We start from the raw sequence: 56945 nt of genomic DNA on the forward strand, positions 1-56945 counted from the left end.
CTCGGTGTACTCACCGAGGATGCGCCGCACCTCATCGGGGTTCTCCTCGGCGTAGGCCAGGCCCTCTTCCATGGCGGCGGTGAAGTCGGCGACCAGCTCCGGGTCCTCGGCCAAGAGCTGTTCGGAGGTGAAGTAGGTCGCCATGGACAGCTTCGGGTGGGCGTCGACGAAGTTCGAGGCGATCTCGGTGGCGCCCGCCTCCAAGGAGGTGGTCAGGAAGGGTTCGGCCATCCAGGCGGCGTCGACCTCCTCGTTCTCCAACGCGGCGGGCATGTCGGGGAACGGGAGTTCGGTGAACCCGACCTCGGAGGGGTCGCCGCCGTCCTTGCGGACCGAGTTGCGCACGGTGGTGTCGCCGATGTTCTCCAGGTTGTTCACGGCGACGGTGGCGCCCTCCAGGTCGGCGGGGGACTCGATGGGGCTGCCCTCGGGCACCACGACGGCGCTGACGTCGGCGCCCTGCTCGCCGGTGGTGGCCGCACCGTTGGCGACCACCTGCATGGGCAGCCCGGCGTCGCGGGCCACCAGCAGGGAGGTGACGTTGCCGAAGGCGAAGTCGAGATCGCCGGCGGCCACACCGGGGACCGCCTGGGCGCCGCCGCTGATGTTGCGGATCTCGGCCTCCAGGCCGCGGTCGGCGAAGAAGCCCTGCTCTACGGCGAGGTGCAGGGGGGCGAGGTCGACGATGGGGATGGCTCCGACCGTGATGGTGCGCGTGCCGTCCCCGTCGTCCCCTCCGCCGCCGCAGGCGCTCGCGGCCAGGGCGAGCGCCGCCGCGGCCGCGGCGGCGGACAGGAGTCTGTGACGCATCGGCTCTCCATTCGCAGGGGGGTGCGGCGGGCGCCGGGGCGCCCACCCGAGAGGGGGTTTGTGCGTCTTGCGAACGGCCGTTCTGTTGGCGAACGTAATTGACGCTCCAGCCAGCGTCAACCCCATACGGCGGCCTCACCGACGGTGACCAGCCGGTCGATCCCTAACGAGATCGGACCACCGGACCTCTGTCCGCCGCCCCCGGCCGTCCTCCGCGCCCACCCTGTTCGGTATGAGAACATTTCCGGGACCGAAAGGGAGCGCATGTCCGACACCGACTCCGACACCGGCCCCACCGCACCCGGGCCGCGCGGCGACCACTTCGTCCAGTCCCTGGAGCGCGGCCTCGGGGTCGTCCGGGCCTTCTCCGCCGAGCGGCCGGAGATGACGCTCAGCGAGGTCGCCCGCGCCACCGGGCTGACCCGCGCGGCCGCCCGCCGATTCCTGCTCACCCTGGCCGACCTGGGGTACGTGCGCTTCGACGGCCGCCTGTTCGGGCTCACCCCGCGCGTGCTGGAGCTGGGGTACTCCTACCTGTCGGCGGCGGGGCTGCCCGAGGTGGCCCAGCCGCACCTGCAGGCGCTGGCCGCCGAGGTGCGCGAGTCGTCGTCGGTCTCGGTCCTGGACGGAGACGACGTGGTGTACGTGGCCCGCGCCGCGACCTCCAGGATCATGACGGTCGCGATCAGCGTCGGCACCCGCTTCCCGGCCTGCGTGACCTCCATGGGCCGAGTGCTGCTGGCCGGGCGGCCCGACGGCGAGCTGGAGGCCTACCTGGCCCGGCTGGAGGTGCCCGCGCTCACCGCGCACACCGTCGCCGACGCGGAGGCCCTGCGCGCCGAGCTGGACCGGGTGCGCGCCCAGGGGTGGGCCATCGTGGACCAGGAGCTGGAGGAGGGCCTGCGCTCGGTTGCGGCCCCGATCCGCGACCGGGACGGCCGGGTCGTGGCCGCCGCGAACGTGTCGGTCCAGGCCAGCCGCATGCCGGTACGCGGACTGCGCACCGAGATCCTGCCCTCCCTCCTGGCCACGGTCGCCCGCATCGAGGCCGACCTGGAGATCGCCTCACGCACCTCGGGCCCGGCACGGGCGTAAGGCCCCGGGACCCGCCACCGAGAGGCGGACCGGAGGGCGGAAACGGCAGACCGGGCACCCCGCTCCGGCCCCGGCCGGGCGCCGAGCGGGCGGAGTGCGGGCAGAGGCCGACGACGACGCATGAGGGCGCCCCCACCTGCAGCACTGTCGGCCGCCCGGCGTGTGCGTGGTATCTGGAGAGGGCAGCGACGGCAGAGCCGGTCCCCCGCTCACAGGCCCCAGCCGGGCGACAGGTCAGCGGAGTGCGGGGCGGAAGGGCAACGACGACGGAGGTCGGCGGCCCTTGCGGCAGCGCCGACGATTGCACGGAGTGTGCGTGGTCGCTGTTCTGGGCGGCGACGGCAGAAGCGGGGCGGTTCCCGGGCCCTGCTTGCCGGGCGGCGGGGCCGGGGAACCGCCCGGCTCACTCCGTCGCCGCCCAGAACAGCGACCACGCACACGCGCTGCGCTCGACAGCGCTGCCGGAAGGGTCACCGACCTCCTTCGTCGCCGCCCTCCACCACACCCCGCCGACCCGCCGTCCGGCCGGGGCCGAAAGCGGGCACCAGCCCCGCCGTCGGCGTCCCGCGCCCCGCCTCGGGCGGGGCGCCATATGCCGCCATGCCTTGACCGACGGTCCGGGCGACAGTAACGTCCTGGGTGTTCGCAAAGAGAACAATGATGCGCTATCCGAACGAGAGGGGGCGCGATGATCCTGCCGTTGGACCGGGCCGTGGCCGAGCTCGTCCGCGACGGGGACACGGTCGCCATGGAGGGGTTCACCCACCTCATCCCGGTGGAGGCCGGTCACGAGGTCATCCGGCAGGGGCGGCGCGACCTGACCCTGGTGCGGATGACCCCCGACATCGTCTACGACCGCATGATCGGCGCCGGGTGCGCCCGCAAGCTCGTGTTCTCCTGGGGCGGCAACCCCGGGGTGGGCTCGCTGCACCGGTTCCGCGACGCCGTCGGCAACGGCTGGCCCCGCCCCCTGGAGCTGGAGGAGCACAGCCACGCCGGGATGGCCAACCGCTACGCCGCCGGAGCCGCCGGACTTCCCTTCGCCGTGCTGCGCGGCTACGCCGGAACCGACCTCGTCGGGCGCACCCCCACCATCAAGCCCATCACCTGCCCCTTCACCGGGGAGGAGCTGGCCGCCGTGCCCGCGCTCAACCCCGACGTGGCGATCGTGCACGCCCAGCGCGCCGACCGCGCGGGCAACGTGCAGATGTGGGGCATCACCGGAGTGCAGAAGGAGGCGGTGCTGGCCGCCGACCGCGCCCTGGTCACCGTCGAGGAGGTCGTCGACACCCTGGAACCGGTCCCCGGCCAGGTCGTCCTGCCCTCCCGGGTCGTCACCGCGGTCTCCCCCGTGCCCGGCGGGGCGCGCCCCTCCTATGCCCACGGCTACTACGTCCGCGACAATGACGCCTACCGCGCCTGGGACGCCGTCAGCCGGGACCGCGACCGCTTCACCGCATGGCTCGACGACGAGGTGTTCGGCGCCGCGGGCCGCCCCGGGGCCCCGGACCGGGCACACGGCGAGGACAGGGAGGAACAGACCGCATGACCGCCACCGAGTCCCTGCCCTCCCCCTCCGCGGCCGACGCCGACGAGGTCATGACGGTCACCGCCGCCCGCGCGCTGGCCGACGGCACCTCCTGCTTCGTCGGCATCGGCCTGCCCAGCACCGCCGCCAACCTGGCCCGCCGCACGCACGCCCCCGACCTGTGGATGGTCTACGAGTCGGGCACCCTGGGCGCCTCCCCCGCCACACTGCCGCTGTCCATCGGCGACGGCGAACTGGCCGAGACCGCCGACAGCGTCGTCCCGGTCACCGAGGTGTTCAACTACTGGCTGCAGGCCGGGCGGATCGACACCGGCTTCCTCGGCGCCGCCCAGATCGACCGGTTCGGCAACATCAACACCACCGCCATCGGCGACTACGACGCCCCGGCGGTACGCCTGCCCGGCGCCGGCGGGGCCCCCGAGATCGCGGCCTCCTGCGGGCGGGTCATCGTGATCGTGCGGCAGACCCCGCGCACCTTCGTCGAGCGGGTCGACTTCACCACATCGGTCGGCCACGGGAGCGGCCCCGGCGACCGGGAGCGCCTCGGGCTGCGCGGCGCCGGGCCGGTGCGCGTCATCACCGACCTGGGGGTGCTGGAGCCCGACCCGCGCACCCGCGAGCTGGTGCTCACCTCCGTCCACCCGGGCGTCACCGCCGAACGGGCGCGCGAGGCCACCGGGTGGGACCTGGCCCTCGCCCCGGACCTGGCCACCACCCCCGCACCCGAGCCGCACGAGCTGGCGGTGCTGCGCTCGCTCACCGGACGGGGCTGACCCGCCCCCGCCCACGACCGTCCACGCCCGCCCCGACCGTCCCCTGGAGGCCCCACCGTGAACGACGTGTACGTCATCGACGCCGTCCGCACCCCGTTCGGGCGCTACGGCGGCGCCCTGTCCGGCATCCGCCCCGACGACCTGGCCGCGCACGCGGTCTCCGGCCTCACCGCGCGCTCCCCCGGGCTCGACCCGGCCGCCGTCGACGACCTCTACTTCGGCGACGCCAACGGCGCCGGAGAGGACAACCGCAACGTGGCACGGATGGCGGCCCTCCTGGCGGGACTCCCGGTCAGCGTCCCCGGGGCCACCCTGAACCGGTTGTGCGGGTCGGGGCTGGAGGCGGTCATCGCCGCCAACCGGGCGGTGGCCGTGGGCGACGCGTCCCTGGTGATCGCCGGGGGCGTGGAGTCGATGAGCCGCGCCCCGTGGGTGATGGCCAAGCCCGAGAAGGGCTTCCCCGCCGGGCACCAGACCCTGCACTCGACCACCCTGGGGTGGCGGATGGTCAACCCGCGCATGGAACCCGCCTGGACCGCGTCCCTGGGCGAGTGCACCGAGCAGATCGCCGACGAGTTCGGGATCGCGCGCGAGGACCAGGACGCCTTCGCCCTGCGCAGCCACGAGCGCGCGGCCGCCGCCTGGGCCAAGGGCGTCTTCGCCGACGAGGTGGTGGACGTGCCCGGGGCGGAGCTGGAGCGCGACGAGAGCATCCGCGAGACCTCCGCCGAGAAGCTGGCCGGGCTCAAGCCCGCCTTCCGCGACGAGGGCACCATCACCGCGGGCAACGCCTCCCCGCTCAACGACGGCGCCGCCGCGCTGCTGGTCGGCGACGCCGAGGCGGCGCGGGCGGCGGGGCGCGAGCCGCTGGCGCGCATCGTCAGCCGGGGCGTGGCCGCGGTCGAGCCGAACCGGTTCGGGGTCGGCCCGGTGGCGGCCGCCGAGACCGCGCTGCGCCGGGCCGGGATCGGCTGGGGCGACCTGGCGGCGGTCGAGCTCAACGAGGCCTTCGCCGCCCAGGCGCTGGCGTGCGTGCGCAGCTGGGACGGGCTGGACCCGGACATCGTCAACCCCAACGGCGGGGCGATCGCCATCGGTCACCCGCTGGGCGCCTCCGGCGCGCGCATCCTGGGCTCGCTCGCCCATGAGCTGCGCCGCCGTGGCGGCGGGTGGGGGCTGGCCGCCATCTGCATCGGCGTCGGGCAGGGCCTGGCCGCCGTGCTGCACGCGTGAGAGGAGACGGGACCATGGGCCAGGACACGGCCGCGGGCCGGGATACGGCCGAGGAGCAGGACACGGCGGCGGGGCGGGCCGCGCCCGCCGTCCCGGGCTACCGCCGGGACCCCGGCGTGCACCCGCCACTGGACTACCCCGGGTACCTCAGCACCGCACTGCGCCACCCGCGGCGCCCGCTGAAGGTCCTGCCGCACCTGCTGACCGAGGTCACCGGGCCGCTGCTGGGCGAGGACCGGATCGGGCCGCTGGACCACGACCTGACCCGCCGGCACGACGGCGAGCCCCAGGGCCAGCGGATCACCCTGCAGGGACGCGTCCTGGACGCCGACGGGCGCCCGGTGCCGCACACCCTCGTGGAGATCTGGCAGGCCAACGCCGGGGGCCGGTACCGGCACAAGGGCGACAACTGGCCGTGCCCGCTCGACCCGAACTTCACCGGGGCGGGGCGGACGGTCACCGACGCCGTGGGGTGGTACTCCTTCACCACCATCCGCCCCGGCGCCTACCCGTGGAAGAACCACGACAACGCCTGGCGGCCCGCGCACATCCACTTCTCCCTGTTCGGGCGGGCGTTCACCCAGCGGCTGGTGACGCAGATGTACTTCCCCGGGGACCCGCTGTTCTTCCAGGACCCCATGTGGAACTCCATCCCCGACCCGCAGGCGCGCGAGCGGCTGGTGGCGCGCTACGACCACGAGCGCACCGAACCGGAGTGGGCGCTGGCGTACACGTGGGACATCGTGCTGCGCGGGCGCGAGTCGACGGTGTTCGAGCACGAGCTGGCGCTGGAGGACGACGACTGATGGAGCCAACGACACCTTCACAGACCGTCGGGCCGTACCTGCACCTCGGGCTTCCGTGGCCGGATGGGCCCTATGCGCTCCGGCAGGGCGCGCCGGGGGGCGTGTGGCTGCGGGGCACGGTCACCGACGGCGCCGGAGCGCCGGTCCCGGACGCGCTGGTCGAGACGTGGCAGGCCGACCCGGAGGGCAGGTTCGACCACCCGGACGACCCGCGGGGCGCGGTGCGCCGCGACGGGTTCCGGGGGTTCGGCCGGTGCCCGACCGACGAGGCGGGCCGGTGGGCCGTGTACACCCTCAAGCCGGGGCCGGTGCCGGGTCAGGCGGGGTCCGCCGGGTCGTCGGGGTCCGCGGGCCGACCGGCCCTGCAGGCGCCGCACATCGACGTGTCGGTCTTCGCGCGCGGGATGCTGCGCCGCACGGTGACGCGGGTGTACTTCCCCGACGAGGAGGAGGCGAACGGGCGGGACCCGGTGCTGTCGTCCATCACCGATCCCGAAGAGCGGGCCACCCTGGTGGCGGGCGCGGCGAAGGACGGCTACCGCTTCGACATCCGCCTCCAGGGGGAAGGAGAGACGGTGTTCTTCGACATCTGACCGAGGACGGAGTACAGATGTCCTGTCTCACTCGAACCGATGGGTCGACCTGCAGAGATACCGCCTCGATCGAGACGCCGCCGGGATCGCGTCCCCCTCGGGGCGGACAGCGGTCGACGCCGTCCCACCCCACCCGGGCGGCCGTCCGGGCCCCGCGGCAGGGATGCCCGGGCCGAGTGGGAACCGCACGGGTCGAAGGGGACCGGACGACGGAGGCGGGAACGGCACGGTGGGCCGCCCGTGGGGCGCGGGACGCGGCCGTCGACGACCCGGTCGGGGGCCACCGGGGGAACCGGTCGGCGACCGTGATCAAGGAGGTGCAGTCGTGTTCGGAGACATGTTCGCCCGCGGCGCCGTCGCGGATGAGACCGGCGAGCAGGCCTGGCTCCGGGCGATGCTCGACGCCGAGGCCGCGCTGGTGCACGCGCTCGTCCGGGTGGGCCTGGCCGCGCCCGAGGACGCCGAGGCCGTGGAGGCCGCGCGCAGGGACGGCCGCGTGGACGCGGCCTCCGCGGCCCGGAGCGCCGCCGACTCGGCCAACCCCGTCGTCCCGCTGGTCCGGGAGCTGGCCCGGGCCGTGGAGGGGCCCGCGGCGCGGCACGTGCACCAGGGGGCGACCAGCCAGGACGTCATGGACACCGCCGCGGTGCTGGTGGCCCGGCGCGCCGGGGGCGCCGCCCTCGCCGAAGCCGACCGGGCCGCGTGCGCGCTGGCCGGGCTGGCCGAGGAGCACCGGCGCACGGTGATGCCCGGCCGCACCCTGCTCCAGCAGGCCCTGCCGACCACGTTCGGGCTGGTCGCCGCCGGGTGGCTGCACGCGGTGACGGGGGCGGCCGACGCCCTGCGCACCGAGCTGGACCGCACCCCGGCGCAGCTGGGCGGGGCGGCGGGCACCCTGGCCTCGCTCGGCGACCGCGGCCCGGCGGTCGCCGCCGCCTTCGCCGACCGGCTGGGCCTGGCCCGCCCCGCCCTGCCCTGGCACACCGACCGGGGGCCGCTGACGGCGGTGGCCTCGGCGGCCGCGCGGACGGCGGCGGCCTGCGGCAAGGTCTCCGGGGACCTGGTGCTGCTGGCGCAGACCGAGGTCGGCGAGGTCGCCGAGGAGGCCGGGCCGGGGGTCGGCGGGTCGTCGGCGATGCCGCACAAGCGCAACCCGGTGGCGGCGGTGTCGGCGCGGGCCTGCGCCGAGCAGGTGCCGGGGCTGGCGGCGACGCTGCTCACCGCGCAGATCCACCAGCCGCACCAGCGCGCGGCAGGGCCCTGGCAGGCCGAGTGGCAGGCCTTCGACCGGCTGCTGTGCGCGACCGGGTCGGCGGCGGCGTGGACGGCCGACGCCCTGGAGCGGCTGCGCGTGGACCCGGAGCGGATGCGCGCCAACCTGGAGCTGGCGGGGGGGGTGCCGATGGCCGAGCGCGTCGCCTCCGACCTGGCCCCCGAGCTGGGCAGGCTGGACGCGCACGACCTGGTGCGGGAGGCGTGCCGGGAGGCGGCCGGGTCGGGGGCGGACCTGGCCGGGGTCCTGGACCGGAGGCTGGCCGGGCGCCGCACGGCCGAGCGGATCCGGGAACTGCTGGACCCGGCCGCGTACCTGGGCGCGGCCGACACGTTCATCGACGCGGCGCTGGACGCCTACCGCACCCGCCCGGAAAGGCCGTGGTAGGGACACGCCCGTCCGGGGTGCGTCCACCGGATCCGGGGACCGGCGACGCAGGATGCGACCAGCGGAAGCGGCACTCACGGCCCCAGGGGCAGCAGAGGCCGCGGAGCAGGAACCGACGAACGGAGGTACCCCCTTGACCGCACAGTCGACCGGACACCCCATCGCGGGCGGCCTCCATGCGGTGGACTCCGGGCCCGACGGCGCGCCCGCCGTCGTACTGGCCGGGTCGCTCGGCAGCACGCTGGAGATGTGGGACCCGCAGGCCGAAGCGCTGACCGCGGCCGGCCTGCGGGTGGTCCGCTTCGACCACCGCGGGCACGGCCGCTCCCCCGTCCCCGACGGGCCCACGACCATCGCCGACCTGGGCGCCGACGTGCTCGACCTGCTCGACCGCCTCGGCCTGGACCGGGTCGGCTTCACCGGGCTGTCCCTCGGCGGCATGGTCGGCATGTGGCTGGCGGCCAACGCCCCCGAGCGGATCGGCCGGCTCGCGCTGATGTGCACGGCCGCCTGGCTCGGGCCGCCGGAGAACTGGACCGACCGCGCGGCGACCGTGCGCGCGCACGGGGCCGGGGCGGTGGCCGAGGCCGTGGTCGGACGCTGGTTCACCCCCGGCTACGCCGCCGCGAACCCCGACGAGGCCGCGCGGATGCGGCGGACCGTGGCCTCCACCCCGGCCGAGGGCTATGCCGCCTGCTGCGAGGCGATCGCCGCCATGGACCTGCGCGCGGACCTGGGCCGCATCACCGCGCCGACGCTGGTCGTCGCCGGGGCGCACGACCCGGCGACCCCGCCCGAGCACGCCGAGCGCATCGCCCGGGCCGTCCCCGGCGCCCGCCGCCACGTCCTGGACGGGGGCGCGCACCTGGCCAACCGCGAGTGCGCCGACGAGGTGAACCGGCTGCTCGTCGCGCACTTCGCCTGAACCGCCCCCCGCCACCGCCGCCGCCCCCTGGAGGAGACCGACCGTGACCGACCGGACCGAGCGGGCCGACCTGACCGACGGCCACCGCCGCACCGAGGGCATGCGGGTCCGCCGCGAGGTGCTGGGCGACGCCCACGTCGACCGCGCCGAGGCCCAGAAGACGGAGTTCACCGAGCCGTTCCAGGACTTCATCACCCGCTACGCCTGGGGAGAGGTCTGGACGAACGGGGTGCTGGACCGCCGGACACGCAGCTGCATGGTGCTGACGGCCCTGGTCGCCAAGGGGCACTGGGACGAAGTGGCCATGCACGTCCGCGCGGCGGTACGCAACGGCCTGACCGAGGAGGAGATCCGCGAGGTGTTCCTGCAGGCGGCCGTGTACTGCGGCGTGCCCGCCGCGAACAAGGCCTTCGGCATCGCCCGGCGCGTCCTGGCCGAGCTGGAAGAGGGGTGAGCGGGGCGGTGCCGGGAACGGTCGGGGGCCTGTGCCCCGGCCCAGCGGTCGCCGGTGGCCTGTGACCACTGACCGGGGCACACACTGCCCATCTGCAGGGGAGGGAGGCCGGCCGCTGCCGGCCTCCGGGCCCGGCTCCGTCAGGCGCCCCTGCCGCCCTGCTCCTTGTCGTCGTCGACGATCTCGGCGTCGACGATCTCCTCCTCCTGGCCGCCGCCGGTGCTGCCGCCGGTATCGCCGCCCGTGCCGGTCGGGGCCCCGGTCCCGGCGTCCGCGCCCTCGGCGCCCGCCTGCCGCCCCCCGTAGATGGCCGAGCCCATCTTCTGGCCGACCTCGCTCAGCTTGCGGCTGGCGGCCGAGACGGCCTCGGTGTCGTCGCCGTCCAGGGACCGGCGCACCTCGACGACGGCGTCCTCGACCTCGCTCCTGATGTCCTCGGGGACCGTGTCGGCGTTCTCGCGCATGAACTTCTCGGTGGAGTAGACGAGGGTGTCGGCCTGGTTGCGGACCTCGGCGTCCTCCCGGCGCCTGCGGTCCTCCTCGGCGTACTTCTCGGCCTCGCGGACCATCGTGTCGATGTCCTCCTTCGCCAGGGCCGAGCCCCCGGTGATGGTCACCGACTGGGCCTTGCCGGTGCCCAGGTCCTTGGCCGAGACGTTGACGATGCCGTTGGCGTCGATGTCGAAGGTGACCTCGATCTGCGGCACGCCGCGCGGCGACGGCGGGATCCCGTCGAGGTTGAAGGTGCCCAGCTTCTTGTTGTAGGCCGCGATCTCCCGTTCGCCCTGGAAGACCTGGATGCCGACCGAGGGCTGGTTGTCGGCGGCGGTGGAGAAGGTCTCCGACCGCTTGGTCGGGATGGTGGTGTTGCGGTCGATGATCCGGGTGAACACCCCGCCCTTGGTCTCGATGCCCAGCGACAGCGGGGTGACGTCCAGCAGCAGGACGTCCTTGACCTCGCCCCTGAGCACGCCGGCCTGCAGGGCCGCGCCGATGGCCACGACCTCGTCGGGGTTGACGCCCCTGTTCGGCTCCTTGCCGCCGGTCAGCTCCTTGACCAGCTCCACCACCGCGGGCATGCGGGTCGAGCCGCCCACCAGCACCACCTGGTCGATATCGCCCACCGAGATCCCGGCGTCCTCGATGACCTGGTGGAACGGGGCCTTGGTGCGCTCGAGCAGGTCGCCGGTCAGGCGCTGGAACTCGGCGCGGGTCAGCTTCTCGTCCAGGTGCAGCGGACCCTCCGCCGACGCCGTCACGTACGGCAGGTTGACCGCCGACTCGCTGGAGCCGGACAGCTCGATCTTGGCCTTCTCGGCGGCCTCGCGCAGCCGCTGCATCGCCATCCTGTCCTTGGACAGGTCGATGCCGCTGGAGGCCTTGAACCGCTCGACCAGCCAGCCGACCACGGCCTGGTCCCAGTCGTCGCCGCCCAGGTGGTTGTCGCCCGAGGTCGCCTTGACCTCGACCACGCCGTCGCCGACCTCCAGCAGGGACACGTCGAAGGTGCCGCCGCCCAGGTCGAACACGAGGATGGTGGCCTCGTTCTCCTTGTCCAGGTGGTAGGCGAGGGCCGCGGAGGTGGGCTCGTTGATGATGCGCAGGACGTTCAGGCCCGCGATGGTGCCCGCCTCCTTGGTGGCCTGGCGCTGGTGGTCGGAGAAGTAGGCCGGGACGGTGACGACCGCGTCGGCGACCTCCTCGCCGAGGTAGGCCTCGGCGTCCCGCTTGAGCTTCTGCAGCACGAAGGCGCTGATCTGCTGCGGTGTGAAGGTCTTGCCGTCGACCTCCTCGCTCCGGTCCGTGCCCATCTCCCGCTTCACCGACGTGATGGTCCGGTCCACGTTGGTCACGGCCTGCCGTTTGGCGACCTCGCCGACCAGGGACTCGCCGTTCTTGGCGAAGGCGACGACGGACGGCGTGGTCCGTGCGCCCTCGGCGTTCGCGATGACCGTGGGCTCGCCGCCCTCCAGGACCGAGACGACCGAGTTGGTCGTTCCCAGGTCGATACCGACCGCACGTGCCATGAGCAGTTTCCTCCGCCGACTCCTCGCGATTCAACAGATATGGCGCAGACAAGTTGAGCCCAGCGGACACAACCCGTGACCGCTCTCCACAGACTGCCCGACACCGTCCGGCGCGTCAATCGGGGTGAGTTGACCTCACTCAACTTTGATGAGCGCCGGGGCGGCGCACGGGACCACCGCCCGCCCCCGGCCCCGCGGCCGGACCCCGGGCCGACCCCGCGCCCCCTGCGGGGACCAGGGGCCGCCGCTCCGCTTTCTGATTCGACAGTCAGGTGGGTCGCCTCGGCGTGATCATCCGGCTACATCCGATACACGCTGCGATGATCCGTCGCATCACCTCCGTTGCGACGTTGCGATTATCGCTATACCCCTGCTAGCGTCACCCCCCGTGACCGACCACATGGAGGGCCTGCGCCACCGGGTCCGCGACGTGATCCGGCGGTCCGGGCGTCCGCAGCGCGAGTTCGCCGCCGATATGGGCCTGGAGGCCTCGAAGCTCTCCAAGTCGCTCAGCGGCACCCGGCGCTTCACCGCCGAAGAGCTCGTCCGCATCGCCGACGCCGCCGGGGTGACCGTCAACTGGCTGCTGCACGGCGAGGACGCCGCCGACGGCGGCGTCTCGGCCGCGCCCCGCCTGGCGGTGGCCACCGAGCCGCCCCCCGACGCGGGGCGGGACGTGCGGGCCGCGCGCGAGCAGGGGCGGCGGCGCCAGATCACCGACGCCGCCTGGCGGCTCATCGCCGAGCGCGGCTACCACTCGGTGCGCACCGCCGACATCGCCGCCGAGTGCGGGGTGTCCAGCGCGGCCATCCACTACCACTTCCCCACCCTGCGCGAACTGCTCGACGAGACCCTGCGCTCCTCGGTCAAGCAGGCCTTCGACCGCCAGGTCGCGGCCCTGCACGGCACCGAGGACGCGCGCGAGCGCCTGCGGCGCCTCATCGAGCTGCAGCTGCCCTCCCCCGGGCACCTGGCCCGGGAGTGGTCCATCTGGATGCAGGTGTGGACCGAGTCCGCGCTCGACCCCCGGATGCGGGAGCTGCACGCCGACTCCTACCAGCGGTGGCACGACACCATCGCCCGCACGCTGCGCGACGGCGCCGCCTCCGGGGCCTTCCGCGCCGACCTGGACCCCGAGGCGATGACGGTCCGCCTCACCGCCCTCATCGACGGCCTGGGCATCCAAGTGCTCACCGGGCGCCCCGGCCGCACCGTCGAGCGGATGCGCGCCACCCTGCACGACTTCGTCACCACCCAGATCGAGCCGCCGACCGGCGGATCCGCGTCCGGCGGATCGGCGGAAGGCGGCGCACCGGCCGCCGAGAACCGGCACACCAGCGAGGAGACCCCGTGAACGAGACCATGAACACCGAGGTCATCCTGACCGCGGCACTGACCGGCGCCGGGGACACCGTGGGCCGCAGCCCGCACGTCCCGGTCACCCCCGAGCAGATCGCCGCCTCCGCGGTGGAGGCCGCCGAGGCCGGGGCCAGCGCGGTGCACATCCACGTGCGCGACCCCGAGACCGGCGCCCCCTCCCGGGACAACGCGCTGTACCGCGAGGTCGTGGAGCGGATCAAGGCGTCCGGCACCGACATCGTCATCAACCTGACCGCCGGGATGGGCGGCGACCTGGAGATCGGCACGGACGACCCGTTCGCCTTCGGCGCCGGGACCGACCTGGTCGGCGGGCTGGACCGGCTCCCGCACGTCGAGGAGCTGCTGCCCGACATCTGCACCCTCGACTGCGGCACCCTCAACTTCGGCGACGGCAGCAGCGTCTACATCTCCACGCCGGACATGCTGCGCGCCGGGGCCAAGCGCATCCAGGAGCTGGGCGTGCGCCCGGAGCTGGAGATCTTCGACACCGGCCACCTGTGGTTCGCCAAGCAGATGTACGCCGAGGGCCTCATCGACGACCCGAGCATGTTCCAGCTGTGCACCGGCATCCCCTACGGCGCCCCGGCCGACCCGGGCGTGCTGCAGTCGATGGTGCGGATGCTGCCCGAGGGCGCCGAGTGGGCGAGCTTCGCGATCGGCCGCATGCAGATGCCGTGGGTGGCCCAGTCGGTGCTGCTGGGCGGGCACGCGCGCGTCGGCCTGGAGGACAACCTCTACCTGAGCCGCGGGGTCAAGGCCACCAACGGGCAGCTGGTGGAGAAGGCCCGCGGCATCATCGAGGCCCTGGGCGCCCGGGTCGTCACCCCGGATGAGGCCCGCGCCAAGCTCAAGCTGCGCAGCGCCCGCTGACCCCTCCCTGCCGTCCTGCCCCTGCCCCCTGGGCCGGGGGCCGGGGGCCGGGGGCCGGGCGCCGCCGCACCGCGGGCGGCGCCCTTCGCCTGCCCCGACGCCGCTCCCGGCAGGCTCCTGGGCACCCCCCGTATGCGGTTTCCCGACGATGAGAAGGATGTGTCCGATGGCGGAGACGAACGGCGCCCCGGGCGCCCCGGCGGCGACGGCCGCGCCCGTTGGGGTGCGCACGGTCGCGTGTGTGGGCGCGGGGGTGATCGGCGGCGGCTGGGTCGCGCACTTCCTGGCCCGCGGCTACGACGTGCGCGCCTGGGACCCGGCCCCCGACGCCGAGCGGAGGCTGCGCGGCCTGGTCGCCTCGGCCTGGCCCGCGCTGACGCGCCTGGGGCTGGCCGAGGGCGCGTCGATGGACCGGCTGACCGTCGCCGGCACGCTGGCCGAGGCGGTCGCCGGAGCCGACTTCGTGCAGGAGAGCGCCCCCGAGCGGCTCGACCTGAAGATCTCCCTGCTCGCCGAGATCGACGAGGCCGCGCCCGAGCACGTGGTGGTGGGCTCCTCCACCTCCGGCTACTCGATGAGCGAGATGCAGGTCAAGGCCGCCCGGCCGGAGCGCCTGGTGGTGGGGCACCCGTTCAACCCGCCCTACCTGGTGCCGCTGGTGGAGGTCGTGGGCGGGGAGTCCACGGAGCGCTGGGCCGTGGAGTGGGCCTCGGAGTTCTACCGCGCCGCGGGCAAGCGGGTCATCACCATGGACACCGAGCTGCCGGGCTTCATCGGCAACCGCATCCAGGAGGCGGCCTGGCGGGAGGCGCTGCACATGGTGGCCGAGGGCGAGGCCACGGTGGAGCAGATCGACCTGTCCATGACCGCCGGGATGGGGCTGCGCTGGGCGTTCTTCGGTCCGTGCCTGACCTTCCACCTGGCCGGCGGCGAGGGCGGCATGGCGCACATGCTCGACCACTTCGGCCCGTCGCTGGAGGCGCCGTGGACCCGGCTGGAGGCGCCCGAGCTCACCGCCGGGCTGCGCGACGCCATGGTGGCCGGGACCGACGAGGTGGTGGCCGGGCGGAGCACGGCCGAGCTGATCGAGCAGCGCGACCGCCGGATGATCGCGGTGATGCGGGCGCTGGCCGAGGTCGAGGCCGAGGAGGCCGCCGAGGCGCGGGCCCGCGGCGCCGAAGGGGGCGGCGCGTGAGCGGGCCGCACCTGGTCCAGCGGGTCCTGCCCGAGTGGATCGACTACAACGGCCACCTGAGCGAGGCCTACTACGTGCTGGTGTTCGGGTTCGCCACCGACGCGCTCATGGAGCGCGCGGGGATGGACGCCGGGTACCGGGAGCGCACCGGGTGCTCGCTGTACACGGTCGAGGCGCACGTCCGCTACCTGCGCGAGGTCCCGCCCGAGGCGGAGCTGGAGGTGTGGACGCGGGTGGTGTCGGCGGGCGCCAAGAAGGTCCGCGTGTGCCACGAGATGTGGCTGGACGGCGTGCTGCGCGCGACCGAGGAGGTCATGGCGCTCCACGTCGACCAGGTGAACGGCGGCACCGCGCCCTTCCCCGAAGAGGTGCTCGCCCGTTTGGCGGACGGGATCGCGGAGGCCCCCGACTACGCGGGGCGCTCCATCGGCTGACGCCGGAGGGCCGCGCCCCGGGCCGGGCCCGGGGCGCGGCCGGAATACCAGACCGGTCCCGGTCCGCGAAGGGCATGGCCGCATCAGGCCGAACACCGGGAACGCGCCCGTTTCGGCGCATCCGTTCCCGATTCGGCGGTTACCAAGCGCGCCTGCGAGGAATAGACTCCGGAGCGTAGCGCTATCCCCCCGGATGACGATGGGACGCCGATGGCCCGACCCGACCCCCCCGAATTCCTGAAGCGGACCGGCCAGAAGTACACCGAGCCGCCCGACATCGACCTGACCAAGCCGTCGATCGCGCGCGTCTATTCGTACTTCCTCGGCGGGAAGGACCATTTCGCGGCCGACCGCGACATGGCGAACTACGCGGAGGGGGTCGTCCCGGGCGTCACCGACCTGGCACTGGGCAACCGGGCGTTCGTGCAGCGCGCGGCGCGCTACCTGGCGACCGAGGCGGGGATCGAGCAGTACCTCGACATCGGCTCGGGCCTGCCCACCGACGGCAACGTGCACGAGGTGGTGCACGAGAGCACCCCGCACGGCCGCGTCGTCTACGTCGACAAGGACCCCATGGTGCTGGCGCACGCGCGTGCGCTGCTGGCCGACAACAACACCACCATCGTCCTCAAGGCCGACCTGACCGCCCCCAAGGCGGTGCTGCAGGAGGCCGTGGCCACCGGGCTGATCGATCTGGACCGGCCGGTGGCGCTGATGCTCGGCGGGATCCTGCACCACCTGCAGGACGACGAGGACCCGGGCGGGATCACCCGCGAGCTGTGCGAGGCGCTCGCCCCCGGAAGCCACCTCGTGATCAGCCATTTCTGCTGCCCGGACGCCGCGCGCTCGCCCAAGAGCGCCAAGCGGGCGGCGGCCCTGGAGAAGGCGTTCATGGAGAAGCTCGGCCACGGCCTCTGGCGCGGCCGGGAGGACATCCTCTCCTATTTCCAGGGGTGGCCGCTGGTGCGTCCGGGCCTGGTCCCGCTGAACGACTGGCGCCCCCTGCCGAAGGAGAGCGCCCAGGCGGGGAACTACGTGATGCCGCCGCGCAATAAGCACATCATCATCGGCGGTATCGCGAAGAAGCCGTGAACGGTCCGGGCGGCCGCCGAAGACGGCGTCCACTGGGTTGGGGAACCCTCCGATGCCGTTCGGACACCTGTGCTGACCAGGCGACCGGTGCTCATGGCGATGCAGATCCGAAATGAGTCACACCATTCCGCAGGACGCGATCCCGCAGAAAGCCTCACCCCTTCAGCGGACGCCGTCACCGGGTCATCGAAGAGTTGTCGGCACCGGCGACCGAGGGTGCTCATCCCTCGTCCGGCGGGCTGACCTGGCCGGACGGAGGTTCCGCGGAGGTGACCCGCGTCGACATACCCGGCGGCACCGCAGCCCGGGATTCGGTTCCGGACGCCGTATTCATGCGGTTCGTCGCGGGTGGGCTGTTCGGTTCTCGGATCGGTTCTCGGATTGACCGGGGCGACCGGGGCGACCGCGACGGGCGAACGGCGGACCGGGTGAGACGGAACCGGCCCGATGCCCCGCCCAACCCGGTATCTCCGCAGTTCACGCGGCCAATTTGAGGAGGTCCGGACAGCGCCCCCTGGAGCGGCCCGGTCCTGCGGGTCCCCTGGGCGCGTCGTCGGCCCGGACGCTCCGCGGCGTCCGGGCCGACGTGCCCACGGCGGGCCCCGAGGGGGACCCCGCCGGTGCGCGGCGGGCGGTCCGCGCCCGGGCCCCGGTCACTCGACCGGGTCGACCCCGAAGCCCTCGGCCATGTCGTCGAGCATCGCGTCCGCGCCCTGCAGGCTCACCGAGCTGGCCCACACCCGGTCGTCGACCTCGTGCTTCTCGCCCTCCAGCTGGTCCCACAGCGGGTTGGCGGTGAACTCCTCCGACTTGTCCGCCGCGTCGCCGGTGCCGTCGTCCCAGGTGGACACGTAGATGTGGTCGGCGTCCAGGTCGAGGATCTCCTCCGGGCCCAGGTCGGCGGCGATGGCGCCGTCCTCGCCCTCGGGGGCGTCCTCGGGCATCGGCACGCCCACATCGGACTGGACGATGCCGGGGAAGGACTCGGGCTGGTACAGCCGGACCGTGGGCTCGCCCGCGAACCGCACCATGTTCATGGTGGGCATCTCGCCGCCGTTGGCCTCGGCGATCCGCTCGCCCAGCTCGGCGGCGCGCTCCTCGTAGTCGGCGATCTGCTGCTCGGCCTCGTCCTTCTTGCCGACGGCCTCGCCGACCATGATGTGGTTCTGCTTCCAGGTGGCCCCGGTGGTCTCGGAGAACACGGTCGGCGCGATCTTCGAGAGCTGTTCGTAGATGTCCTCATGGCGGACCTTGGCCGAGAGGATCAGGTCGGGCTGCAGTTCGGCGATGGCGGCCATGTCGGGCGCCTCCAGGGTGCCCAGGGACTCGGCGTCCCCGGCGTACTCCCGCCCCTCTTCGCCGAGGTAGTCGCGCAGGTCGCCGCCCTCGTAGTAGTCGGTGCGCCCGACCACGTCCATGCCGAGCGCGATGGCCGAGTCCAGGTAGCTGTTGTCCAGGACGACGACGGTCTCCGGCGCCGACTCGATGGTGGTCTCGCCCATGGCGTGCTCGACGGTGACCGGGTACGCGCCGTCGCCGCCGCCGTCGGCGGAGTCGGACGCGCCGCCTCCGCCTCCGCAGGCGGTGGAGAGCAGCAGCGCAGCCCCGGCGGCGAGGGCGCCCGCGAGGGCGCCGGGGGAGGTATGGCGTCGGATGGGGGACATCGCGGACCTTTCTGATGGGACAATGCCTTAGGTTTGTCTAGCCTAAGAGTGAGCTTGCGCCCGCGATCAGGCAGTATGCGGTGCAACGCCCCTTTTGTCCAGCAGCGGCGCCCGGGGCCGCCGCGAGACCGGTGTGTTCCCGAGGAGGGGGGAGGTGGGCCGGGTGAGCCGTCGACCGATGAGCACGCGGCCGGGGCCGTGCCCGGACGCCGCGCTGCGGCGCCCGGTCCGCGCGACGCCCCCCGGGCGCACCACCGCCGTCCCCCGTCCCCGAGGAGTCCCGCGACCGTGATGCCCTCCGCCTCCCCCGCCCGGGCGGCCGGACCGCCGAGCACGCCGGGTTTCGGCGCCGCCGTGCGCGCCCGCCGCACGACCGGCCTGGCGGTGCTCGTGTGCCTGCTCGCCGCCTGCGCCGCGGCGAGCCTGCTCATCGGCGCCCGCACCATCCCGCCCGCCGACGTCTGGCGCGTGCTGGCCGCACCCGACGGGGGCGAGGCCAGCGCGGTCGTGTGGTCGCTGCGCATGCCCCGCACCGCCATCGGGATCGCCGTGGGCGCCGCGCTCGGCGCCGCCGGGGTGCTCATGCAGAGCCACACCCGCAACCCGATCGCCGACCCCGGCATCCTCGGCGTCGCGCACGGCGCGGCGCTCGGGGTGGTCCTGGGCGTCTTCCTGCTGGGGATGACCGAGCCGTCCGCATTCGTGTGGCTGGCGGTCGCCGGGGCGCTCGCCGCCTCCGCGGCGGTGTTCGCCATCGCCTCCGGCGGGTCCCGCGGCCCCACCCCGGTCACCCTCGTGCTCGCCGGGGCCGCGATGAGCGCCCTGCTCAGCGGGCTCGTGTCGGCGATCGTGCTGATGGACCACGCCAGCCTGGAGGTGTACCGGTTCTGGCGGCTGGGCACCCTTGCCGGCCGCCCCATGGACGTGCTGTGGCAGGTGCTGCCGTTCATCGCGGCCGGGCTGGCGCTGGCCGCCGCCAACGCCCCCGGCCTCAACGCGCTGGCGCTGGGCGACGACGTGGCCACCGCGCTCGGCCAGCGGGTGCGCCTGACCCGCGCCACCGGCGTGGCCGCCATCGCCCTGCTCACCGGCGCCGCCACGGCCGCCGCCGGGCCGATCGCCTTCGTCGGGCTGGCCGCCCCGCACCTGGCCCGCGCGGTCACCGGCCCCGACCACCGGTGGATGCTGCCGCTGGCCGCCCCCGCCGGGGCCTGCCTGGTGCTGGCCGCCGACATCGCCGGACGGGTGGTGCGCGGCAGCGGCGAGGTGGAGGTCGGCATCGTCCTCGCCGTTCTGGGCGCCCCGTTCTTCATCGCCCTCATCCGCAGGGGAAGGATGATCGCCCCGTGACCCCCGCCGCACCGCCCGCACTCCCCGCACCCGCCCCGCCCGGCCGCCGCCGCGCACTGCGCGCCGGACCGCTGTCCTGGACCTGGCGGCCGCGCACCCTGGCCGTCGCGCTGCTCATCCTGGCCGCGCTGGCCGGGCTGTTCGTCCGAGCGCTCACCGCCTTCGACGACTACCCGATGGGCGCCGCCGACGCCCTCGCCGTGCTCGCCGGAGGCGGCGACGGCGGGGAGCGCTTCGTCGTGATGGAGCTGCGGATGCCCCGGGCGCTGACCGGAGCCCTGGTCGGCGCCGCACTGGGGCTGTCCGGAGCGATCCTGCAGGGGGTGGCGCGCAACCCGCTCGCCAGCCCGGACACCCTGGGGATCGGCTGGGGCGCCTCGGTGGGCGCCGTCCTGGTGATCGTGCTCGGCGGCAGCTCGGGCGGGGTGAGCGGCGCGGCCGCCCAGTTCGGCGTGCCCGCCGGGGCGGTGGTGGGCGGCCTGGCCGCCTCCGTCGCGGTGTTCGGCCTGTCCTGGCGGTCCGGGGTGGCGAGCACCCGGCTGCTGCTGGTGGGCGTCGCCGTCTCGCTGATGTGCGCCAACCTCGTCTACTGGGTGATGACCTGGAGCGACCTGCAGGACGCGGCCCGCGCGCAGACGTGGGTGACCGGCAGTCTGCACGCCGCCGACTGGGACCGCGTCGGGGTGGCCGCCGCCGCGCTGGCGGTGCTGCTGCCGACGGCCCTGGCCGCCGCGCGCGCCGTGGCGGCGCTGGGGCTGGGCGACGACGCGGCGCGCGGCCTGGGCGTCCGGGTGGACGCCGCCCGGCTGGTCCTGATGCTGTGCGCGGCACTGCTGGTGTGCGCGGCCACGGCGGCGGCCGGGCCGATCACCTTCGTCGCGCTGGCGGCCCCGCAGATCGCCCTGCGGCTGTGCGGCGCCGCCGAGCCGCCCCCGCTGACCTCGGCCCTGACCGGGGCCGCCCTGACGCTCGGCGCCGACCAGCTCGCCGCCGGGCTGTTCGCCCCCACCCAGCTGCCGGTGGGCGTGTTCACCGCGGTCCTGGGGGCGCCGTTCCTGATGTACCTGATCATCCTCCGGCACCGGGAGGCCCGCCTGTGACCACCGACCGCTCCCCCTCCGCCGCGCCCGAAGGCGCCGCCGGGTCCCGGCTGCGCGCCGAGGGCGCCACCCTGGCCTACGGCGAGACGGTGATCGCCCGCGACCTGGACTTCGCGGTCGCGGACGGCGCGGTGACCTCCGTCATCGGCCCGAACGGGTGCGGCAAGTCGACGCTGCTGCGGGCGCTGGGGCGGCTGCTGCGGCCCCGCTCCGGGCAGGTGGTGCTGGACGGGCGCCCGATCCAGCGGACCGCGCCCCGCGACGTGGCGCGGACGGTGGCGGTGCTGCCGCAGTCGCCGCTGGCCCCGCCCGGCCTGACCGTCGGCGACCTGGTGATGCGCGGGCGCCACCCGCACCAGAACTGGTACCGGCAGTGGTCGTCGACGGACGCGGCGGCGGTGGCCGAGGCGCTGGAGATGACGGGCGTGGCCGACCTGGCCGACCGGCCGCTGGAGCGGCTCTCGGGCGGCCAGCGGCAGCGCGCGTGGATCTCCATGGCGCTGGCGCAGGGAACCGACCTGCTGCTGCTCGACGAGCCGACCACCTACCTGGACCTGGCCCACCAGATCGAGGTGCTGGACCTGGTGCGCGGCCTCAACCGGGACCACGGCCGGACGGTGGTGATGGTGCTGCACGACCTGAACCTGGCGGGCCGCTACAGCGACCTGCTGGTGGCCATGCACGACGGGGAGATCCGCGCCTCGGGCCCTCCGGATGAGGTCCTGACGCCCGACCTGGTGGCCCGGACGTTCGGCCTGGAGTGCAAGGTGGTCCCCGACCCGGTGTCCGGCTCACCGCTGGTGGTCCCGGTGGGGGTGCGTGGCGCGGGCGGGTAGGCGCCCGGGGTCAAGGACGAGAGCGTTCAACGCGTCGGCGCGATCCGGCGAAGGCCCTCACCAGAGATGGCGCCGCACCTCGGCCGCGAAATGGGGGACTCCGCATTGTTCGAGCCGGGCCAGTACGCCGGGAACGGTGGTCGGCTCCCGGCGGTACGAGGAGGCTTGTTCCCCGAGCACTCGCATGGTGAGCCCGGGATACAGGTCCAGTTGGTCGAGCAGAAAGTCGTCAGGCCTCACTGCGAGGATTTCGTACGGGTCCAGAGCGTCCTTGGGGAAGTCCTTGACGTTGAAGGTAACGACGACCTCAGCGTTCGCGCGTACGGCCGCAGCAAGGACGTGGCGATCCTTCGGGTCGTTGCCCATTCCGCCGATGAGCGACTCGTAGCCGGTCACCAGGGCGTCCGGGAACGCCTTGCGCATCTGCCTGATACGACGGTCCACCGGTTCGACGGGGATTCCGCGCTCGATCAGATTGCGCCTGAGCTCGTCCAGGACATCGTCGGACCACAGAGGTCGGTAGCTCCCGGTCTCCGCCAGTCGAAGCAGCGTGTCGGAGAGATACGCGGGGTACAGGACACACGTGTCGAGGAAGGCGGGGAATGCCACGAGTCTCCGTCCTCACCTGGTGTCACGGGGCGTGGAGGTGGCCTCGTACAGGCCCGATTCCTCGGCTTCTGCGGCCATCTCGTCGAGGACCCGTCGACGTTCACGCCGGGTGCGCTCCTGGTAGTCGAGGACGTCTCGAAGTAGGACCCTGCGGTGGCGCCCCCGCATGGTGAAGGGGATCTCGCCTTCGGACAGGCGCCGCACCAGGGTAGGCCTGGAGATGTCGAGCAGGTCGGCGGCCTCCTGCGTGGTCAGCATCGTGTTGTGCGGAGCGATCGATACCGCCAAGCCCTGGGACAGTGCTTCCACGACGCCGCAGAGGGCCTCGTACAGCTCATCGGGAACCTCGATCTCCGAACCGTCCGGGCCCACCAGGCGGGCCTGACTCGGACGGTCCGACCCGCCCAGTTCATGGGCGAACCTGGTCAGTGCCGACCGGTCATCGGGCGGGAGGACCGTATGTTCCTGAAGTGTGCGCACCATGCACCCATGGTAGCCGTACTCGAAAAAAACGAAACCCCCGGTCGGACCCGCCGCCCCCGACGACCGCCCGCGTCCCGCGTGAACGACGGAGAGCATCGCAAGGGACGACGAAAAGGCCCACAGGTCTTCCTATGGGCCTCTCGTGGATGCTCCCGCGACTGGACTCGAACCAGTAACCTGCCGGTTAACAGCCGGCTGCTCTGCCAATTGAGCTACGCGGGATGGTGCTCGCGCCGCCTGTCGGAGGGGCCGTGGGCCCGTCCCCCGCGGCGACAGGTAATACTCTAGCGCACCTCCAGGCGTGCTCGTGACAGGTTCTCCCGTCCCCGATCGCCCTCCCCCGGGCGCCTTCCGGGGCTCGGGCGGCCGCGCGGGGTAACGTCGGAGCCACCAGCACTCGACGCCGAGGGGTACCCCATGCGCTACCGGATCACCTTCATCGCCGGCCTCGCCGTCGGCTACGTCCTCGGGGCCAAGGCCGGGCGCGCCCGCTACGAGCAGATCGCCGGGACCGCCCGCAGGGTCGTGGAGAGCCCCGCGGTCCAGGAGACCGCAGGCATCGTCGGGGCCCAGGTCAGCAGCGCCGGGAAGACCGTCGCCGCCAAGGTGGGCGAGCGGCTCCCGGTCACCTCCGTGCGGGACTTCCTGTCCCGCCCCACCACAGAGGAGAAGGCCGAGATGGAGGCGGAGATGGAGATGGCGGCCGAGGCGGAGGCCTGGGCCGGTCTCAACGGCACCGGCCCGGAGGGCGCCCGGCCCGACGCCGAGAGGTGACCGGACCCGGCCGCGGCCGGACGCGCCGGTCGGCTCCGTCGCCGGTCGGACCGGCCGCCCCACTTACCGCCGGGCGGCCGGCGATCTAGGGTGGGCCCCATGAGATGGCTCCGCCCCACCGTCCCCCGGGACGTCCGCGACCGGCTCCGGCTGGAGCGGGGGGAACGCGTGCTGGCGCACGCCGACTCCCGCGAGGGCCCACTCGTGTCCACCGACCGCGCCCTGCACCTCCCCGACGGGCGCCGTGTCCGCTGGCAGGACATCGACCGGGCGCGCTGGGACGCCGACGGCGAGGCGTTCACCTTCACCGAGGAGGGCGTCGGCGAGCACGTGTACACCGTCCCCGACCCGGGGCGGCTCGCCGAGACCGTGCACGAGCGGGTCACCGCCACCATCGTGGTCAGCCACCGCGGCGAGCTGCCGGAGGGCGGCTCCGGGTTCCGGCTGGTCGCCCGGCGGCCTCCGGGCGGCGCCGAGGTCGACTGGCGGGTCCATCTGGACGCGGGGCTGGACCCGGCCGACCCCCGTGTGCGCGAGGCCGTCCGGCACGAACTCACGGCCGTGCGCGAACGGACCGGGGTATGAACACCCGCCCCACCGGTCCCACGCGGCCGGAGTCGGACGATTCACCGTTTTTCATCGCCCCGGAGAACATTCCGCCCCCGCATGGGCTCTAACGTTGGGAACGCCGGTCACGATCCGCGCACTCTCCAGTACCGGTCTCCCCCCGACCGCCTCCGCACCGCGGTCCCCGAGCCGTACCGGAGCGCCGACCGAACGGCACGCCACACAGCGTCGAAGACAGGAGAACCATGGGGTCCCCGAACCCTCCCGTCCCACCGCACGGCCCCTCCGACCCGTACCGCAACCCCGGTGCCGGGCCCGCCCCAGGGCAGGGCGCCCCGGGTGCCCCCGGCGGCCACGGCGCTCCCGGAGCCCCGGGGGCTCCGGGGGCTCCGGGCGTCCCGCCCGGACAGAACCCGCCCGGGGCCCACCCCACCCCTCCGGCCGGGGCACAGCCGCCCGGCGCCGTCCCCGGCGGCCAGGGGCAGGGCCCCGGCGCCCCGGGACCCGGCGGTCCGCAGAACCCGTGGGACAGGCAGCCCGCACCCGCACCTCCGTCCGCACCCCGGAAGAAGTCGACCGGCCTGATCATCGCCTTGGCCGTGGTCGTCGTGCTCGCCCTGGTGGGCGGCGGCGGCACCGTCTACTTCTACATGCAGAACGAGCAGACCACCGCCGACCTGAACAGCGCCAACGACGAGATCGAGGCGCTCGGCGGCGAGATCGAGGGGAACGAGGAGGAGGCCGAGCAGCGCGAGAAGGAGGCCCAGGAGGCCTACGAGTCCGCCGACCTCCCGGGCCTGTACGACGAGGTGACGACGCTCACCGACGACCTCGACAGCTCGATGCAGGACTTCGCCGAGGCCTCCGCCGACGACGGCGCCAGCGTGCAGCAGATCGAGACGCTGTTCCAGAACATGTACGACTGCCTGGGCGCCCGCGAGGAGTACAACATGGGCGCGGCCGAGCACGCCGCGCTCCTGGAGGAGAACGACCCGGACCTTCCGACCTACCTGTCGGAGGACGCCTACCCCTGCGGCCGGGACTTCTGGGGCGTGTGAGCCCGCGAAGCACCGCACCGGCCCCTGGGCCCGGCACCTGAGCCACAGGTGCCGGGCCCGTCCCGTTCCGGGCCCTACGGCGTCGGGGGCCGGGGGCCGCGCCCTACCCCTTCGGCAGGCCGCTCGCCAGGGCCTCCGCCAGATGCACGGCGGTGCGGCCGGTCTCCTGGACGACCTGGGTGCGGCAGCTGAACCCGTCGGCCACCACCATCGTGTCCGGGCCCGCGCCCCGCACCTCCGGCAGCAGGGACTGCTCCCCCACCGCCTTCGACACCGCGTAGTGCCCCTCCTCGAACCCGAAGTTGCCCGCCAGGCCGCAGCAGCCCGAGTCCAGCACGCGGGTGCGGATGCCCGCCCTGTCCATCAGCGCCCGCTCGGCGTCGTACCCGATGACCGCGTGCTGGTGGCAGTGCACCTGCGCCAGCGCGTCCCCCGCCACCCGCGGCGGCTCCCAGTCCGGGGCGGCCTCGCCCAGGAACCCCGCCAGCGTGTGCACCGAGGCGGCGGTGCGCTCGGCGTCCTCCCCCGGCAGCAGTTCCTTCAGGTCGGTGCGCAGCGCCGCGGTGCAGCTCGGCTCCAGCCCCACGACCGGCACCCCCGCCCGGGTGAAGGGCTCCAGGGCCCGCACCGACCGCCGCATCACCCGGCGGGCCACCCCGAGCTGCCCGGTCGACACCCACGTCAGCCCGCAGCACACCGGCCCCTTGGGCAGCACCACCCGGAACCCGGCGCTCTCCAGCACCCGCACGGCGGCCGCCGGGACCCGCGGCTCCAGGTACGTGCCGAAGGTGTCCGGCCACAGGACCACCGCGCCCCGGTGCCCCGGCGCCGGGGGCCGCCGCCGGAACCAGCGGGTGAAGGTGGTGCGGGGGAACGAGGGCAGGTCCCGCTCCCGGGCGATCCCCCCGGCCCGCTTCACCAGCGCCGACAGCCCCGGCGCGCGGGCCGCCCGGTCGACCTCGGCCGGGGCCAGCGCCGCCAGCCGCGCCCACACCGGCAGCCACCCCATCGAGTAGTGCGACGCCGGGCGCAGCCGCCCCTTGTAGTGGTGGTGCAGGAACTCGGCCTTGTAGGAGGCCATGTCCACGTCGACCGGGCAGTCGCTCAGGCAGCCCTTGCACGACAGGCACAGGTCGAGGCTGTCGCGGACCTCCTCCGAGCGCCACCCGTCGGTGACCACCTCGCCGTTGAGCATCTCGAACAGCATCCGCGCCCGCCCCCGGGTGGAGTGCTTCTCCTCCTGGGTGACCTGGTAGCTCGGGCACATCACCCCGGGCCCCTCGTGGCGGCGGCACTTGCCCACCCCCGAGCAGCGGCGCAGGGCCTTGGCGAAGTCGCCGCCGTCCTCGGCGTAGGAGAGCACGGTCAGCGGCGCCCGCCCCGAGGCGGGCACCCGCAGGTCGGCGTCGAGCGGGCGGGGGGCGACCACCGCGCCGGGGTTCATCAGCCCGCCCGGGTCCCACACCTGCTTGAACGCGCCGAAGGCCTCCATCAGCTCCGGGCCGTACATCCGGGGCAGCAGCTCCGAGCGGGCCCGCCCGTCGCCGTGCTCGCCGGAGACGGACCCGCCGTGCGCGACCACCAGGTCGGCGGCGTCCTCCATGAACGCCCGGTAGTTCCGCACGCCCGGCTCCGTGCCCAGCTCGAAGTCGATGCGCACGTGCAGGCAGCCCTCGCCGAAGTGGCCGTAGACCACGCCGTCGCGCCCGTGCCGCTCCATGAGCCGGTCGAACTCCCGCAGGTAGGAGCCGAGCCGCTCGGGCGGCACGGCGGCGTCCTCCCAGCCCGACCAGGCCTCGGCGCCGGAGGCGGTGCGGGAGGTGAGCCCGGCCCCCTCCTCGCGGATCCGCCACAGGGCGCGGGCCTGCGCCGGGTCGGTGACCACCGCCGAACCGGAGGGGCGGGCGCCGCCCTTGAGGGCGGCGACCAGGGCGTGCCCCGCGGCGGCGGCCGCGCCCGCGTCCTCCCCGGCCAGCTCGACCAGCAGCCAGGCGCGCCCGTCGGGCAGGGCCACCCCGGAGCGGGCGCCGGGCCGGTCCAGCCCGGCGACCAGCCGCTCGTTGAGGCCCTCCACGGTGAGCGGGCCGTGCGCGAGGATCTCGGGGACGGCGTCGGCGGCCGCGGGGGCGTCGGGGTAGCCCAGCACCGCCAGGGCCTTGGCGGGCGGCGCGGGCACCAGGTTCACGGTGGCGCCCAGGACGGTGACGCAGCCGCCCTCGGTGCCGGTGAGCGCGCGGGCCACGTTGCCGCCGTTCTCCGGCAGCAGCCGGTCCAGGGCGTATCCCGACACCCGGCGGGCCAGCCGGGGCATGCCGGTGCGCAGCTGCCCGGCGTAGGTGCCGACGATGTCGCGCAGCCCGGCGTAGACGCGCCCCTCCCGGTCGGGCAGGGCGGCCCGCCGGGCGAACTCCTCCTCGGAGGTGGCGCCCACCCGCATCCGGGTGCCGTCGGCCAGTAGCACGTCCAGCGACTCGACGTTGTCGGCGGTGGTGCCCCAGGCCACCGAGTGCGACCCGCAGGCGTTGTTGCCGATCATGCCGCCCAGGGTGCAGCGGCTGTGCGTGGAGGGGTCGGGGCCGAAGGTGAGCCCGTGCGGGGCGGCCGCCTCGCGCAGGCGGTCCAGCACCACGCCGGGCTGCACCCGGGCGGTGCGGGCGTCCGGGTCGACTTCCTCGATGGCGGTCAGGTGGCGGGAGGCGTCGATGACCACCCCGGGGCCGATGGCGTTCCCGGCGATGCTGGTGCCGCCGCCGCGCGGGGTGAGGGGCACCCCGTACTCGGCGCAGACGGCGACGGCGGCGATGATGTCGTCGGTGGTGCGGGGCAGCACCACCCCGAGCGGGACGCTGCGGTAGTTGGAGGCGTCGGCGGTGTAGAGGGCGCGGGTGCCGGGGTCGAAGGCTACCCGCCCGGAGACCCCGGACCGCAGGGCGCGCCGGAGGGCTTCGGTGTCGACCCCGTCGAGGGCTCCGGGGGCTCGGGGGGCGGCGCTCCGGGAGGGGGTGTCGTCGGGATCGGCGGTGCCGCTGAGGGTGTCGCGCATGGGCCCCAGCCTGTCGCGGCGCGGCACCGTGTGACAACCGTCCAGACGCGCGGCGTGCCGGATCCGTGGCCGCACCGCCACCTGACAGAGGATGTCAGGAAGGGCGGGGACCGTGGGAGGCATGGACACGATGGAGATGAACGGCGGCGGCGCGACCGGTACGGGGCGGGAGACGGGGCAGGGGGTCCCCTGGGCGGTCTTCGAGGACGAGGCCCCGGAGCTGGCCGCGCGGGTGCGCGGGAGGTTCGAGCGGACCCTGCACCACGTGCTGGCCACCCTGCGCTCCGACGGGGCGCCCCGGGTCAGCGGCACCGAGGTGCGGTTCTACGGCCGCCACCTGACGCTGGGCTCGATGCCGGGCGCGGTCAAGGCGCGCGACCTCCAGCGCGACGGCCGCTTCGCGCTGCACGCCAGCCCCGGCGAGGTGAACCGGGAGGACGCCGAGGAGGCCATGGGCGGCGGGGACGCCAAGGTGGCGGGCAGGGCGGTCGAGGTCACCGACCCCGGGGAGCTGGAGGCCTTCCGGGAGGTGGGCGTCCCGCCCGGGCCGTTCCACCTGTTCCGCCTGATGCCGACCGGGGTGGTGCTCACCTCGGTGGAGGACGGGGAACTGGTGATCCGCCACTGGCGCCCGGGCGGGGGCGTCACCGAGCACCGCAGGACGTGAGCACCCCGGGACGCGGGCGGGGCGGCGGCACGGGGCCGCCGCTCAGCCCCCTTTCAGGGACTCGTCCATGGCCTCGACCAGCTCGGCGTCGGGGTCCATGTCCAGGTTCCACAGCATCAGGCCGCCCAGCTCCTCACGGCGCACGTACGCCCCCTTCATCCGGACGATCTCGGGGGTGTCGTAGGTCCACCACTCGTCGCCGTCGTACAGCCAGTACGCGCCGTGGATCGGGTCGAGGAAGCGCTGCCCCGGACGGTCCCTCAGGTCGCCGTAGGAGTCGGTGGCCTCCCCGTAGTCGCCCTCGGCGGGCCCCTGGGCCGGGGCGTAGCGGCCGAAGCCCTCCGGGGACACCCCCGACCAGCCGCGCCCGAAGCCGGGGAAGCCGAGCACCAGCTTCTCCGGCGGCAGCCCGTGGCCGAGCAGCTGGCGCACCGCCCGGTCGCTGCTGGGGTCGCCCTCGTCGCCGCTGGGGGCGTACAGCTGCGAGTGGTGGTCGGTGGTGCTGCTCCACGACCCGGTGAAGTCATAGCCCTGCACGGTGGCGAAGTCGATCGGCTCGAACACCTCGGGCTCGTAGCTGGCGTCGATGATCTCGGCGTCGTTGGCCAGCGACACCGACAGCGCGTACTCCTCGCCGGTCTCCTCCTCCAGCGCGTCGAGCTGGCGCCGGAACTCCTGGACCACCAGGGTGAAGTTGCGCGGGTCGTCGGGGTGCTCGACGTTGTCGGGGTGTCCGGACCCGCCGGGCCACTCCCAGTCCAGGTCGATGCCGTCGAAGACGCCCGCGGCCGCGCCCGGGCCGCCCTGGGGCTCGTCGTTCAGCCGCGGCAGGTCCCCGCGGATCCACAGGTCGATACAGGAGGAGACGAACTCCCGGCGGGACTCCTCGGTGCGCACCGCCTCGGAGAAGTAGGTGGAGGTGTTCCACCCGCCGATGGAGATGCTCGCCGACAGCGACGGCTCCTCCTCGCGCAGCTTGCGCAGCTGGTTCAGGCTCCCGGCCAGCGCCTGCTCGTAGTCGTCGGCGGCGCCGTCCACGCTCTCGCCGGCCTCGTAGCGGCGCTGGTAGATCTCCCAGGGCTGGTCGGCCTCGGGGTCGATGAAGCACCGCCCCTCGTCGCTGACCTCGCCGAAGGCCCACATCACGCGGGTGAGGCGCTCGGCCGCGCCGCTGTCGCGCATGTCCTTGATCGAGTAGCCGCGGTTGGCGGTGTTCCAGTCGGCGAAGTAGGCCAGCCGGTGCAGCCCGTTCCCGCCCACGCTCCAAGAGCTGGGCGCGTAGTCCACGACGCGGGTGAACGCGCCGAAGAACAGGGCGCCGAGGGACACTGCCGCGACGACCCCGATGAGTACCCGCCCCTTGCGGGGCGCCGTCTGCCGCTGCGCTGACATCACTAAGAAGGTAGCCTCAGGGCCCCTTGCGGAGTACACGCTCGGGCACACGCGGCCACATCAGGCCGGACCGCCGGGTGCGGGAACCCGGCGGCGCCTCCGGTCGTTCCGCCCTGCGTCCCGTGCCCCGCCGGGGCCGGGGGGGGCGGACCGGACACGACCGTGTCCTCGGTGTCCCCGGTGCCCTCAGTCCAGATAGTCGCGGAGCATCTGCGCGCGCGAGGGGTGGCGCAGCTTCGCGAGGGTCTTGGACTCGATCTGGCGGATGCGCTCGCGGGTCACCCCGAACTCCCGCCCCACCTCCTCCAGGGTGCGCGGGTGCCCGTCGGCCAGGCCGAAGCGCAGCTGGATGATGCGCTGCTCGCGATCGGACAGCCCGCCCAGCAGGTCCACCAGGTGGTCCTGGAGCATGATGAAGGCGGCCGCCTCCACCGGGACCACCGCGTCGGAGTCCTCGATGAAGTCGCCGAAGTCGGAGTCCTCCTCCCCGATGGGGGCCTGGAGGGACACCGGTTCCTGGGCGATGCGCTGGATCTCCTGGACCCGGTCGTCGCCGCACCCGAGCTCACCGGAGAGCTCGGCCGGGGTGGGTTCGCGCCCCAGCTCCTGGTGGAGCCGGCGCTGCACCCGCATCAACTTGTTGATCGTCTCCACCATGTGCACCGGGATGCGGATGGTCCGCGCCTGGTCGGCGATGGCCCGGGTGATGGCCTGGCGGATCCACCAGGTGGCGTAGGTGGAGAACTTGAATCCCTTGGTGTAGTCGAACTTCTCCACGGCGCGGATGAGCCCCAGGTTCCCCTCCTGGATCAGGTCCAGGAAGAGCAGGCCCCGGCCGATGTAGCGCTTGGCGATGGAGACCACCAGGCGCAGGTTCGACTCGATCAGGCGGCGCTTGGCGCGCTCGCCTTCACAAACGAGGTGGTCGAGGTCCTCGGCGAGCTCCGGGCCCATCTGCACGGGCACCGGCCCCGCCTGGGCCTGGCGCAGCTTCTCCGCCGCGAACAGCCCGACCTCGATCGATTTGGCCAGTTCGACTTCTTCTTCTGCCGTCAGGAGCGGAACGCGCCCGATCTCGCGCAGGTAGATCCGGACCAGGTCGCTGGTGGACGCGCGGCGGCCGGGGTCGGCCGGGACGGCCTCCTCGGCGGCCGGGTCCACGACGTCGACCCCGTGCCGGACGAGTCCGCGGACGACCTGGTCCAGGGCGTCGGGTGACAGGTCCAGCCGTTCAAGGGCCGTGGCGACGTCGGCCACGGTGACCGGTTCCCCGGCACCGGAACCCGCGACCAGTTGCGCCACCTGCCGGACCGGAGGCGTTTCGCTGGGCAGCACCGATAGAGCCACCCTTACAGTGTGCCCGTTCATGCAGCCGAATAGAGAGAACCAGTATTGTCACCCCGCTGCTACCCCGACCCGGCGATGCGCTCGCGCACCGCGCGTTTGCGCTGGCCGGCGGCGAGAAGCTCGGCGAACGCGCGGTTGTACTCCTCGGCGTCGGCGGCGGGGTCGAGCCGGGCCAGGCGCGATTTGAGGTTTGCCTCGGCCCGATTGGCGGAATGTACAAGGATCGTGTCGATGATGTTGCGGGCGTAGCGCTCGTCCAGCTCGCCGTCGACCTCGACCCGTTCGACCCCCAGCGCGGTGACGAAGGCCCGCCGCTCCTCGTCGGGCGCGGCCTCGCGCAGCCGGGCGGCCCACTGGGCGCCGTCGCCGGCGGCCGCCACCCCGCCCTGGGCGCGGATGAGCTCCAGCACCGCCTTGTGCTGCGGCGCGGTGAAGGCGTCCTCGTCCAGCTCGTCGAAGCCGGCGGCCAGGCCGGGCGCCTGGACCGCGATCTTGAGCGCCTGGCGCTCCCGGTGCAGCGAGGGGTCGCGCAGGTCGTAGGGGGCCGCACCGGCGGCCCCGGGCGGCGCGGCCGGGGCCGGGCCGCCGCGCGGCCGCCCCCCGCCGGTGCGGGCGCCGCGCACGTGCTGCTCCACCCGGCGGCGGACGAACTCCTCGTCCATGATGCCCAGCCAGTGGTCCAGGTGGACCCCGTAGAGCTTGCGCACGCCCTCGTTGCGGATGCTGGCCACGATCTCGGCGGCGGCGTCCAGCCCGGCCATCCGCCCCTCGGCGGTGTCCAGGTCGTAGCGCTCGATGACCTCGCGGACCATGAACTCGTACAGCGGCTTGGCGTCGCCGATGAGGTGCTCGACCGCCTCGGCGCCCTTCTGCAGCCGCAGGTCGCACGGGTCGAGCCCGTCCGGTTCGACGGCGACGAAGGTCTCGGCGGCGAAGTTGTGCTCCTCGGCGAAGGCGCGCACGGCGGCCTTGCGCCCGGCCGCGTCGCCGTCGAAGGTGAACACCACCCGCGCGTTGGCGCCGCCCCGGTCCAGCAGGATGCGGCGCAGCAGCTTGACGTGGTCCTCGCCGAAGGAGGTACCGCAGGTGGCGACGGCGGTGGGCACGCCGCTCAGGTGGCAGGCCATGACGTCGGTGTAGCCCTCGACGATGACGGCCCTGCCGCTGCGGGCCATCTCGCGCTTGGCCATGTCCAGGCCGTAGAGCAGGTGGCCCTTCTTGAAGATCGGGGTCTCGGGGGTGTTGAGGTACTTGGGCCCGTCGTCGCGCTCGGAGAGCTTGCGGGCGCCGAATCCGACGGTCTCGCCGGTGACCTCGCGCACCGGCCACACCAGGCGGTCGCGGAACTTGTCGTAGGCCCCGCGGCGGCCCTGGCCGCCGAGCCCCGCGGTGACGATCTCCTTGTCGCTGAAGCCCTTGCCGCGCAGGTGGGCGGTGAGCGCCTCCCACCCGCCGGGGGCGTACCCCACCCCGAACCGCTCGGCGTCGGCGCGGGCGAACCCCCGGTCGGTGAGGAACCGCCGCGCGTGCCGCGCCTCGGGGGCGAGGAGCTTCTCGGCGTAGAACTCCTGCGCGGCCCGGTGCGCCTCGATGAGCCGCTGGCGCTGCCCCTGGTCGCCGCGCTGGGTGTACCCGCCCTCCTCGTAGCGGAGCCGGATCCCGGCCTTGGCGGCCAGGGCCTCGACGGCCTCGACGAAGGAGATGTGGTCCATCTCCTGGACGAACGTGATGACGTCCCCTCCGGCCTGGCAGCCGAAGCAGTGGTAGAGGCCCCGCGAGGGGGTGACGTTGAAGGACGGCGACTTCTCGTCGTGGAAGGGGCACAGGCCCTTGAGCGAGCCGCCGCCGGCATTGCGCAGCTGGAGGTACTCGCCGATCACCTCGGCGATGGGCGAGCGCTCGCGCACGAGGGCGATGTCTTCGTCTCTGATCCGTCCTGCCACGCACGCCAGGGTAGTCCTCGGCGCCCACTTCGGACGCAAAGGCCTCAGGGGACCGTGGATCGGCGGGGCCCACCCGTGCGACATTCGAGTGGCGCACCTCACACGGGCGGGGTGCGCAGATGAGGAGGTGGCCGATGAAGCGGGCACCGGCGGCCGCGGCCGCGCTGCTCCTGGCCGCGCTCCCGGCTGCGGCCGGGTGCGAGGGGAGCGGGCGCGACCCCGGCACGGTGAAGGTCGTCTACCAGGACTTCGGAGCGTTCCGCGCCGCGGACGCGATCATGCGCACGGTCAAGGAGGAGTTCGAGGCGGCGAACGAGGGGGTCACCGTCGAGCTGCACCCCGTCGAGGCCCCGGCCGAGGACTACCAGACCCAGGTCAACCTGATGAACCGGTCGGCCTCCGAGGCCCCCGACATCCTCTACGAGGACAGTTTCACCATCAACCAGGACGTGGAGGCCGGATACCTGCACCCCCTCGACGAGTTCTGGGAGTCCTGGGAGGACGCCGACCAGTACAGCGAACAGGCCGACGCCGCCGTGACGGCGCGGGACGGCTCCCGGTACGGGGTGATGCTCGGCACCGACACCCGCGGCCTCTGGTACAACCGCACCCTGCTGGAGCAGGCCGGGGTGGAGGTCCCCTGGGAGCCGGAGGACTGGGACGCGGTCCTGGACGCCGCACGCGCGGTGCAGGAGGAGTTCGGCGACGAGGTGACCGCGTTCAACCTGTTCGGCGGCACACCCGCCGGGGAGGTCTCCTCGATGCAGGGCTTCCAGATGCTGCTCACCGGCACCCCGGACCGCCTCTACGACGAGGAGGCGGGCATGTGGGTGGCCGGGTCGCAGGGGTTCACCGACGCCCTGGAGTTCTACGACACCGTCTACTCCGAGGGCCTCTCCCTGGACACCCGGGACATGCTCAACGCCAGCGCCCCCACGCTCAACCTGGAGGAGCGGATGCCCCAGGGGGAGATGGCGATCAGCCTGGACGGGTCGTGGGCCACCCAGACCTGGATCGAGGGCGGCGCCAGCCCCTGGCCCGAGTGGGAGGAGGAGATGGCCTTCACCGCCATGCCCACCCAGGACGGCTCCGCCCCCGGCGCCACCAGCCTCTCCGGCGGCTGGACCCTGGCCATGGGCGCGCAGACCGCCGACCCCGGCCTGGCGTGGGAGGTCATGGCGATGGCCCTGAACAAGGAGAACGCCACCGAGTTCGCGGTGCGCGGCGCGCAGATCCCGGTTCGGGCCGACGTGGCCGAGTCCGAGGAGTACCAGGAGCGCTCCCCCATCGTTCCCGAGGCCGATGAGCTGGTCGAGGTGACGCACTTCCGGCCCGCCTACGGCGAGTACCCGCGGGTGTCGCAGGCGGTCCAGCAGGCGACCGAGTCGGTGCTGCTGGGCGATGCCACCCCGGAGGAGGCGGCCGCCGCCTACGACCGCGAACTGGAGGAGATCGTCGGCGCGGACCAGGTCACCGGTGGGTGAGGGGGCCCAGGGACGGCCCGGCGGCGCACGTGCCGCGCGGGGCGCACGGAGCAGAGGGGCGGGGCGCCACCCGCTCCTCCCCTCCCCCGCCGCCCGGGTGGCGCCGATCGCCCCGGCCGCCGCGCTGCTGCTCGCGTTCTTCGCCGCCCCCGTCGTGTGGACCCTGTGGGCCTCCTTCACCGACGCCGCCCTGACCGGCCCCGGGGCGGCCCGCACCGAGTTCGTCGGGCTCGCCAACTTCGAGCGCCTGGCCACCGACCCGGCGGTGCTGAACGCCACCGTGCTCACGGCCGTGTTCCTGATCGGCTCGGGCATCGTGGGGCAGACGGTGCTCGGAATGCTCCTGGCGCTGCTGATGCAGGGCCGGAGCCCGTGGGTGCGGTCGGCCGTGGGCGGCATCGTGGTCGGCGCCTGGGTGCTGCCCGAGGTGGTCGCCGGGTTCGTGTGGGCGGCGTTCCTGGAGCGCGAGGGGACCCTGAACCGGGTGCTCGACGCCCTGGGCGCGCCGCAGCAGTCGTGGCTGACCACCGTGCCCATCCTGGCGGTGGTCCTGGCCAACGCCTGGAAGGGCACGGCCTTCTCGATGATGGCCTACTCGGCGGCGCTGTCCGAGGTGCCCGGGGAGCTGAAGGACGCGGCCCGGGTCGACGGGGCCGGGACGGCGGCGGTGGTGCGGCACGTCGTGCTGCCGCTGCTGCGCCGCACGGTCGCCGCGACCCTGCTCCTGGTCACCCTGCAGACGGTGCAGGTGTTCACGCTGATCTACGTGATGACCGCCGGCGGCCCGGCCGGGCGCAGCACCACCCTGCCGCTGCTGATGTACACCGAGGCGCTGCGGATGGGCGACATCGCCTACGGAACGACCGTCGCCCTGGCGCTGCTCGCGGTGGCCGGGCTGTTCTCGGCGGTGTACCTGCGCACGCTCCGTCCCGAGGAGGTCCGATGAAGCCGTGGACGGTCGCCTCTCCCCGGCGGGCGGCCGCCGCGGCGGTGGTGCACGCCCTGCTGGCGCTGCTCGCCGCGGCGTTCGCGCTTCCGGCCCTGTGGCTGGTGGCGGCCTTCGACTCCGAAGCCGCCTCCCGGGCGCGCCTGCCCCGGGCGCCCACGCTGGACAACTTCGCCACGGTGGCCACCCCGGACACCCTGTTCGTCCCGCTGGCGAACTCGCTGTGGATGTGCGGCGGCGCGGCCCTGGTGACCGTGGCCGCCTCGGTGCTGGCCGCCTACCCGCTCTCCCGTTTCCAGCTGCGCTTCGGCCGCCCGTTCCTGTACACGGTGCTGTTCGCCACCGGACTGCCGGTCACCGCGATCATGGTGCCCGTGTACAGCCTGTTCTCCCGCGTCGGGATGGTGGACTCGCGGTGGGGCGTGATGCTGTTCCTGGCCGCAGCCGGGATGCCGTTCGGGATCTGGCTCACCAAGAGCTTCCTGGACGGCATCCCGGTGGAGCTGGAGGAGGCCGCCTGGGCGGACGGGGCCTCGGCCCGGCAGTCGCTGCTGCGCGTCGTGGTGCCGCTGGCGCTGCCGGGCCTGTCCGTGGTGGGCGTGTTCACCCTGGTGCTGGCCTGGGGGAACTTCTTCGTTCCGTTCGTGCTGCTGCAGACCCCCGAGCGGCTGCCGGCCGCGGTGCGGATCTACACCTTCTTCGGGCAGTACGGCTCGATGGACTACGGCCCGCTGGCAGCGTACTCAGTGCTGTACACCCTGCCGGTGGTGCTGCTGTACGCCGCCGTCGCCCGTCTCCTGGGCGGCGGGTTCTCCCTGGGCGGCGCCATGAAGGGGTGACCCCCCTCCGGCGCCGCCGGGGCCGTCGGCGCCGGGGGATGCGCCCGAGCGGCCCCCGAGCAGGCCCCGGAGCCCCTGGAGGCCGGAGGCCAGCGTCCCCTTCTTGCCCAGCACGTCGAAGGCGACCGCCACCAGCAGCACCAGGCCCTTGATGGCCTGCTGCCAGTCCACGCCGAGCCCGATGATGGACATGCCGTTGTTCAGCACGCCCATCACCAGCGCCCCGACCACGGCGCCGACGACGGTGCCCACGCCGCCCGAGGCCGACGCGCCGCCGATGAAGGCGGCGGCGATGGCGTCCAGCTCGAACATGGTGCCCGCCCCGGGCGCGGCGAGGTTGAGCCGGGCGGTGAAGACCAGCCCGGCCAGCGCCGACAGCGCCCCCATGTTGACGAACACCCAGAACACGGTGCGCTTGGTGCGCACCCCGGACAGCTCGGCCGCCTTGGGGTTGCCGCCGGTGGCGTAGACCCGGCGCCCGGGCACGGTGGCCGCCATGAACAGCGCGTACCCGGCGATCAGCACCAGCAGCAGGGCGCCGACCCAGGGGACCCCGCTGTGCAGGGCGAAGGCGGTGCACAGGGCGAGCACCGCCGCCACGGCCAGCGCCTGCACCGCCAGGGCGGCGGGCGCGGGGACGACCCGGATGCCGTGCCGCAGCGCCCGGGATCGGGAGGTGCGAAGGCCGATGACGACCAGCGCCGCCACCGCGGCGCCCAGCGCCAGCGGGACGATGTCGACCCCGCCGGCCTCGAAGCCCGGCACGAACCCGGTGGCCAGCCTGCGCGCCTCCGGCGGCAGGTCGCCGACCGACTCGCCGCCGAGCACGAGCAGCGTCAGGCCGCGGAAGACGAGCATCCCGGCCAGGGTGACGATGAACGCGGGCAGCCCCACATAGGCCACCCAGAACCCCTGCCAGGCGCCGATGAGCCCGCCGACCAGCAGCGACAGCGGGAGGACGATGAGCAGCGGCAGCCCCCACTCGGCGAGCATGATGGCCGATACGGCGCCGGTGAAGGCCACGACCGAGCCCACCGACAGGTCGATGTGCCCGGTGATGATCACCAGCATCATGCCCACGGCGAGGATGAGCACGTAGGAGTTCTGCAGGACGAGGTTGCTGACGTTGGCGGGGCGCAGCAGCAGCCCGCCGGTGAGGACCTGGAACAGCACCACGATCGCGGCCAGGGCGATGACCATGCCATAGCGGCGGGCGTTGCCGCGCAGCGCCGCACGCACCGAGGCGGCCCCTCCGGCCGCCGCGGCCCTCACCGGCCCCCCTCGGCGGCGCCCGCGGGCGGGGCGCCGGTCATGAGCGTCATGAGTGCCTCCTGGTCGGCTTCGTCGGCGGGCAGGCAGCCGGTGATCCGCCCCTCGCACATGGCGTAGACGCGGTCGCACATGCCCAGCAGCTCGGGCAGCTCCGAGGAGATGAGCAGCACGCACGCCCCCTCGGCGGCCATCGCCCGCACCGCCTCGTAGATCTCGTACTTGGCGCCGACGTCGACGCCGCGGGTGGGCTCGTCCAGGACGAGCAGGTCGGGGCGGGTGTACACCCACCGGCCCAGCACCACCTTCTGCTGGTTGCCGCCGCTGAGCTCGACCACCGCCTGGCCGTTGTCGCGGCAGCGCACCCCCATGCGGGTGCGCAGGTCCTCGGCGACGGCGTGCTCGGCGGCCGCGTCCACCACCCCGCCCCGGCTGAGGCGGTCCAGCCCGGCCAGGGTCAGGTTGGAGCGCACCGGGTCGTCCAGGACCAGCCCGAGCTCCTTGCGGTCCTCGGGCACGTAGGCGATCCCGGCGGCCACGGCCTCGGCCGGGTGGCGCGGGGCCAGCGGGGCGCCGTCCTTGAGCAGGGTGCCGCGCACGTACCGCCCGTAGGAACGGCCGAACAGGCTCATGGCCAGCTCGGTGCGGCCCGCGCCCATCAGCCCGGCGAGCCCGGCGATCTCCCCGGCGCGCACCTCCAGGTGGGCGCCGTCGACGACGCGGCGGCCCCGCTGCACCGGGTGGTCCACGGTCCAGTCGCGCACCTCGAAGCGCACCGGCCCGGCGCCCCCGGGCGGGCCGGGGTAGCGGTGCTCCAGGTCCCGGCCGACCATGCCGCGGATGATGCGCTCTTCGGTGACCTCCCCGCGGGCGCCGTCCAGGGTCTCGATGCTGCGGCCGTCGCGCAGCACGGTGATCCGGTCGGCGACCCGGGTGACCTCGCCGAGCTTGTGGGAGATGAGGATGGAGGCGATGCCCTGCTCCTTGAACTCCAGCAGCAGGCGCAGCAGGGCGTCGCTCTCGGCCTCGTTGAGGGCGGAGGTGGGCTCGTCCAGGATGAGCACCCGCACCTGCTTGGCGATCGCCTTGGCGATCTCCACGAGCTGGCGGCGGCCCACGCTGAGCTCGCCCAGCGGGGCGGAGGGGTCGGCGTCCAGGCCGACCCGCTCCAGCAGGTCGCGTGCGCGGGCGACCGAGACCTCCTGGTCGACGACGGCCAGGCCGAACCGCCTCCGGGCCCGCTCGTTGCCGAGGAACACGTTCTCGGCGATGCTGAGCTGCGGGACCAGCGCCAGCTCCTGGTGGATGATGGCGATCCCGGCGCGCTCGCTGTCGGAGGTGGAGGCGAAGCGGCGCTCGCTCCCCTCCACCTCGATGCGCCCTTCGTAGGTGCCGTGCGGGTGCACCCCGCTGAGCACTTTCATCAGGGTGGACTTCCCGGCGCCGTTCTCCCCGGTGACGGCGTGGATCTCGGAGGGGCGGACCTCCAGGTCGACCCCGTCCAGGGCGACCACGCCCGGGAAGGTCTTGCGGATGCCGCGCATGCTCAGCGCCGGCGGCCCCCAGTGGTCGGCGGCGGTCATGTCAGGTCCGACTCCTCGTAGTAGCCGCTGTCGATGAGGACCTCCTCGTAGTTGGAGGCGTCCACCGAGACCGGCTCCAACAGGCGGGCGGGCACGACCTTGGCGTTGTTGTCGTAGGACTCGGTGTCGTCGACGTCGGGCTCCTCGCCCTGGGCGAGGGCGGCGGCCATCCCGGCGGCGGCGTCGGCCAGCTCGCGGGTGTCCTTGAAGACGGTCTGGGTCTGCTCGCCGTCGATGATGGACTTGACCGAGGCGGTCTCGGCGTCCTGGCCGGTGACGACCGGCAGGGGCTTGTCGCCGGTGCCGTATCCGGCGCCCTTGAGGGAGGAGATGACGCCGGTGCTGATGCCGTCGAAGGGCGAGAGCACCGCGTCCAGCTCCTCGTCGGAGTAGTGGGCGCCGAGCAGGTTGTCCATCCGGTCCTGGGCCACGGCCCCGTCCCAGCGCATGGTCGCGATCTGGCTCATCTCGGTCTGGCCGCTGGGCACCTCCAGCACGCCGTCGTCGATGTAGGGCTGCAGGACCGACATGGCGCCGTCGAAGAAGTAGTAGGCGTTGTTGTCGTCGGGTGAGCCGCCGAACAGCTCGATGGTGAAGGGGCCCTCCTCGTTCTCCAGGTCCAGCTGGTCGGCGATGTACCGCCCCTGGATCTCGCCGACCTTGAAGTTGTCGAAGGTGGCGTAGGCGTCCACGCCCTCGGCGTCCATGATCAGCCGGTCGTAGGCGAGCACGGGGATGTCGGCGTCCTCGGCCTGCTGGACGACGTCGGTGAGGGCCTCGCCGTCGACGGGGGCGACGACGAGCACGTCGACGTCCTTAGTGATCATGTTCTCGATCTGGGCGACCTGGTCCTCGACGACGTCCTCGGCGTACTGCAGGTCGGCGCCGTATCCGGCCTCCTCCAGGGCGGCGACCATGTTGTCGCCGTCCTGCACCCACCGCTCCCAGGACTTGGTGGGCATGGAGATGCCGACGGTGCCGTTCTCGCCCTCGGGGCGGGCGGCGTCGCCGACGCCGCCGCAGGCGGTCGCGGCCAGGGACAGGGCGGCGCCCAGCGCCGCGGCCGCCAGGGCCGTGCGCCGGGCGGGGTGCTTGCGCGTCGTGTCCATCTGTTTCGCCTCCTCTAGGCGGGCGCCGGGCCCGCGAGTTCCACACAGGTCCAGGAGACCGGCGGCAGGACCGCCGTGAGGCGTCCGCCGTCCAGGCGCACGTCCTTGTTCTCCTTCAGGGCGACCCGGTCGGGGTCGTCGGCGGTGTTGGCGGCGTACACGTCGTCGTCGGCCAGGGTGAGCGCGGAGGCGGCGGCCACGCCGTCCAGGCCGCGCAGGTCGGCGGAGACCTCCATGGGGGTGTCGGTGGAGCGGTTGACGAGGAAGAGGGCGGCGCGGCCGGAGTCCCCGTCGTAGGTGGCGGCGGCGTCCAGCAGCGGCACCTCCCCGTAGCGGCCGGTGTCGTGGCGGGGCGCGCTGGGCTCGACGCGCAGCACCTGCCCGCGGGCCGCGGCGGCGGTGCGGGCGAAGGGGTGGAAGATGGTCTGGCGCCAGGCGCGGCCGCCGGGCTCGGTCATGATCGGCGCGATCACGTTGACGAGCTGGGCCTGGGAGGCGGCGGTGACCCGGTCGGCGTGGCGGAGCAGGCTGTTGAGCATGCCGCCGACGACGACGGCGTCGGCCACGCTGTAGCGGTCCTCGATGACGCGCGGGGCCACCGGCCAGTCGGCCGGCGGGTTCTCGGCCTGCTCGCGCTCGAACCGGCTGAGGTACCACACGTTCCACTCGTCGAAGGAGAGCATGATCTTCTTGGAGCTCTTGCGGCGCGCGCCGACGTGGTCGGCGGTGGCCACGACCTCCTCGATGAAGCGGTCCATGTCGGCCGGGGCGGCCAGGAAGCTGCGCAGGTCGCCGTCGTACTCCTCGTAGTAGGCGTGCAGGGAGACGAAGTCGACCTCGTCGTAGCACTCGCCGAGGACCTCGGCCTCCCAGGCGCCGAAGGTGGGCATGGAGCGGCCGGAGGAGCCGCAGGCGACCAGCTCCAGGCCGGGTTCGGCGGTGCGCAGGGCGCGGGCGGTCTCGGCGGCCAGGCGCCCGTATTCGCGGGCGGTCTTGTGGCCGAGCTGCCAGGGGCCGTCCATCTCGTTGCCCAGGCACCACATGCGGATGGCGTGCGGGTCGGGCGACCCGTTGGCGGCACGCAGGTCGCTGAGCGCGGTGCCGCCGGGGTGGTTGGCGTACTCGTGCAGGTCCAGGGCCTCCTGGATGCCGCGGGTGCCGAGGTTGACGGCCATCATCGGCTCGATGTCCAGGCCGCGGGCCCAGCGCATGAACTCGTCGAGGCCGAACTGGTTGGTCTCGGTGCTGTGCCAGGCCAGTTCGCGGCGGACGGGGCGGTCCTCCTTGGGGCCGACGCCGTCCTCCCACCGGTAGCCGGAGACGAAGTTGCCGCCGGGGTAGCGCACGGTGGTCACGCCCAGCTCGCGGATGAGCGCGGCGACGTCGGTACGCAGCCCGTCGGCGTCGGCGGAGGGGTGGTCGGGCTCGTAGATGCCGGTGTAGACGCAGCGGCCCATGTGCTCGACGAAGGAGCCGAACAGCCTGCGGTGGACGGGGGCCACGGCGAAGGCGGGGTCGAGGGTGAGTTCGGCCTTGTGCACGCGGGGTCCTCTCTGGGGTGGTCGGGCCCCGGGGCCGGTGGGCCCCGGGGCGGTGGTCGCTCGGTGCGCTCAGTGCGCGAGGACGGGCCAGCCGTCGCCGGTCCACCGGACGGGCTCGATGCCCAGGCGGAAGTCGCCCGGGGTGCCGTAGGGGCCGTAGGTGTGGTAGGCGATGTGTCCCTCGGACAGGGACTGTCCGCCCGCGGCGACGTCCCCGCCGCGGTCGGCGAGGATGACGGTGCCGCCGCCCTCGGTCATGGGCACGCCGTCGGCGTCGGTGTAGGGGCCGGTGGGCTCGTCCGCACGGCCGACGGCGATCTTGTAGGTGCTGTCGGTGCCCTGGCAGCAGGCGTCGAAGGAGACGTACAGGTAGTAGTCGCCGCCGTGCTCGGCGATGGAGGGGGCCTCGATGCGGTTGGCGCCCTCCTGCCGGTCGGCGATCTTGAAGGGCTCGGCTCCGTCGGCGACCTTCCCGTCCGGCCAGGCGAGGGGGACCATGTAGATGCCGCCCCAGTGGGAGCCGAAGGCCATCCACGGGCTCCCGTCGGCGCCCTCGACGATGCCCGGGTCGATGGCGTTGTAGGGGTCGCCCTCGTGGCTCTCGAAGACCTTGCCCCGGTCGACCCACCGGTAGTCGGGGTCGTCGGGGTCGAGGGTGGTGTTGGTGGCCAGGGCGATGAGCGAGCGCTGGGAGCCGAAGGTGGAGGCCGAGTAGTAGAGGTAGTAGGTGCCGTCGTGCTCGTAGACCTCGGGCGCCCACAGGTTCTCCACGCCCGGGATCTCCTGGGCGAGCCAGGCGGGCTTGGTGTCCCAGACGGTGTCGGTCTCCTGCCAGTGGCTTCCGTTGGGCGAGGCGAACATGCGGATGTTGCCGTCGCCGATGTCGGCGTCTCCGGTGCCGAAGACGTACCAGTCCTCCCCCGGCCCTCCGGCGACCAGGCCGGGGTCGTGGACCCCGGTGTCGCCGGTAAGCGGGGGCGGCGGGGCGGCGGAGTCGGCCGACACGGCCGATACGGTGGCGGCCTGCGGCGCGGGCGTGCACGCGGCCAGGGCGGCCAGCGCCGCGGCGGCGGCCGCCGCGGCCATCGGGGTACGGGTGCGGGGCATGGGGGGTACCTCCGGTTCGGGATGCTCGGGACGGGGGCGGGTCGGGGCTACTTCAGTCCGGCGTCGGTCACGCCGCGCACGATCTGGCGCTGGAAGACCATGAAGACCGCGATCAGGGGCGCCGCGCCGAGCACGGCGGCGGCCATCTGCTGGGCGTACTGGATGCCGTAGGCGCCCTGCACGGTGCCCAGGCCGACCGGGACCGTCATCAGGGCGGGGTCGGTGGTCGCCACGAACGGCCACAGGAAGTTGTTCCATGCCTGGACGAAGGTGAAGATGCCGACCGCGGCGAGGATCGGCCCGGACATCGGCAGCACCACCGAGGTGAGCACCCGCAGGTGCCCGGCTCCGTCCAGGTGCGCGGCCTCCAGGTAGTCGCGCGGGATGGCGTCGAAGAACCGCTTCAGGATGAAGATCATGACCGGGGCCACGACCTGCGGCAGCGCCACGCCCCAGTAGGTGTCGACCATGCCCAGCAGCCGCATCTGGTCGAACAGCGGCACGATGAGCACCTGCGGCGGCACCATGATCCCGGCGATGAACAGCAGCAGCAGGGCGTTGCGGCCGCGGAACTCGGTGCGGGAGAAGGCGTAGGCCGCCATCGCGCACAGCACCAGGGTCAGCGCGGTGACCAGCACGGAGATGACGGTGCTGTTGATCAGCCACTGCTGGATGTCGCCGCGCGCGATGACCAGGCGGTAGGCCTCGATCGTCGGCTCGACGGGCAGCCAGCGGATGGGCACGGCCGTGGTCTCGGCCTCCGGCTTGAGCGAGGTGAGCACCGCCCACACCAGGGGCAGCAGCCACAGCAGGGCCAGCACGACGGCGGAGACGGTGGCGGCGGCCCCCGTCGGGGAGACGCGCCACCGGCGGCGGGGGGCGTCCGGCGCGGGCGCCGCGGTGCGCGGCGCGGCGGCCGGAGCGGCCTGGGTCGGGGCGCTCATGCGGTGTTCTCCTTCCTGGTGAACAGCCAGAACTGCAGGGCGGAGACCGCGATGATCACGGCGAAGAACAAGTAGGAGATGGCCGAGGAGTAGCCGATGCGCAGGTTGGTGAAGCCGGTGTCGAAGATGTAGCCGATGATCGGGCGCGCGGCGTAGCCCGGCCCGCCCGACCCGTTGGTCATCAGGTAGGCCTGGTCGAACAGCTTCAGCGAGGCCACCATCTGCAGCAGCACCACGATCGCGGTGGTGCGGTTGAGCAGCGGCAGCGTGATAGCGCGGAACCGCTGCCAGGGCCCGGCCCCGTCCAGCGAGGCCGCCTCGTACACCTGGGAGGGGATGCCCTGCAGGGCGGCCAGGTAGAGCAGGTAGTTGAAGCCGACCGTCCACCACACGGTGGTGACGGCGATGGACAGCAGCACCGTGCCCTCGTCGCCGAGCCAGTTCACCTCCGGCAGGCCCATGCCGGTCAGGGCGCCGTTGAGCATGCCGAACCCGGGCTGGTAGATCCACACCCAGATCAGCGAGACCACCGCGACGGGCAGCAGGAACGGCGAGAAGAAGGAGAAGCGCAGGAACCAGCCCACCCGCACCGCCCGCTGGGTCAGCACCGCCATCAGCAGCGCGACCGCGACCAGCGGCGGGGTGGTGAGCAGGGTGAACAGCAGGGTGGTCCACAGCGACCGCCACACCATGGGGTCGGCGGCCATCTCGGCCCAGTTGTCCAGGCCGGTGAAGGAGGGGGCGGTGCCGACCAGGGAGCGGTCGGTGAAGCTGGTCCACAGCCCGGCCGCCAGCGGCCAGAGCAGGAACAGCGCGAAGAGCAGGGCGAAGGGCAGGACCAGGGCGGGGCCTGCGGGGTCGGTGCGGCGTGCGCGCCGGGTCGAGGAGCCGGTGGCGGAGGGTCCGTTGGTGTCGGATCTGCTCGCCCGGCCCGCCGTCGGGGGTGCGGTCATGGCGGACTCCAAGAGCGTGCCGGAGGGGTGGGCCCCGGTCAGACCGGGGGCGGGGTGTCGATGAGCTTCTGGACCGCGCGCTTGAAGGCGGCCAGGGTCTCCTCGGGGGTGGACGAGCCGTTGTGCACGCCCGCCATCACCGAGTTGGCCTCGGCCATCAGCGCCGCGGCCGACCCGCTGAACCAGGCGTCCGGGTCGAGCTGCACGTCGTCGGCGGCCGCGCGGTACTCGGCCTGCGGCTCCAGCGCGGTGTAGTCCTCGCTCTCGGCGACCGGCAGGTAGGCGGGGGTGTGGCCGCCCCCGGCCCAGACGATGCTGTTCTTGAGCATCCAGGCCGCGTACGCCACGGAGGCCCGGACGGCCTCCTCGTCGGGCTCGCGCCGGTGCGGCAGCACGAACACGTGCGAGTCGCCCTGGCCCAGCTCATCGCCGAAGACGCCGGGGAAGGGGCGCATTCCGAAGTCCATGCCGGCGTCCTGCATGGTGGGCAGCTCCCAGTTCCCGGCGAGCATCAGCCCGGCGATGCCGTTCTGGAAGCGGGCCGGGGTTCCGGGGGCGTCGGAGGACTCGGGGGCCAGGCCCTCCTGGCTGACGCGGCGCAGGAAGTCCAGGCTCTGCAGCGCCTTGTCGTCGTCGATGCCGAGCTCGCCCTCCAGCTCCATCTCCCCGCCGAGCTGGCGGTAGAGCGACCAGAACTGGCGCCAGGCGCCGGTGGTGTCCATGACGATGCCGTACTGCCCGGTGACGTCCTTGACGGCGGACAGCAGGTCGAACAGGTCGTCCACGCCGGTGGTGCGCACCAGGGTGCCGTCGGGCTCCAGGACCCCGGCCTGCTCGCAGACCTCCCGGTTGTAGTAGGTGACCACCAGGTGGGTGTCGAGCGGGATCGCGTACAGCTCCCCGTCGACGGTGGCCTTGTCCCACAGGGCGGGCCGGACGGTCTCCTCGGTGATGCCGAACTCGGCGAGCACCTCGCGCGGGACCGGGTCGATCAGGGTCCCGGCGCCCATGCCCTTGACCCGGGACAGGTGCAGGGTGCCGATGTCGAACGAGCGGCCGCCGGCGGCGCCCATGGCGAACTTGGTGTAGTAGGGGTTGCCCCACAGGTAGGTGGTGGGGCGCAGGTCGTACTCGGGGTGCTCGGCGGCGAACCGCTCGTGCATCTCGACCATGCGCGCCCCGTCGCCGCCGGTGAACAGGTTCCACTGGCGGATCGGGACGGGCGCGCCGGTCGCGGCGGCGGTGGTGCTCCCGCAGCCGGACAGGGCGAGCCCGGCGGCGGCGAGCCCTCCGGCCAGCAGCGAGCGGCGGCCGATCCCGGGGGGCGGTGGGTGGGGCGGGTCGACGTTCATGGGGTACTCCTGTGACGTCGCGGAGTCGGGGGAGGCGGGCGCCGCCGCTCCCCCGCGCGGAGGGCGGCGCCGATGGGGCGGGGTCAGACCGGGCGGTACTCGACCCCGGCGGCGGTGCAGAACGACTCCCAGTCGGCGGCGGTGCGGCCGGGGGTCATGGTGATGTGGTGGGTGCCGCCGGCGGCGAGCCACCCGTCCATGCAGCCGCCCACCCCGCTGTCGGGGCGGAACATGCCGTAGGGCATCTCCAGGGACGGCATGGGCGGCTCGTCCAGCACCTCGCCCTCGGCCACCACCAGGCGGAAGCGGCCGCCGCCGAGGGTGACCAGGCTGGCCAGGGTGGCCGGGCCGGGCTGGATGCGGAACAGCAGGGTGGGCGGGTCGTCCAGGCCGCCGATGGCCAGCGGGCGCTTGATCAGCCGCACCGGCTCGTCGTCCCGGGCGACCTTCCAGTTGCCCTCCCCCATGTGGCTCATCAGGATGGCGTCGCGGGGGAAGTCCATCGCGTACATCTCGGTGAAGTGCCCGGTGCCGCACAGCCGGTGCCCGGCGTAGACGAGCGCGGCGGCGGGCACGTCGCCCTCGCCCGCGAAGCCGTAGCCGCGCGCCATCAGGCTGGAGGCGGCGGCCATGGGCAGCCGGGCGAAGCGGCCGTCCTCGCCGAGGGCGTCGAAGTGGGTGGAGTAGGCCGAGCAGCCGTGGCCCTGGAGCACCCGCTCGATGCCGAGCTGGAGGCGGGCGTGGTCGTCCAGCTCCTCCTTGGACAGGCGCTCGTCGATCGCGAACCGGCCGCGCTCGGCCTGCAGCAGCTCGGCGACCTCCTCGGAGGTCAGCGCCGCCATGGTGCGGTGCAGCTCGCCCTGGGCGATGTGCACGACCTCGGGGCCGAGGTGGCGCAGCAGCTCGCTCTCGTCGACGCGGGCGTCGCCCATGCCGTTCATGGGGTAGCCGAACACGCCGACCTTGAGCTCGGTGAGGGCGGTGGCCGCGCGGGCGGCGCGGGCCCAGCGGCCGACGCGCTCGCGGAAGGCGGGGGCGCGGCGGTCCTCGGTGACCACGTCGAAGGGCAGCCCGGCGCGGACCATGGCGTTGGCGGTGTCCTGGGCGCCGTGGATGCCCTGGTTGTAGGTCATCTCGGCCATGCCCCAGCGGTCGGTGATCTGGGACTCGGGCTGGATGTTGGCCAGGCACACCGGCAGGCGCATCTGGTGGAAGAGGCGGGTGACGCGCAGCGAGGGGCCGTAGGTCAGCATGACCACCAGGACGCCGTCCAGGCCCGCGTCCTCGAAGCCGCGCACCGCCGCCTCCGCGTCGGCGCGGCCGCGCGCCGGGGGCGCGACGGTGACCTCGGCGACGCCCTCCAGGGAGTCGGCGACCTCGCGGGCGTAGGCGTGCTGGCGCTCGGTGATGCCGGGCAGCATGTCGTCATAGAGCGGCTGCATGATGCCCAGCAGGCCGATGCGGGGAAGGTCGCTCACGGGTGCTGTCTCCTTTGGCCGTAGGCGTTCTGGTAGCGGTCGTAGAGGGCGTCGACGTGCTCCTGCGGGAGCGGTTCGACAGGGCCGCCCTGGCGGGCGATGTGCACGGTGCGGGCGACGTCCTCGCACATCACGGCGGCCTTGACGGCGGCCTTGGCGTCCTTGCCGACGGTGAAGACGCCGTGGCTGCGCATGAGCACCGCCGGGGAGCGGTGGCCGCGCAGGGTCGCGACGATGCCGCGGCCGATGTCGTCGCCGCCGATCAGCGCGAAGGGGCCGACCGGGATCTCGGCGCCGAACTCGTCGGCCATGGCGGTGATGGCGCAGGGGATGGCCTCGCCGCGGGCGGCCCAGGCGGTGGCGTAGGTGCTGTGGGTGTGCACCACGGCGCCGACCTCGGGCATCGCGCGGTAGACGTAGGCGTGCGCGGCGGTGTCGCTGGAGGGGGCGTGCTCGCCGTCGACGGGGGTGCCGTCCAGGTCGCAGACCACCATCGAGGCGGGGGTGAGCTCGTCGTAGGACAGGCCGCTGGGCTTGATGGCGAACAGGTCGGTGCCCGGGACGCGGGCCGAGACGTTGCCGCTGGTCCAGGTGACCAGGTTCCAGCGGGGCAGCTCGGCGTGGAGGTCGCACACCTCGCGCCGGGTGCGTTCCGCGGCCGCGGCGGCCTCCGGTGGCAGGGCGGTGGTCATCGGATCCTCTCCTCGTGCTCGGCCCCGGCGGGCGCCCCGTCCCCGTTGAGGGCGGCGTTGCGGATGGCGCGCAGGCGGTGGAGGGCGTCGCTGCCCCCGCGGCCGAAGTGGTCGTGCAGGTCGGTGTAGACGGCGTAGAGGCGGTCGTAGGCGGCGGTGCGGCCGGGGTCGGGCAGCACCGCGTCGCGGGTGCGCCCGCCCATGGCGGCCGAGGCCTCGGGGATGCCGGGGTAGGCCCCGGCGGCCACGGCGGCGTGGATGGCGGCCCCGGCGGCCGGGGCCTGGTCGGAGTCGGCCAGGTGCAGGGGGCGGCCCAGGACGTCGGCGTAGACGCCCATGACGAAGGGGTTGCGCTTGAGGCCCCCGGCGACGGTGAATCCGTGCACCGGCACCCCGGAGGACTCGAAGGCGTCGACGATGGTGCGGGCGCCGTAGGCGGTGGCCTCGACGAGGGCGGCGTAGACGTCCTCGGGGCGGGTGGCCAGGGTGAGCCCGGCGACCACGCCGGACAGGTCGTGGTCGACCAGGACCGAGCGGTTGCCGCTGTGCCAGTCGAGGGCGACCAGGCCGTGGGCGCCGGGCGGGCGCCCGGAGGCGCGGCGGGAGAGCAGGTCGTGCAGGGACTCGCCGGTCTCGGCGGCCTCACGGGAGGCGGCGCCCCCGGCGAAGGAGTCGGCGAACCAGGCGAAGATGTCGCCCACGCCGCTCTGTCCGGCCTCGTAGCCCCACAGGCCGGGGACGATGCCGCCGTCCACGACCCCGCACATGCCGGGGACCTCGGCGGGGGCGCCCGCGTCGGCCTCGGCGTTCATCACATGGCAGGTGCTGGTGCCCATGATGGCGAGCATCTCGCCGGGGGCGACGGTGTCCGCGGAGGCGGCGGTGACGTGGGCGTCGATGGTGCCGACGGCCACCGGGGTGCCCTCGGGCAGGCCGGTCCAGGCGGCGGCGCGGGCGGTCAGTCCCCCGGCGCGCTCGCCCTGGGGGGACAGGGGGAAGGCGATCTTGTCCTCGGCGAAGGAGGCGAAGCGGGGGTCGAGGGCGCCGAGGAAGTCGCGGGTGGGCCAGGCGCCGTCCTGGTGGATGCCCTTGTACCCGGCGGTGCTGACGTTGCGGGTCTCCCGGCCGCACAGCTCCCAGACGATCCAGTCGGCGGCCTCGATCCAGCGGTCGGCGCGGCCGTAGGCCTCGGGGTCCTCGCGCAGGACCTGCAGACCCTTGGCGAACTCCCACTCGGAGGAGATCCTGCCGCCGTAGCGGGCCAGCCAGGGCTCGCCCCGCTCGGCCGCGAGGGCGTTGATCTCGTCGGCCTCGGGCTGGGCGGCGTGGTGCTTCCAGAGCTTGGGGTAGGCGTGCGGGCGGTCGGCGAAGCCGGGGACCTCGCACAGCGGGGTGCCGTCGGCGAGGGCGGGGAGCACGGTGCAGGCGGTGAAGTCGGTGCCGATGCCGATGACGTCGGCGGGGTCGACCCCGGCGTCGGCGAGGGCGGCGGGGACGGCGCGGCGCAGGACCTCGCGGTAGTCCTCGGGGACCTGAAGGGCGGTGTCGGGGGCCAGGTCGGGGCCGCCGGCGGGGAGGCGGTCGGTGAGCACGGCGTGGGCGTAGGGGTGCTCGGCGGACCCGAGCTCGGCGCCGTCGTGCACCCGCAGCACGACGGCGCGGCCGGACAGGGTGCCGAAGTCGACGCCGACCACGGCGGCGCCGTCCGGGATGTTGTGAGCGTTAACAGCGGCGGTCACGGGGGGTTCCTCTCGGGCGTGCGTCAGGTGGGCGGCCGGGTCGGCGGGAGGGGGCGGCGGGCGGGCGTCGGGGGCGGGGCGGCGGACACGGTCATCGGGCGGGGGCGGCGCAGCTCGCGCGGACGACCATGCGCGCGGGCACGACCTCGCGGGCGGCGGACTCGGCGGCGGGCTCCCCGCTGTCCAGCAGGTCCAGCAGGATGCCGATGCCGCGGCGGCCGACCTCGGTGAAGTCCTGGGCGACCGTGGTGAGCGGGGGCGAGTAGTAGGCGGCCTCGGGGACGTCGTCGAAGCCGACCACGGAGACGTCGTCGGGGACGCGCACGCCGGCTTCGGCGAGGGCGCGCAGCGCGCCGACGGCCATCTGGTCGTTGGCCACGAACAGGGCGGTCGGCAGGGCGTCCCGCTCGACGAGGCTCCGCACCAGCTCGTAGCCGGAGCGGGGGCGCCAGTCGCCGAACAGGGGCTCGCCGACCGGTGCGCCGGCCTCCTCCAGGGCGCCGCGCCAGCCCGCGACGCGGGCCTCGGCCTCCAGCCAGTCCCGGGGACCGGCGATGTGGCCGACGGTGCGGTGGCCCAGTCCGAGCAGGTGGCGCACGGCCATCCGGGCGCCGCCCTCCTGGTCGACGCAGACGACGGGGAGCTCGCGCGCCTCCCCGCCCTCCACGGCCACGACCGGGGCGCCCCCGGCCCATTCGGGCATGCCCTCCAGGACCGAGCGCTGGGGCGCGATGACGACGTAGCCCTCGACCGACTGCCGGGCCAGGTGGTCCATGGCCTCGCGGACCTGCCCGGCGGAGGCCTCGGTGAGGGTGACGACGCTGAGGTAGTACCCGGCGGCGCGGGCGGCGTGCTCGATCCCGGTGAGGGTGCGGGCGGGGCCGTAGTGGGCGGTGTCCACCGCGACCACGCCGATCACCCCGGTGCGCCGGGTGACCAGGGCACGGGCCGAGGAGTTGGGCCGGTAGCCCAGATCGTCGATGGCCGCGAGCACCCGCGCCTGCGTCTCGGCGCGCACGTTGGGGTGCCCGTTCAGCACGCGGGAGACGGTCTGGTGCGAGACCCCCGCCGCCCGCGCGACATCGGCCATGACGGGCATACGCCCGGGTGGGGCCGCCATTGGTCCTCCACTGCACTCGGGGAGCTGTGACGTGGGTGACATTGTTAGCGCTAACATTCACGCCGTCAAGGGGGCGGAGGGAGATCACGGACCCCACCCGCATGGTCACCTTGCGCGACCGGCCGCCATCGCACACACCCCGTGTGCAGAATGGGCGTATGGGCGGAACCACCATCGAGATCGACGACGACCTGGTCACCGCCGCCATGGACGCGTTCAACGTGCGCACCGGGCGCGAGGCCGTCGACATCGCCCTCCGGCGCGCCCTTGGAACGCCCCTCAGCAAGGAGTTCCTCCTCAGCCTTCGCGGTATGGGCTGGGGAGGGGACCTTGGGGAGATGCGGGGCCCCGGTTCCCCGATACCGAGAAGCCGGAATGACGAGGACACAGAGGACACATCTGGTCGACATATCCGCCCGGATCACGTATCTCCGCAATCCGTAAGACGGAGTCTGAGACCGACCTCTTCATTTGCTCCCTCATCCGATCCGGAGCCGATCCGGCGACGACCGAACCTGCGGTCGCCGAGCTCCTTTGCGGCGCGAAGAGCCCTTCAGAGCTCCGTGGCCGCGAGCAGCTCACAGAGGGCCTCAGACTATTCCCCGTCGATCCACGAACCGACTATCACCAGCTCGCCCAGATCTACCGCGAGGCCCGCACTCACGGGAAGACGATCAGAAAACACGTCGACTGTCCGATTGCAGCCGTCGCGCTCCGAATCAGCGGGCCCCGTGCACTGCGACCGCGACTTCGACCAGCTCGCCGAGGTTTATCCACGCCTCAAGGTCCAGCGTCACGACCTTGCTTGAACCCCATGGAGGCTCCGGGCGGCGGGCCGTGAGGAACGCCGGTTCACCGCCGCCTTCCCGGACGGCCGGTGGGGGTCGGCGTGGACATGGGTCCGTACCCCCTGCGGGTCGAACAGGATGAGCAGCTCCACGGCGCGACCGTCGGCGCTGCCCAGCCAGTGCGGCAAGGCCATGTCGCGGTCGCCCACGACGAGCCGCCTGCTCAACCACCTGACCCATGTCGAGCGCTCGATGTTCCTGGGGGACGAGGTCACCGACTGGCAGGCGACGTTCCAGGCGGCGCCGACGGACGGCGTCCTCGACGGCTGCACCGGTCTCGCCGCGCCCGTCCCCCGGCCGGGTGCCGGTCCGCCTCATCCTGGGTGTCGGCATCGACACCCGACCCGCTTCAAAGTGTCGATTCCGCCACGCAGGTTGGCCCCCGGGGTGCCCGGGCGCCTGTCGGGGGTGTGCCTTGGGGGTTCCGGTTGCCGGTGTCCGGGGGCCTATGCGGCCTCGGGTAGGGAGGAGTCCCCGTCGTCCCCGCCACCCGTCTCCCGTCCGGTGTCGTGCTTGCCGGTGCGGCCCTGGTGGCGGCGGGCCCGGTAGTGGGCCTCCAGGCGGCGCATGTGCTTCTCGCGGTTGTGCCGCCCGCACAAAAGCTGGGCGTTGGCGGTAGTGGTAGTGCCGCCCTCCCACCATTCGGTGCGGTGGTCGCCCTGGCACCACCGGGCCGGGACCGAGCACCCGCCCTCCCACTGGCAGGCCGGAGCGGTGGCAGCCAGGGCCTGGAGGATGCGGGTGGGGAAGGTGCGCCGGGCCCGGCCCACATCGACCAGGCCCTTGACGGGGTCGGTGACCAGGCGCCGCAGCACGCAGTCCGAGGAGAAGGAACGGGCCGCCGAAGGCGGCAGCAGCCGCCCCCGGTCGGTGGTCGCGGGCTCGGCCCCCTCCTGAAGGAGCAGCGAGCCGAGGGGGACCACCAGGTTCACCTGGGGGCGGGCCAGACCCCGCCGCCCCTTGCCCCCATCCTCCCAGGAGTCCGGGCGGGGGGCGGCCAGCGCGGCGGCCGCGTCCGACCCCTCCTCGGGGGTGGGGACCGGAAGCCCCTCGGCCAACAGGCGGTTCTCGCACAACTGGACCAGGGCGTCGAACCGGCGCTGCTGGATCGTGCGCCCATCGGGCGGGGCGGTGTGGGCCTCGATCGCGGTGCGCACGATCTCCTCCGAGACCGCATCCCCCCACGCCTGGAAGGTGAACCCGAAGGCGTCGGTGGCGAAGTCCGCCCCCCGGGTGTCGTAGGCGCCGCGGTGGCGCTCCTCGTGCTCCTGCGGGCTGATGCGCTGGGGGAGCTGGCCCCCGATCCGCTTGAGCGTGCGGTCGCTTGCTCCGGCCTCGGCGGCCTGGACCATGATGTGCTCGGCCTTGGACCGGTAATCGGCCGCGTCGGGGAACAGCTCCACCGGGCGGCCCGCCACGGCTTTCTCGCACTGAGCCATGGCCAGGGCGAGCTGGGCGAAGCCGATGCGCCCCTCCTCGGCAGCCTTGACCGCATCCGGGTAGTCCTCCAAGTGGTCGGCCACCGTGGTGATCGCCGCCGCCTGGGCACTGGAGCACCCGTTCTCCCTGAGGAGCCCGGCCACCGTGGCGTGCCCGCTCCCGGCCAGGGCGCCGGTCGCGCGGATGCGCCCGGCCAGGCGGGCCAGGGCCATCTCCAGCGAACCGGTCCCGGCGGCCAGCACCGCCAGCAGGTCGCACAGCAGGTGATGGGCGCCGGGCCCGAAGTCCTCGGCAAGCACCCCCTGGGCCTGGGCCAGCACACCGGCCAACCCGGCCCGGACGCGCTCGGCGCGCGATCCGGGCGGGGGCCCGCCGGTGTGCTTCTCGCTTGCCATACCACCAACATTAGAACAGGGGTACGACAGAACGAGGGCGAGTTCGGAAGCTGTGGAGAAACCGCATTATCGCAGTTCAGGGCCGTCAAGATCGTTTCTGGGGGGGGAGGTCCGGGTGAGGGTGCGGGGCGGGGCCTCCGGGGCGGAGGCCGAGCAGGGGGCCCAGGCAGGGATCCCGGGGCGGCAGCGCGAGGAGCCCCACCCGCCCGGCCCGCCCCTCGGGCTCATCCTGGGTGGTGAAATCACCACAAAACCACTGATCAGGTGGTAGATTCACCACACAGGATCACCATCCCATCCCGGCGTGCCCGGTATGCCGGGAATGCGCCGCCCGCCGCCCGGCCGGGGCCACCGAACGGGGTACCTCTCGTGCCGCCGGGGCCCTGCTCCCGGTCAGCTCTTCAGGCGGGTGTGCCAGGCCGCCGCAGACGTGTCGGTCAGCGAGGCCACCTGGTCCACCACCACGCGCAGGGCCGCTGCGTCGTCCTTCGCTCCGGTGAAGGCCGGGCGCAACGGCGCGTCCAGGGTCTCCGGTGCGCCGTGCAGCACCTGCTCGACCAGTTCGGCGATCAGCTCCCGCTCCTGGGCCTGGTAGGCCAGTGCCTCCGACCGGTCCATCACGTAGTGCGCCGCCACCGCCTTCAGCAGCGCGCACTCCAGCAGCGCCCGCCGCGGCACGGCCAGATCGGCGGCGTACCTGGTCAGCGGCGCCGGGCCGTACCGGGTGCGGGTGGCGCCCTCAGCCGCCCGGCACAGCCGTCCGATCAGCTCGCTCGTCAGGTTCTTCAGCGCCGCCAGCGACTCCAGGCCGCCGTCGTAGCGGCGCGGCCAGAACGGCTCGGCCAGCAGCCCGGCGAACGCCTCCTCCAGCTCCTCGACCGGCGCGTCCGTGTAGCGCCCCGACGCGGTCGCGCTCACCGCCGCGCGCTCGGCCGGGCTGTGCAGCGCATCCAGCCGCACCAGCCCCGCGTACAGCCCGTCCTCCAGGTCGTGGACCGAATAGGCCACGTCGTCGGCCCAGTCCATCACCTGTGCCTCGAAGCAGGTCCGCCCCTCGGGCGCGCCGCCGCGGATCCAGTCGAACACCGGGGCGTCGTCGGGGTAGCAGTTGAACTTGCGCCCGTCTCCCCCTCCCCCGCCGCGCTGCCAGGGGTACTTCATGGTGGCGTCGAGCGTGGCCCGGGTCAGGTTGAGCCCGGCCCCGGCCCCGTCCTCCCCGACGACCTTGCCCTCCAGCCGGGTGAGGATGCGCAGGCTCTGCGCGTTGCCCTCGAACCCGCCGCACGCGGCCGCCGCCGCGTCCAGGGCGCGCTCCCCGTTGTGCCCGAACGGCGGGTGCCCCAGGTCGTGCGAGAGGCAGGCGGCCTCCACCAGGTCGGCGTCGCACCCGAGGGCCGCCCCGAGTTCGCGCCCGATCTGCGCGCACTCCAGCGAGTGGGTGAGCCGGGTGCGCGGGAAGTCGCTGGCCCCGGGCCGCACCACCTGCGTCTTGGCCGCCAGCCGCCGCAGCGCGAAGCTGTGCAGGACGCGGGCCCGGTCGCGCTCGAAGGGCCCACGCGCCCTGCTCTTGGGCGGCTCGGGGGTGCGGCGCTCGCGGTCGCGGCCGGTGTAGCCGCCGGGCGCCCGTTCGTCGTCGGGACCGGCCATGGGCTAGGCGGCGTCGGTTCCGGTGTCGATGTCGAGGTCGGCGTCGGCGCTGTCGCCGAAGAGCCAGTAGTACCAGAGCGACCCGGTCTCTCGGGTGATGTACCACAGCTGGGTCTTGCGCTCGATGACGGCGGGCCCCGACCGCACGGGCGAGGTGTGGGCCTCCATCCCCTGGTCCTGGGCCATGATGCGGGAGCGCAGGCTGTGCCAGGGGTCGGTGACGATCACGGTGCTGCTCCAGCCGTTGGCCCGGACGACGTCGCTGACGGCCTCCATGCTGCGCAGGGTGTTGCTGCCCTCCTCGACGGCGACGACCGACTCCGCGGGGATGCCCTGCCCGACGAGCCAGTCGCGGCCGGAGCCGCCCTCGGTGTAGTTGTCGCCGGGCTGGTTGCCGCCGACGGTGACGATGGTGGGGGCCACCCCTTCCTCGTAGAGGTGGGCGGCGTGCTCCAGGCGCGCCTCGAAGATCGGCGAGGGGCGCCCGTTGTACTGGCTGGCGCCCAGGACCAGGATCGTGTCGGAGGTCGGGCGCTCGTCCTGGCGGGCGGTCCACCACACCCAGGTCCACGTGCCCGGGGGGACGGCGAGGGCCGCGACCACGAGCAGGGCGATGATGCGCCCCAGCCGGATGCGGGGGCGGCGCCGGCGCGGCGGGCGCCCCCCGCCGCCCCTCCCCCGCTCGACGGGGTCGGGCGGGTCTCCGGGGCCGTCCGGGCCGTCGAGGATC

Annotated in this window: 50 protein-coding genes and 1 tRNA gene (1 of these 51 running past the window's edge); 25 read left to right on the top strand and 26 right to left on the bottom strand. The window is 73.8% G+C overall.

Translation table 11 applies throughout. The annotated features are described in order from the left end of the window. Positions 1-810, bottom strand: an 810-nt coding sequence (locus D476_RS0116905) for an ABC transporter substrate-binding protein (protein WP_017625113.1), incomplete at its 3' end; no start/stop codon positions are given. A 264-nt stretch (positions 811-1074) separates the two neighbouring features. On the opposite strand from D476_RS0116905, the gene D476_RS0116910 reads away from it, so the two are divergent. The 9 genes from D476_RS0116910 (at position 1075) to pcaC (ending at position 9898) form a co-directional block, all read left to right on the top strand. Beyond that, positions 1075-1905 carry an IclR family transcriptional regulator domain-containing protein gene (locus D476_RS0116910; RefSeq protein WP_017625114.1) on the top strand — a complete coding sequence of 277 codons (831 nt, stop codon included), beginning with the start codon at positions 1075-1077 and terminating at the stop codon, positions 1903-1905. A 688-nt stretch (positions 1906-2593) separates the two neighbouring features. Then, positions 2594-3454, top strand: coding sequence for a CoA transferase subunit A (locus tag D476_RS0116915; protein ID WP_017625115.1), 861 nt, complete (start codon positions 2594-2596; stop codon positions 3452-3454). After that, a complete protein-coding gene (locus tag D476_RS0116920; RefSeq protein WP_017625116.1) occupies positions 3451-4227 on the top strand; it encodes a CoA-transferase subunit beta in 777 nt (258 codons plus the stop codon). Before D476_RS0116915 ends, D476_RS0116920 begins: the two co-directional genes overlap by 4 nt. Before the next feature lie 57 nt (positions 4228-4284). Further along, a complete protein-coding gene (locus tag D476_RS0116925; protein WP_017625117.1) occupies positions 4285-5460 on the top strand; it encodes a thiolase family protein in 1176 nt (391 codons plus the stop codon). Between the two features lie 14 nt (positions 5461-5474). Beyond that, on the top strand, positions 5475-6266 hold the full coding sequence (gene pcaH / locus D476_RS0116930; RefSeq protein ID WP_017625118.1) for a protocatechuate 3,4-dioxygenase subunit beta: 792 nt from the start codon (positions 5475-5477) through the stop codon (positions 6264-6266). Then, positions 6266-6859 carry a protocatechuate 3,4-dioxygenase subunit alpha gene (gene pcaG, locus D476_RS0116935; protein WP_026123582.1) on the top strand — a complete coding sequence of 198 codons (594 nt, stop codon included), beginning with the start codon at positions 6266-6268 and terminating at the stop codon, positions 6857-6859. The genes pcaH and pcaG overlap by 1 nt, the downstream gene beginning before the upstream one ends. A 325-nt stretch (positions 6860-7184) precedes the next feature. Then, entirely contained in the window at positions 7185-8519 is a 1335-nt protein-coding gene (locus tag D476_RS0116940) for a lyase family protein (RefSeq protein ID WP_017625120.1), read from the top strand. Positions 8520-8652: 133 nt separating this feature from the next. Further along, positions 8653-9444, top strand: coding sequence for a 3-oxoadipate enol-lactonase (pcaD, locus tag D476_RS0116945; RefSeq protein WP_017625121.1), 792 nt, complete (start codon positions 8653-8655; stop codon positions 9442-9444). A gap of 43 nt (positions 9445-9487) precedes the next feature. Next, complete coding sequence (gene pcaC / locus D476_RS0116950; RefSeq protein WP_017625122.1) at positions 9488-9898, top strand: 4-carboxymuconolactone decarboxylase; 411 nt, start codon at positions 9488-9490, stop codon at positions 9896-9898. Positions 9899-10038: 140 nt separating this feature from the next. Here pcaC and dnaK read toward each other — a convergent pair whose 3' ends face one another. Continuing rightward, complete coding sequence (dnaK, locus tag D476_RS0116955; RefSeq protein ID WP_017625123.1) at positions 10039-11925, bottom strand: molecular chaperone DnaK; 1887 nt, start codon at positions 11923-11925, stop codon at positions 10039-10041. 400 nt (positions 11926-12325) lie between these two features. Between dnaK and D476_RS0116960 the strand changes: the two genes are divergently transcribed. From D476_RS0116960 to D476_RS0116980, 5 genes are all read left to right on the top strand, one after another. Continuing rightward, a complete protein-coding gene (locus D476_RS0116960) occupies positions 12326-13279 on the top strand; it encodes a TetR/AcrR family transcriptional regulator (protein ID WP_051061767.1) in 954 nt (317 codons plus the stop codon). After that, complete coding sequence (locus tag D476_RS0116965; RefSeq protein ID WP_017625125.1) at positions 13276-14175, top strand: BKACE family enzyme; 900 nt, start codon at positions 13276-13278, stop codon at positions 14173-14175. Before D476_RS0116960 ends, D476_RS0116965 begins: the two co-directional genes overlap by 4 nt. Positions 14176-14341: 166 nt before the next feature. Beyond that, positions 14342-15370: a 3-hydroxyacyl-CoA dehydrogenase NAD-binding domain-containing protein gene (locus tag D476_RS0116970; protein WP_017625126.1), complete on the top strand. Its 1029-nt coding sequence runs from the start codon at positions 14342-14344 to the stop codon at positions 15368-15370. Continuing rightward, complete coding sequence (locus D476_RS0116975) at positions 15367-15804, top strand: thioesterase family protein (RefSeq protein ID WP_017625127.1); 438 nt, start codon at positions 15367-15369, stop codon at positions 15802-15804. Before D476_RS0116970 ends, D476_RS0116975 begins: the two co-directional genes overlap by 4 nt. A 210-nt stretch (positions 15805-16014) precedes the next feature. Further along, positions 16015-16896 (top strand): SAM-dependent methyltransferase, encoded by an 882-nt coding sequence (locus D476_RS0116980; RefSeq protein WP_017625128.1) that lies wholly within the window; start codon positions 16015-16017, stop codon positions 16894-16896. A gap of 653 nt (positions 16897-17549) precedes the next feature. On the opposite strand, the gene D476_RS0116985 is transcribed toward D476_RS0116980, so the two are convergent. Then, the gene (locus D476_RS0116985; protein ID WP_017625129.1) at positions 17550-18560 is read right to left on the bottom strand and encodes an ABC transporter substrate-binding protein; all 1011 of its coding nucleotides are present in this window, start codon (positions 18558-18560) and stop codon (positions 17550-17552) included. Positions 18561-18851: 291 nt separating this feature from the next. On the opposite strand from D476_RS0116985, the gene D476_RS0116990 reads away from it, so the two are divergent. From D476_RS0116990 to D476_RS0117000, 3 genes are read left to right on the top strand one after another with little or no spacing between them, the layout of a single operon-like run. Continuing rightward, a complete protein-coding gene (locus tag D476_RS0116990; RefSeq protein WP_017625130.1) occupies positions 18852-19910 on the top strand; it encodes a FecCD family ABC transporter permease in 1059 nt (352 codons plus the stop codon). Then, entirely contained in the window at positions 19907-21010 is a 1104-nt protein-coding gene (locus D476_RS0116995) for a FecCD family ABC transporter permease (protein WP_017625131.1), read from the top strand. Before D476_RS0116990 ends, D476_RS0116995 begins: the two co-directional genes overlap by 4 nt. Further along, positions 21007-21846, top strand: coding sequence for an ABC transporter ATP-binding protein (locus D476_RS0117000; RefSeq protein ID WP_017625132.1), 840 nt, complete (start codon positions 21007-21009; stop codon positions 21844-21846). The genes D476_RS0116995 and D476_RS0117000 overlap by 4 nt, the downstream gene beginning before the upstream one ends. 57 nt (positions 21847-21903) lie before the next feature. On the opposite strand, the gene D476_RS0117005 is transcribed toward D476_RS0117000, so the two are convergent. The 3 genes from D476_RS0117005 to D476_RS0117015 all read right to left on the bottom strand — a co-directional run bounded on the left by D476_RS0117005 (position 21904) and on the right by D476_RS0117015 (position 23160). Beyond that, entirely contained in the window at positions 21904-22455 is a 552-nt protein-coding gene (locus tag D476_RS0117005; RefSeq protein WP_017625133.1) for a PIN domain-containing protein, read from the bottom strand. A 12-nt stretch (positions 22456-22467) separates the two neighbouring features. Next, positions 22468-22938: a helix-turn-helix domain-containing protein gene (locus D476_RS0117010; RefSeq protein WP_026123584.1), complete on the bottom strand. Its 471-nt coding sequence runs from the start codon at positions 22936-22938 to the stop codon at positions 22468-22470. A 149-nt stretch (positions 22939-23087) separates the two neighbouring features. Then, a tRNA-Asn gene (locus D476_RS0117015) sits at positions 23088-23160 on the bottom strand. 195 nt (positions 23161-23355) lie between these two features. Here D476_RS0117015 and D476_RS0117020 point away from each other — a divergent pair. The 3 genes from D476_RS0117020 to D476_RS0117030 all read left to right on the top strand — a co-directional run bounded on the left by D476_RS0117020 (position 23356) and on the right by D476_RS0117030 (position 25337). Continuing rightward, complete coding sequence (locus D476_RS0117020) at positions 23356-23712, top strand: hypothetical protein (RefSeq protein WP_017625135.1); 357 nt, start codon at positions 23356-23358, stop codon at positions 23710-23712. Between the two features lie 99 nt (positions 23713-23811). Beyond that, positions 23812-24297 (top strand): hypothetical protein, encoded by a 486-nt coding sequence (locus D476_RS0117025; protein ID WP_017625136.1) that lies wholly within the window; start codon positions 23812-23814, stop codon positions 24295-24297. A 581-nt stretch (positions 24298-24878) separates the two neighbouring features. Further along, entirely contained in the window at positions 24879-25337 is a 459-nt protein-coding gene (locus D476_RS0117030; RefSeq protein ID WP_152529374.1) for a hypothetical protein, read from the top strand. Positions 25338-25440: 103 nt separating this feature from the next. Here the strand turns inward: D476_RS0117030 and D476_RS0117035 are convergent, their stop codons facing one another. Beyond that, complete coding sequence (locus D476_RS0117035) at positions 25441-28380, bottom strand: FAD-binding and (Fe-S)-binding domain-containing protein (protein WP_040726539.1); 2940 nt, start codon at positions 28378-28380, stop codon at positions 25441-25443. A 121-nt stretch (positions 28381-28501) separates the two neighbouring features. On the opposite strand from D476_RS0117035, the gene D476_RS0117040 reads away from it, so the two are divergent. Next, complete coding sequence (locus tag D476_RS0117040) at positions 28502-29047, top strand: pyridoxamine 5'-phosphate oxidase family protein (protein ID WP_017625139.1); 546 nt, start codon at positions 28502-28504, stop codon at positions 29045-29047. Between the two features lie 42 nt (positions 29048-29089). Here the strand turns inward: D476_RS0117040 and D476_RS0117045 are convergent, their stop codons facing one another. The 3 genes from D476_RS0117045 to dnaG form a co-directional block, all read right to left on the bottom strand. After that, positions 29090-30439, bottom strand: a complete 1350-nt coding sequence (locus tag D476_RS0117045; RefSeq protein ID WP_020380467.1) for a glycoside hydrolase family 18 protein — start codon at positions 30437-30439, stop codon at positions 29090-29092. A gap of 186 nt (positions 30440-30625) precedes the next feature. Next, on the bottom strand, positions 30626-31774 hold the full coding sequence (gene rpoD, locus D476_RS0117050) for an RNA polymerase sigma factor RpoD (protein ID WP_017625141.1): 1149 nt from the start codon (positions 31772-31774) through the stop codon (positions 30626-30628). Positions 31775-31845: 71 nt separating this feature from the next. Further along, the gene (gene dnaG / locus D476_RS0117055; protein ID WP_020380468.1) at positions 31846-33729 is read right to left on the bottom strand and encodes a DNA primase; all 1884 of its coding nucleotides are present in this window, start codon (positions 33727-33729) and stop codon (positions 31846-31848) included. A gap of 134 nt (positions 33730-33863) precedes the next feature. Between dnaG and D476_RS0117060 the strand changes: the two genes are divergently transcribed. The 3 genes from D476_RS0117060 to D476_RS0117070 all read left to right on the top strand — a co-directional run bounded on the left by D476_RS0117060 (position 33864) and on the right by D476_RS0117070 (position 36998). After that, positions 33864-35213: an extracellular solute-binding protein gene (locus D476_RS0117060; RefSeq protein WP_017625143.1), complete on the top strand. Its 1350-nt coding sequence runs from the start codon at positions 33864-33866 to the stop codon at positions 35211-35213. Positions 35214-35319: 106 nt separating this feature from the next. Continuing rightward, positions 35320-36159, top strand: coding sequence for a carbohydrate ABC transporter permease (locus D476_RS0117065; RefSeq protein WP_026123585.1), 840 nt, complete (start codon positions 35320-35322; stop codon positions 36157-36159). Next, positions 36156-36998 (top strand): carbohydrate ABC transporter permease, encoded by an 843-nt coding sequence (locus D476_RS0117070; RefSeq protein ID WP_017625145.1) that lies wholly within the window; start codon positions 36156-36158, stop codon positions 36996-36998. Before D476_RS0117065 ends, D476_RS0117070 begins: the two co-directional genes overlap by 4 nt. Here the strand turns inward: D476_RS0117070 and mmsB are convergent. From mmsB to D476_RS0117130, 12 genes are all read right to left on the bottom strand, one after another. Further along, the gene (gene mmsB, locus D476_RS0117075) at positions 36903-38270 is read right to left on the bottom strand and encodes a multiple monosaccharide ABC transporter permease (RefSeq protein WP_017625146.1); all 1368 of its coding nucleotides are present in this window, start codon (positions 38268-38270) and stop codon (positions 36903-36905) included. The genes D476_RS0117070 and mmsB overlap by 96 nt on opposite strands. Further along, the gene (locus tag D476_RS0117080; RefSeq protein ID WP_017625147.1) at positions 38267-39850 is read right to left on the bottom strand and encodes a sugar ABC transporter ATP-binding protein; all 1584 of its coding nucleotides are present in this window, start codon (positions 39848-39850) and stop codon (positions 38267-38269) included. Before D476_RS0117080 ends, mmsB begins: the two co-directional genes overlap by 4 nt. Then, complete coding sequence (chvE, locus tag D476_RS0117085; RefSeq protein WP_017625148.1) at positions 39847-40959, bottom strand: multiple monosaccharide ABC transporter substrate-binding protein; 1113 nt, start codon at positions 40957-40959, stop codon at positions 39847-39849. The genes D476_RS0117080 and chvE overlap by 4 nt, the downstream gene beginning before the upstream one ends. 14 nt (positions 40960-40973) lie before the next feature. Next, the gene (arfA, locus tag D476_RS0117090) at positions 40974-42500 is read right to left on the bottom strand and encodes an arabinosylfuranosidase ArfA (RefSeq protein ID WP_017625149.1); all 1527 of its coding nucleotides are present in this window, start codon (positions 42498-42500) and stop codon (positions 40974-40976) included. Positions 42501-42569: 69 nt separating this feature from the next. Further along, positions 42570-43607, bottom strand: coding sequence for an arabinan endo-1,5-alpha-L-arabinosidase (locus D476_RS0117095; protein WP_017625150.1), 1038 nt, complete (start codon positions 43605-43607; stop codon positions 42570-42572). 47 nt (positions 43608-43654) lie between these two features. After that, positions 43655-44551 (bottom strand): carbohydrate ABC transporter permease, encoded by an 897-nt coding sequence (locus tag D476_RS0117100; protein WP_017625151.1) that lies wholly within the window; start codon positions 44549-44551, stop codon positions 43655-43657. Further along, the gene (locus tag D476_RS0117105; RefSeq protein WP_017625152.1) at positions 44548-45504 is read right to left on the bottom strand and encodes a carbohydrate ABC transporter permease; all 957 of its coding nucleotides are present in this window, start codon (positions 45502-45504) and stop codon (positions 44548-44550) included. The genes D476_RS0117100 and D476_RS0117105 overlap by 4 nt, the downstream gene beginning before the upstream one ends. A gap of 38 nt (positions 45505-45542) precedes the next feature. Then, positions 45543-46856 carry an extracellular solute-binding protein gene (locus D476_RS0117110; RefSeq protein ID WP_017625153.1) on the bottom strand — a complete coding sequence of 438 codons (1314 nt, stop codon included), beginning with the start codon at positions 46854-46856 and terminating at the stop codon, positions 45543-45545. A gap of 83 nt (positions 46857-46939) precedes the next feature. Then, the gene (locus tag D476_RS0117115; protein WP_017625154.1) at positions 46940-48334 is read right to left on the bottom strand and encodes an L-fucose/L-arabinose isomerase family protein; all 1395 of its coding nucleotides are present in this window, start codon (positions 48332-48334) and stop codon (positions 46940-46942) included. Continuing rightward, entirely contained in the window at positions 48331-49026 is a 696-nt protein-coding gene (locus D476_RS0117120; protein ID WP_017625155.1) for an L-ribulose-5-phosphate 4-epimerase, read from the bottom strand. Before D476_RS0117120 ends, D476_RS0117115 begins: the two co-directional genes overlap by 4 nt. Continuing rightward, entirely contained in the window at positions 49023-50765 is a 1743-nt protein-coding gene (gene araB / locus D476_RS0117125) for a ribulokinase (RefSeq protein ID WP_017625156.1), read from the bottom strand. Before araB ends, D476_RS0117120 begins: the two co-directional genes overlap by 4 nt. A 91-nt stretch (positions 50766-50856) precedes the next feature. Continuing rightward, a complete protein-coding gene (locus D476_RS0117130) occupies positions 50857-51864 on the bottom strand; it encodes a LacI family DNA-binding transcriptional regulator (protein ID WP_017625157.1) in 1008 nt (335 codons plus the stop codon). Between the two features lie 179 nt (positions 51865-52043). Here D476_RS0117130 and D476_RS39100 point away from each other — a divergent pair, with 179 nt between their 5' ends. Further along, the gene (locus tag D476_RS39100) at positions 52044-52694 is read left to right on the top strand and encodes a type II toxin-antitoxin system VapB family antitoxin (RefSeq protein WP_275041555.1); all 651 of its coding nucleotides are present in this window, start codon (positions 52044-52046) and stop codon (positions 52692-52694) included. On the opposite strand, the gene D476_RS39105 is transcribed toward D476_RS39100, so the two are convergent. From D476_RS39105 to D476_RS0117155, 4 genes are all read right to left on the bottom strand, one after another. Then, positions 52679-53005, bottom strand: a complete 327-nt coding sequence (locus D476_RS39105; RefSeq protein WP_017625158.1) for a hypothetical protein — start codon at positions 53003-53005, stop codon at positions 52679-52681. The genes D476_RS39100 and D476_RS39105 overlap by 16 nt on opposite strands. A gap of 174 nt (positions 53006-53179) precedes the next feature. Beyond that, a complete protein-coding gene (locus D476_RS0117140; RefSeq protein ID WP_017625159.1) occupies positions 53180-54568 on the bottom strand; it encodes an HNH endonuclease signature motif containing protein in 1389 nt (462 codons plus the stop codon). A 393-nt stretch (positions 54569-54961) separates the two neighbouring features. Next, positions 54962-56215: a deoxyguanosinetriphosphate triphosphohydrolase gene (locus D476_RS0117150; RefSeq protein ID WP_017625161.1), complete on the bottom strand. Its 1254-nt coding sequence runs from the start codon at positions 56213-56215 to the stop codon at positions 54962-54964. Between the two features lie 3 nt (positions 56216-56218). Further along, positions 56219-56945, bottom strand: partial view of a YdcF family protein gene (locus tag D476_RS0117155; protein WP_017625162.1) — the 3' portion only. 173 nt of this gene lie beyond the right edge of the window; the window shows 727 of its 900 coding nt (coding positions 174-900); its start codon lies beyond the right edge, outside the window — the gene reads right to left on this strand; its stop codon occupies positions 56219-56221.

The sequence above is a fragment of the Nocardiopsis chromatogenes YIM 90109 genome, from assembly GCF_000341185.1.
GTDB classification, from domain to species: domain Bacteria; phylum Actinomycetota; class Actinomycetes; order Streptosporangiales; family Streptosporangiaceae; genus Nocardiopsis_A; species Nocardiopsis_A chromatogenes.

Excerpts from the sequence above, each read along its gene's own strand:
- D476_RS0116910 (WP_017625114.1), top strand. The coding sequence starts at position 1,075 with ATGTCCGACACCGACTCCGACACCGGCCCCACCGCACCCGGGCCGCGC.
- D476_RS0116915 (WP_017625115.1), top strand. The coding sequence starts at position 2,594 with ATGATCCTGCCGTTGGACCGGGCCGTGGCCGAGCTCGTCCGCGACGGG.
- D476_RS0116920 (WP_017625116.1), top strand. The coding sequence starts at position 3,451 with ATGACCGCCACCGAGTCCCTGCCCTCCCCCTCCGCGGCCGACGCCGAC.
- pcaH (WP_017625118.1), top strand. The coding sequence starts at position 5,475 with ATGGGCCAGGACACGGCCGCGGGCCGGGATACGGCCGAGGAGCAGGAC.
- pcaG (WP_026123582.1), top strand. The coding sequence starts at position 6,266 with ATGGAGCCAACGACACCTTCACAGACCGTCGGGCCGTACCTGCACCTC.
- dnaK (WP_017625123.1), bottom strand. The coding sequence starts at position 11,925 with ATGGCACGTGCGGTCGGTATCGACCTGGGAACGACCAACTCGGTCGTC.
- D476_RS0116960 (WP_051061767.1), top strand. The coding sequence starts at position 12,326 with ATGGAGGGCCTGCGCCACCGGGTCCGCGACGTGATCCGGCGGTCCGGG.
- D476_RS0116970 (WP_017625126.1), top strand. The coding sequence starts at position 14,342 with ATGGCGGAGACGAACGGCGCCCCGGGCGCCCCGGCGGCGACGGCCGCG.
- D476_RS0116980 (WP_017625128.1), top strand. The coding sequence starts at position 16,015 with ATGGCCCGACCCGACCCCCCCGAATTCCTGAAGCGGACCGGCCAGAAG.
- D476_RS0116985 (WP_017625129.1), bottom strand. The coding sequence starts at position 18,560 with ATGTCCCCCATCCGACGCCATACCTCCCCCGGCGCCCTCGCGGGCGCC.
- D476_RS0116990 (WP_017625130.1), top strand. The coding sequence starts at position 18,852 with ATGCCCTCCGCCTCCCCCGCCCGGGCGGCCGGACCGCCGAGCACGCCG.
- D476_RS0117010 (WP_026123584.1), bottom strand. The coding sequence starts at position 22,938 with ATGGTGCGCACACTTCAGGAACATACGGTCCTCCCGCCCGATGACCGG.
- D476_RS0117020 (WP_017625135.1), top strand. The coding sequence starts at position 23,356 with ATGCGCTACCGGATCACCTTCATCGCCGGCCTCGCCGTCGGCTACGTC.
- D476_RS0117025 (WP_017625136.1), top strand. The coding sequence starts at position 23,812 with ATGAGATGGCTCCGCCCCACCGTCCCCCGGGACGTCCGCGACCGGCTC.
- D476_RS0117035 (WP_040726539.1), bottom strand. The coding sequence starts at position 28,380 with ATGCGCGACACCCTCAGCGGCACCGCCGATCCCGACGACACCCCCTCC.
- D476_RS0117040 (WP_017625139.1), top strand. The coding sequence starts at position 28,502 with ATGGACACGATGGAGATGAACGGCGGCGGCGCGACCGGTACGGGGCGG.
- D476_RS0117045 (WP_020380467.1), bottom strand. The coding sequence starts at position 30,439 with ATGTCAGCGCAGCGGCAGACGGCGCCCCGCAAGGGGCGGGTACTCATC.
- D476_RS0117060 (WP_017625143.1), top strand. The coding sequence starts at position 33,864 with ATGAAGCGGGCACCGGCGGCCGCGGCCGCGCTGCTCCTGGCCGCGCTC.
- D476_RS0117070 (WP_017625145.1), top strand. The coding sequence starts at position 36,156 with ATGAAGCCGTGGACGGTCGCCTCTCCCCGGCGGGCGGCCGCCGCGGCG.
- D476_RS0117080 (WP_017625147.1), bottom strand. The coding sequence starts at position 39,850 with ATGACCGCCGCCGACCACTGGGGGCCGCCGGCGCTGAGCATGCGCGGC.
- chvE (WP_017625148.1), bottom strand. The coding sequence starts at position 40,959 with ATGGACACGACGCGCAAGCACCCCGCCCGGCGCACGGCCCTGGCGGCC.
- D476_RS0117095 (WP_017625150.1), bottom strand. The coding sequence starts at position 43,607 with ATGCCCCGCACCCGTACCCCGATGGCCGCGGCGGCCGCCGCCGCGGCG.
- D476_RS0117100 (WP_017625151.1), bottom strand. The coding sequence starts at position 44,551 with ATGAGCGCCCCGACCCAGGCCGCTCCGGCCGCCGCGCCGCGCACCGCG.
- D476_RS0117105 (WP_017625152.1), bottom strand. The coding sequence starts at position 45,504 with ATGACCGCACCCCCGACGGCGGGCCGGGCGAGCAGATCCGACACCAAC.
- D476_RS0117110 (WP_017625153.1), bottom strand. The coding sequence starts at position 46,856 with ATGAACGTCGACCCGCCCCACCCACCGCCCCCCGGGATCGGCCGCCGC.
- D476_RS0117120 (WP_017625155.1), bottom strand. The coding sequence starts at position 49,026 with ATGACCACCGCCCTGCCACCGGAGGCCGCCGCGGCCGCGGAACGCACC.
- D476_RS0117130 (WP_017625157.1), bottom strand. The coding sequence starts at position 51,864 with ATGCCCGTCATGGCCGATGTCGCGCGGGCGGCGGGGGTCTCGCACCAG.
- D476_RS39100 (WP_275041555.1), top strand. The coding sequence starts at position 52,044 with ATGGGCGGAACCACCATCGAGATCGACGACGACCTGGTCACCGCCGCC.
- D476_RS0117140 (WP_017625159.1), bottom strand. The coding sequence starts at position 54,568 with ATGGCAAGCGAGAAGCACACCGGCGGGCCCCCGCCCGGATCGCGCGCC.
- D476_RS0117150 (WP_017625161.1), bottom strand. The coding sequence starts at position 56,215 with ATGGCCGGTCCCGACGACGAACGGGCGCCCGGCGGCTACACCGGCCGC.